Source organism: Nocardia otitidiscaviarum NBRC 14405 (genome assembly GCF_000308635.1).
GTDB lineage: Bacteria > Actinomycetota > Actinomycetes > Mycobacteriales > Mycobacteriaceae > Nocardia > Nocardia otitidiscaviarum.
Map to the genome: position 1 here is coordinate 1 of NZ_BAGD01000112.1, position 47,790 is coordinate 47,790.

General features: G+C 69.8%; 16 protein-coding genes. 6 read left to right on the forward strand and 10 right to left on the reverse strand.

Going from position 1 to position 47,790, the window contains the following annotated elements; all coding sequences use genetic code 11:
* From ON31_RS25615 to ON31_RS25625, 3 genes are all read right to left on the reverse strand, one after another.
* A partial coding sequence (locus ON31_RS25615) for a non-ribosomal peptide synthase/polyketide synthase (RefSeq protein ID WP_039817331.1) occupies positions 1-35,814 on the reverse strand: 35,814 nt, incomplete at its 3' end.
* Positions 35,815-36,106: 292 nt separating this feature from the next.
* On the reverse strand, positions 36,107-36,871 hold the full coding sequence (gene cobM / locus ON31_RS25620) for a precorrin-4 C(11)-methyltransferase (protein ID WP_039817321.1): 765 nt from the start codon (positions 36,869-36,871) through the stop codon (positions 36,107-36,109).
* A 79-nt stretch (positions 36,872-36,950) separates the two neighbouring features.
* Positions 36,951-37,376 carry a PPOX class F420-dependent oxidoreductase gene (locus tag ON31_RS25625; RefSeq protein WP_039817322.1) on the reverse strand — a complete coding sequence of 142 codons (426 nt, stop codon included), beginning with the start codon at positions 37,374-37,376 and terminating at the stop codon, positions 36,951-36,953.
* A gap of 100 nt (positions 37,377-37,476) precedes the next feature.
* Between ON31_RS25625 and ON31_RS25630 the strand changes: the two genes are divergently transcribed.
* Together ON31_RS25630 and ON31_RS25635 are read left to right on the forward strand one after the other, a co-directional pair.
* The gene (locus tag ON31_RS25630) at positions 37,477-38,130 is read left to right on the forward strand and encodes a helix-turn-helix transcriptional regulator (protein ID WP_039817323.1); all 654 of its coding nucleotides are present in this window, start codon (positions 37,477-37,479) and stop codon (positions 38,128-38,130) included.
* A 31-nt stretch (positions 38,131-38,161) separates the two neighbouring features.
* Entirely contained in the window at positions 38,162-38,626 is a 465-nt protein-coding gene (locus ON31_RS25635; protein ID WP_039817324.1) for a DUF3291 domain-containing protein, read from the forward strand.
* Between the two features lie 4 nt (positions 38,627-38,630).
* Here ON31_RS25635 and ON31_RS25640 read toward each other — a convergent pair whose 3' ends face one another.
* Both ON31_RS25640 and ON31_RS25645 read right to left on the reverse strand, forming a co-directional pair.
* A complete protein-coding gene (locus ON31_RS25640; protein ID WP_051037747.1) occupies positions 38,631-39,029 on the reverse strand; it encodes a hypothetical protein in 399 nt (132 codons plus the stop codon).
* A 77-nt stretch (positions 39,030-39,106) separates the two neighbouring features.
* Positions 39,107-39,826 (reverse strand): SDR family NAD(P)-dependent oxidoreductase, encoded by a 720-nt coding sequence (locus tag ON31_RS25645; protein ID WP_039817325.1) that lies wholly within the window; start codon positions 39,824-39,826, stop codon positions 39,107-39,109.
* Between the two features lie 102 nt (positions 39,827-39,928).
* On the opposite strand from ON31_RS25645, the gene ON31_RS25650 reads away from it, so the two are divergent.
* A complete protein-coding gene (locus tag ON31_RS25650; protein ID WP_039817333.1) occupies positions 39,929-40,774 on the forward strand; it encodes a helix-turn-helix transcriptional regulator in 846 nt (281 codons plus the stop codon).
* On the opposite strand, the gene ON31_RS25655 is transcribed toward ON31_RS25650, so the two are convergent.
* The gene (locus ON31_RS25655; protein WP_039817326.1) at positions 40,775-41,407 is read right to left on the reverse strand and encodes a LuxR C-terminal-related transcriptional regulator; all 633 of its coding nucleotides are present in this window, start codon (positions 41,405-41,407) and stop codon (positions 40,775-40,777) included.
* The gene (locus ON31_RS25660; RefSeq protein WP_039817327.1) at positions 41,404-42,561 is read right to left on the reverse strand and encodes a sensor histidine kinase; all 1,158 of its coding nucleotides are present in this window, start codon (positions 42,559-42,561) and stop codon (positions 41,404-41,406) included. Before ON31_RS25660 ends, ON31_RS25655 begins: the two co-directional genes overlap by 4 nt.
* A gap of 131 nt (positions 42,562-42,692) precedes the next feature.
* Between ON31_RS25660 and ON31_RS25665 the strand changes: the two genes are divergently transcribed.
* Together ON31_RS25665 and ON31_RS25670 are read left to right on the forward strand one after the other, a co-directional pair.
* Positions 42,693-43,742 (forward strand): ABC transporter permease, encoded by a 1,050-nt coding sequence (locus ON31_RS25665; protein WP_039817328.1) that lies wholly within the window; start codon positions 42,693-42,695, stop codon positions 43,740-43,742.
* Between the two features lie 26 nt (positions 43,743-43,768).
* Positions 43,769-44,497, forward strand: a complete 729-nt coding sequence (locus tag ON31_RS25670; RefSeq protein WP_039817334.1) for an ABC transporter ATP-binding protein — start codon at positions 43,769-43,771, stop codon at positions 44,495-44,497.
* A gap of 72 nt (positions 44,498-44,569) precedes the next feature.
* On the opposite strand, the gene ON31_RS25675 is transcribed toward ON31_RS25670, so the two are convergent.
* Both ON31_RS25675 and ON31_RS25680 read right to left on the reverse strand, forming a co-directional pair.
* Positions 44,570-45,175, reverse strand: coding sequence for a peptidylprolyl isomerase (locus ON31_RS25675; RefSeq protein WP_081592734.1), 606 nt, complete (start codon positions 45,173-45,175; stop codon positions 44,570-44,572).
* 81 nt (positions 45,176-45,256) lie between these two features.
* On the reverse strand, positions 45,257-46,219 hold the full coding sequence (locus ON31_RS25680) for a helix-turn-helix transcriptional regulator (RefSeq protein WP_029932529.1): 963 nt from the start codon (positions 46,217-46,219) through the stop codon (positions 45,257-45,259).
* 92 nt (positions 46,220-46,311) lie between these two features.
* On the opposite strand from ON31_RS25680, the gene ON31_RS25685 reads away from it, so the two are divergent.
* Positions 46,312-47,448, forward strand: a complete 1,137-nt coding sequence (locus tag ON31_RS25685; protein WP_039817329.1) for an epoxide hydrolase family protein — start codon at positions 46,312-46,314, stop codon at positions 47,446-47,448.
* 10 nt (positions 47,449-47,458) lie between these two features.
* Here the strand turns inward: ON31_RS25685 and ON31_RS25690 are convergent.
* Positions 47,459-47,790: AMP-binding enzyme (locus ON31_RS25690; protein ID WP_039817330.1), on the reverse strand; the 332-nt coding region annotated here is incomplete at its 5' end.

The window sequence follows — 47,790 nt, forward strand, 5'->3', positions numbered from 1 at the left end:
CGAACCCGAAGTGAAGATGACATACGCCGTGTGGTGCGGGCGCAGCGGGGTGACCCGCTCGGCGGCGGTGACGGCCGCGCCGTCCAACGTCGACAGGTCCAGCTCGTCCAGCGAGATGAGCGGCGCGACCTCGGTCGTGAATCCCGCTGCCACGTCGGTGATCACGCACACCGGCGCGGCGGTCTCCAGGATGTAGCCGGTGCGCTCGGCGGGCTGATCCGGATCGACCGGCACGTACGCGCCACCGGCGACCGAGACCGCGTACATCGCCACCACCAGGTCCACCGAGCGCCGCAGCGCCAGCGCCACCCGCGCCTCCGGACCGACACCCTGCGAGATCAGGTGCCGGGCCAGGCGATTCACCCGGCGGCCGAGTTCGGCGTAGGTCAATGCCTCGCCGTCGGGGCCGATGAGTGCCACCGCGGTGGGCTTGGCCGCCACCGTCGCCTCCAGCATGGAGGCCAGCGTCGCCGCCGTATCGGTGTCGTGCGCGGTGGCATTGCGCACAGTCAGCGACTCGGCGCGCTCGGCCGGGGCCAGCAGTTCCAGATCGCCGACGGGGGTGCGCGGCGCGGCGATGATCTCGCCGAGCAGCCGGGTGAAGCGGTCGACGAAGCCCTGCACCGTGTCGCGCTCGAACATGTCGGTCGCGTAGGTGAAGAAGCCGGTAATGCCCTCGGGCGCACCGGTTTCGTCGTAGCGGTCGGTGGCGATGAGGTGCAGGTCGAACTGGGACAGCTCGGTGTCGATATCCAGTCCGGACACGGTCAGGCCGGGCAGTTCCAGGCTGGACTGGGCCAGGTTCTGGAAGGACAGGCCGACCTGGAACAACGGATGCCGGGCGGTGGAGCGCACCGGGTTGAGCACCTCGACCAGACGCTCGAACGGCACGTCGGCGTGTGCGAAGGCCTGGATATCGGTTTCGCGCTGGCGACGCAGCAGGTCCGTGAACGGCTCGTCGGCCGCCACCTGGGTGCGGAAGACGAGGGTGTTGACGAACATGCCGATCAGGTCGTCCAGGACGGCCTCGCCGCGACCCGCCATCGGGGTGCCGATGGCGATGTCGTCGGTGCCGGACAGTCGGGCCAGCAGCACCGCGAGCGCGGTGTGCACGACCATGAACAGGGTCGCGCCCTCGGTGCGCGCCAATTCGACCAGCGCGCGGTGGGTGTCGGCGTCGACGTGGATCTCGACCCGGCCGCCCTGGAAGGACTGCACGGCGGGACGCGGCCGGTCCGAGGGCAGGTCGAGCTGGTCCGGCAGCCCGGCGAGGGCCTGCTTCCAGTACGCGACCTGCTTGGTGGCCAGCGAGTTCGGATCGTCCTCGCTGCCGAGCAGTTCGCGCTGCCAGATGGAGTAGTCGGCGTACTGCACCGCCAGCGGAGCCCACGCGGGCTCGGAGCCCATGGCACGGGAGGCGTACGCCGTCATGAGGTCCCGGGTCAGCGGGCCGACCGAGGAGCCGTCACCGGAGATGTGGTGCACGACCATGGCGAGGACGTATTCACCATCCGCGATCTCGAACAGCGCTACCCGCAACGGCACCTGGGTGGTGACGTCGAAGATGGTGGAGGTCAGCTCCACCACGGCGGCGGCGACATCCTCGATATCGACGCTGCGCACCTCGAGCTGCGGCACCGCCTGGGCGGGCGGCAGGATGACCTGCACCGGCCCCTGCTCGGTCTGCGGGTAGACGGTGCGCAGGATCTCGTGGCGGGCAACGACATCCGCGACGGCGGTGCGCAGCGCATCCACATCGAGCGCGCCGGACAGCCGCACTGCCACGGGCACGTTATAGGCGGCCGACGAGGTGTCGAACCGGTTGAGGAACCACATGCGCTGCTGCGCCAGCGACAGCGGGATGTGCTCCGGGCGCGGCCCGGCGGTGAGCGCCTTGCGGCCACCGGCCCCGGCGTCGAGTTCCACCCGCGCCGCCAGCGCGGCCACGGTGGACGCCTCGAACAGCAGCCGCACCGGCACCCGCGTGTTGAGCGCCTCGCCGAGACGGGCAGCCACCTGGGTGGCGAGCAGGGAGTTTCCGCCCCAGGCGAAGAAGTCGTCGTCCAAGCCGATACGGGCGGTGCCCTCGACGCGCAGCACCTCCGTGAACACCGCGGCCACGATCTGCTCGATCGGAGTGACCGGGGCGCGGAAGACCGCCTTCTCGAAGGTGGGTTCCGGCAGCGCCTTGCGGTCGAGCTTGCCATTGGCGTTCAACGGCAGCACATCCAGCTGCATCAGCACCGACGGCACCATGTACGACGGCAGTTCGGCCGACAGCGCCGATTGCAGGGCGCGCTTGTCGATCTCGCCGTCGGTGCCCACCACATAGGCCACCAAGCGGTCGCCGACGCTCGGATCATGGTGCGCCACGACGGCGGCCGAGGCAATGTCGGGCTGGCGCAGCAGCGCGGCCTCGATATCGCCGAGTTCGATGCGGAAGCCGCGGATCTTCACCTGGAAGTCGGTGCGGCCCCGGTACTCCAGCTCGCCGTTGTCCGTCCAGGCGACCAGGTCGCCGGTGCGGTACATGCGGGAGCCGTTGTCCTCGAACGGATTCGCGACGAAGCGGTCGGCGGTGAGATCAGGTCGCGCGAAGTAGCCGCGCGCCAGCTGGTCACCGGCGAGGTACAGCTCACCGGATACGCCCACCGGCACCGGCCGCAGTCGCGCGTCCAGCACGTACACCCGGCTGTTCCATTCCGGCGCACCGATGGACACCGACACCTCGTCGGCGTCGCTGACCCGGTGGCTGGTGATGGACACCGCGGCCTCGGTGGGGCCGTACAGGTTGAACAGCTCGGTGCGCGGGCAGGTGCGGCGCATCCGCTGCGCGACCGAACCGGGCAGCGCCTCGCCGATGGCGAGCACCCGCCACAGCGAATCCGGCAGCCCGACTCGCTGCGCGTCGCCGCTCGCGGCCTCCGGATGCGGCGTACCGGAGCCCGCCGTGAGCAGGGCGTCGAGCATGGACGGCACCACATGCAGCGTGGTGACCCACTCCCGGGCCATGAGCTCGTTCAGGTACGCCGGATCCTTGTGCCCGTCGGGCAGTGCGATGACGAGTCGGCCACCGCAGGCCGCGGCGGACCAGAACTCCCACACCGACAGGTCGAAGGTGGCGGCGGTCTTGAGCAGCACCGCGTCGGCCGGGTCGAGCCCGAATTCGGTGTTTTTCCAGAGCAGCTGGTTGACCACCGCACCGTGCGGCACCGCGACGCCCTTGGGGCGGCCGGTCGAACCGGAGGTGAAGATGACGTAGGCGGTGTTGGCGGCGGTCAGCGCGCGCACCCGCTCGCCATCGGTGATCGGCGCGGTCGGGTAGGCGGACAGGTCGATCTCGTCGATGCGCACCACGTCGGTCACGTCGGTGGTGAAACCCTCACGGCCCGTGGTGAGTACGGCGGCGGGGGCGGCCGTCTCCAGGATGTAGCCGACGCGTTCGGCGGGCTGGTCCGGGTCGACCGGCACGTAGGCGGCACCGCTCTTGGCGACCGCGTACATGGCGACGACCAGGTCCACCGAGCGCCGAATGGCCAGGGCCACCCGATCTTCGGTGCCGATGCCGCGCTCGATGAGGTGGCGGGCCAGGGTGTTGACCCGCGCGTCGAGTTCGGCGTAGGTCAGCGTGACGGCGCCGTCGGCGGTGTCGGCCACGATGGCGTCCGACTTCGGATCGGCGGCCACGCTGGCATCGAGCAGCGATACCAGGGTGGCGTCGCGGTCCACCGGCTGCGCGGTGTCGTTCCACGCCCGCAGGATGCGCTCGCTCTCGGCCGCGTCCAGCAGGTCGATCTCTCCGACCGGTACCGCGGTGTCGGCGAGGACGGCATCGAGCACCCGCAGGAACCGGTCGGCGAAGCCGCGCACGGTGGATTCGTCGAACAGGTCGGTGGCGTAACCGAATTCGGTGAGGATCTCGGCCGGGGTGCCGTCCTCGGCGTACCGGTCGTAGAGCGTCACGTGCAGGTCGGTCTTGGCCAGCTGCGATTCGAACTGGACCGGGGCCACGTGCAGGCCGGGCAGCTGGAAGCTGGTCTCGGCCAGGTTCTGGAAGGACAGGCCAACCTGGAACAGGGGGTTGCGGGCGGTGGAGCGCACCGGGTTCAGCACCTCGACGAGCCGTTCGAACGGCACGTCGGCATTGGCGAAGGCTTCCAGGTCGCGTTCGCGCACCTCGGCCAGCAGCTCGGCGAAGGTCGCGCCGCCGTCCACCCTGGTGCGGAACACCAGGGTGTTGACGAACATGCCGATGAGATCGTCGAGTTCCCGCTCACCGCGGCCCGCGATCGGGGTGCCGACCGCGATGTCGTCGGTGCCGGACAGGCGCGACAGCAGCACCGCCAGCGCGGCGTGCACGACCATGAACAGCGACGCGTTGTTGGCGCGGGCCAGTTCGTGCAGGCGGGCGTGCCGCTCCGGGTCGATATCGAAGCGCAGCGCCTTGCCGTGGAAGGACTGGGCGGGCGGGCGCGGGCGGTCGGTGGGCAGCTCCAGCTGGTCGGGCAGCTCGGCCAGGGCCTGCTTCCAGTAGGCGACCTGCTGTGCGGCAAGCGATTCGGCGTCGTCCTCGGAGCCGAGCACCTCGCGCTGCCACAGCGCGTAGTCGGCGTACTGCACCGGCAGCGGAGCCCAGTTCGGGGCGTCGCCCTCCACGCGCGCCATATAGGCGGCCATGACATCGCGTGCCAGCGGGCCCATGGAGGAGCCGTCGGCGGAGACGTGATGGACGGTGAAGGCCAGCACGTGTTCTTCGGCCGGGGCATCGGTGATGCGGAACAGCCGCACCGCGATGGGCACCTCGATGGTGACATCGAAGGTGGTCATGGCGAATTCGACGATCTTGCCTAGTAGGCCCTCCTCACGCACGCCCTCGGGGACGAGCATGAGATCGGTCTGCGAGGCGGGCAGGATCTCCTGGCGCGGTCCGGCCGCACCGCCCGGGTAGATGGTGCGCAGCACCTCGTGGCGGGCGATGACATCCCCGATGGCCTCCTCCAGCGCGGTGAGGTCCAGGGTGCCGGTGAGTCGCACCGCCAGCGGGATGTTGTCCACCGCCGAGGTGCTGGTGTCGAACTGGTTGAGGAACCAGTAGCGCTGCTGTGCTGGGGACAGCGGAATCGACTGCGGCCGTTCCCCCGCCACCAGGCGCGGCCGGGCACGTCCGGATCCGGCATTGCGTTCCACGCGAGCGGCCAGCGCCGCCACGGTGGACGCCTCGAACAGGTCGCGCACCGCGAGCCGGGTGTCCAGGGCCGCACCGATGCGGGCGGTGACCTGGGTGGCGATCAGCGAATTTCCGCCGAGTTCGAAGAAGTCGTCGTCCACGCCGACCCGGCCGAGGCCGAGCACGTCGGAGAAGGTGTTGGCGACGATCTCCTCGATCGGGGTGGACGGGGCCCGGAACACCTTGGCCTCGAACACCGGCGCGGGCAGCGCCTTGCGGTCCAGCTTGCCGGAGGCATTGAGCGGGAAGGCGTCCAGCACAACGTAGGCCGACGGCACCATGTAGCCGGGCAGCTCGTCGCCCAGGGCCGCGCGCACCGATTCACTGTCGACGACCTGGCCCGCGGCCGGGATGACATAGCCGACCAGCTGATCGCCGAGGCGGTCGTCGTGGCGCACCACGACCACCGCCTGCGCGATGGCGTCCAGCGCGGTGAGCGCGGATTCGATCTCGCCCAGTTCGATGCGCAGACCGCGCAGCTTCACCTGGAAGTCGGTGCGGCCCAGGTACTCCAACTCACCGGCACCGGTCCACTTCACCAGGTCGCCGGTGCGGTACATGCGCTCACCGGTTCCGAACGGATCGGCCACGAAGCGGTCGGCGGTCAGATCCGGGCGGCCGACGTAGCCGCGCGCCAACTGCACGCCCGCGAGGTAGAGCTCACCCGCGACCCCCGGGGCGACCGGGTGCAGCCGCGAATCCAGCACGTACACCCGGGTGTTGAAGACCGGCGCACCGATCGGCACGGAGGCGATGTCGGCGTCGGTCACCTCGTGGAAGGTGACGTCGACCGCGGCCTCGGTGGGGCCGTACAGGTTGTGCAGCGTCGCGCCGGTCAGCTCGCGCAGCTTCTGCGCGGTCGGCGCGGGCAGCGCCTCACCGGAGGCGAAAACGTTGCGCAGGCTGGTGCATTCGGCGGCACGATCCTCGGCCACGAAGACCGACAGCATGGACGGCACGAAGTGCGCCGTGGTAACGCCGTGCGCGGTGACGAGTTCGGCCAGGTACGCGGGGTCGCGGTGGCCGTCCGGCTTGGCGACGACCAGGGTCGCGCCGATCTGCAAGGGCCAGAAGAATTCCCACACCGACACGTCGAAGGTGGCCGGGGTCTTCTGGAGCACCACGTCGTCCGGGGTGAGGCCGTAGGCGGCCTGCATCCAGACGAGGCGGTTGACGATGGCCTCGTGGCTCACCGCGACGCCCTTGGGGCGGCCGGTGGAACCGGAGGTGAAGATCACGTACGCGGTATTCGACGGGGCCAGCGGCGCACGGCGTTCCGCGTCGGTCAGCGGGGCGTCGCTGTAGGCCGACAGATCCAGGCGGTCGATCGCGAGCGCCTCGTAGGCACCGGCGTCGAAGCCGTCGCGCGAGGTGGTCAGCACCGTCACCGGTCGCGCGGTGTCGAGCACGTAGTGGGTGCGCTCGGCCGGGTGATCCGGATCCAGCGGCACGTACGCGCCACCGGCCACGGTCACGGCGTACATGCCGACGACCAGCTCCGCCGAACGCCGCATGCCCAGGGCCACCAGGGAATCCGGGCCCACGCCCTGGGCGATGAGGTGGCGGGCCAGGCGGTTCACCCGGGCGGTGAACTCGCCATAGGAAACACTTGTCCCCTCGAATACCAGGGCGGTGGCATCGGGGCTGGTCAGGGCCTGCGCCTCGAACATCGACACCAGGGTCGCGGTGCGGTCGACCGCTGCGCCGGTGGCGTTCCAGTCGTGCAGCACCAGGGCGCGTTCGGACTCGTCGAGCAGGTCGATATCGCCGACGAAGGAGGTCGGCTCGGCCACCACCGCGCTCAGCATCCGCACCAGCCGCTCGGCGAAGCCCGCGACCGTGTCGGCCTCGAACATATCGGTGGCGTAGGCGAATTCGGCGTACATGCCCTCGACCGCACCATCGTCGCCGAGGCGTTCGGTGAGGTTGAGGTGCAGGTCGAACTTGGAGGTGACCACGTCCAGCGGAACGCCCGCGACCTCCAGGCCCGGCAGGGTGAAGCTGGCCTCGCCGGTGTTCTGGAACGACAGCATGACCTGGAACAGCGGGTGGCGGGCCTGCGAGCGCGGCGGATTCAGGATTTCCACCAGCCGCTCGAACGGCAGGTCCGCATGGCCGAAGGCGGCCAGGTCGGCGTCCTTGGTACGGGCGAGCAACTCGGTGAACTTCTCACCGGTGTCCACGCCGGTGCGCAGCACCAGGGTGTTGACGAACATGCCGATGGCGTCGTCCAGCACCGCTTCGCCACGGCCCGCGACGGCGGTGCCGATGGCCACGTCGTCGGAGCCGGACAGGCGCGACAGCAGGGCCGCGAAGGCCGCGTGCACGACCATGAAGAGGCTGGCACCGTGTTCGCGGGCCAGGCGGTTCAGGCCGTCGAGCAGGGCGGTGTCGATGGTGAACTCGTGCACGCCACCCTGATTGGAGGCCACGGCGGGGCGCGGGCGGTCCGACGGCAGGTCCAGCTGGTCCGGCAGCCCGGCCAGCGCATCGGACCAGTACGACACCTGCTGCGAGATCAGCGAGTCCGCGTCGTCCTCGGAACCGAGCACATCGCGCTGCCACAGCGCGAAATCGGCGTACTGCACCGGCAGCGGAGCCCAGCCGGGGGCGTCGCCGTTGGCGCGCGCCGCGTAGGCGACCATGACATCGCGTGCCAGCGGGCGCACCGACCAGCCGTCACCGGAGATGTGGTGCACCACGAAAACCAGTACATGCGTGGGCTGTTCGGCGTCGCTGACGCGGAACAGCTTGGCGCGCACCGGGACTTCGGCGGTGACATCGAACCCGGTGAGCACCAGTTCGCTGATCGCGGCGGTGATGTCGGCTTCACCCACCGCGACCGGCCCCAGGTCCGGAATGCGGTAGCCGGCGGGCAGGACGACCTGTACGCCGCGACCGCGATCATCGGTCGGGTAGTAGGTGCGCAGCACCTCGTGCCGGTCCACCACATCCCCGACGGCGTGCAGCAGCGCGTCCACATCGAGATCGCCGGACAGCCGCACGGCCATCGGAATGTTGTTGACCGCCGACTGGGCGTCGAAGCGGTTGAGGAACCACATGCGCTGCTGCGCCAGCGACAGCGGAATCTCCTCGGGCCGCTCCCCCGCCACCAGGGCGCGGCGTCCGCCGCTGCCGGTCTCGGTCTCCAGGCGCACCGCCAGGGCCGCCACGGTGGGGGCCTCGAACAGCAGGCGCACCGGCACCCGGGTGTCCAGGGCCGCGCCGAGACGGGCGACGACCTGGGTGGCGATGAGCGAGTTGCCGCCGAGCTCGAAGAAGTCGTCGTCGATACCGATGGCCTGATCGGTGCCCAGTACCTCGGCGAAGACGCCGGCGACGGTCTCCTCGATCGGAGTGGCGGGGGCGCGGAACTCGCGCGCCTCGAACTCCGGCTCGGGCAGGGCCTTGCGGTCGAGTTTGCCGTTGGCATTGAGCGGCATGGCGTCGAGCGCCACCAGGGCGGCCGGAACCATGTAGGACGGCAGGTGCGCCGACAGGCGCGCGCGCAGGGCGTCGGCGTCGATCGCACCGGCGCTCGGCACCACGTAGCCCACGAGGCGGTCGCCGGTGCGGGCGTCGGAGCGCATGACGACCACGGCCTGCGCCACCGACTCGTGCGCGGTGAGCGCGGATTCGATCTCACCGAGCTCGATGCGCAGACCGCGCAGCTTCACCTGGAAGTCGGTGCGGCCCAGGTAGACCAGCTGACCGGCGCTGTCCGACGCACCACTCGCGGCCGTCCACTTCACCAGGTCGCCGGTGCGGTACATCCGCTCGCCGGGGTGGAAGGGGTCGGCCACGAAGCGATCCGCGGTCAGGTCGGCCCGGCCGACATAGCCGCGCGCCACCTGCGCGCCCGCCAGGTACAGCTCACCGGCGACACCCGGGGCGACCGGGTGCAGCCGCGAATCCAGCACGTAGGCACGGGCATTCCACACCGGTGCGCCGATCGGCACCGCAGCCTGCACGTCGTCGTCGGCCGCCGCGTAGGTGGCGTGGACGGTGAACTCGGTGGGGCCGTACAGGTTGTGCAGATCGGCGGCATTGATCCGGCGGTACGCCTGCACCGCATCGGCGGTGAACGCCTCACCGGCCACCAGCAGGGTGCGCAGTGAGGTGAGCGCCGCCGGGTCCGCGCTGCCCGCGAAGACGGTCAGCATGGACGGCACGAACGAGGTCATGGTGACCCGCTCGGCCGCGATGATGTCGGCGAGGTACTGCGGATCGCGGTGCCCGTCGGGTGCGGCGACCACCATGCGGCCGCCGGTGGCCAAGGGGCCGAACAACTCCCACACCGACACGTCGAAGGTGGCGGGGGTCTTGAACAGCACCACGTCGTCGGCGTCGAGCCCGTATTCGGTGGTGATCCAGCGGATCTGGTTCACCACCGCCGCATGCGGCACCGCGACGCCCTTGGGGCGGCCGGTGGAACCGGAGGTGAAGATCACGTACGCGGTATTGGCGGGCCGCAGCGGCCGTGCCCGTTCGGCGTCCGTCACCGGAGTGGCGGCGTGGCCGGTGAGGTCGAGGGTGTCGATCTCCACCACGTCGTGGGCGGTCCGGTAGGCGTCCCGGGCGGTGGTCAGCACCAGGGCGGGGCGCGCCACCTCGAGCACGTAGTCCAGGCGCTCGGCGGGCTGGTCGAGATCCAGCGGCACGTACGCGCCACCGGCCTCCAGTACGGCGTACATGGCGACCACGAGGTCGGCGGAGCGGCGAATGGCCAGGGCCACCAGCGATTCCGGACCGACACCCTGGGCGATCAGATGCCGGGCGAGGCGGTGGACCCGTTCGCCGAACGCACCGTAGGTGAGGGTGCTTCGGTTCGCGGACGGTCCCGCTCCGACTGCGGACAGACCTGTCCCCTCGAAGGTGAGCGCGGGCGCGTTCGCGCTGGTCGCGGCCTGTGCCTGGAACAGCGACACCAGTGTCTCGGCGGCCCCGTCCGGCACCCCGTCGACGATGTCCACGGCGGTGTCGTTCCAGGTGTCGAGCACCAGCCGCCGCTCGTCGTCGGCGAGCAGGTCGATATCGCCGATCGGCCGCTTCGGTTCGGCGGCAACGGCTTTCAGCAGCGCCTCGAACCGCTGGCCGAATTCGACCATGGTGTCGGCGTCGAACAGATCGGTGGCGTAGATGAGTTCGGCGGCGATGCCCGACGGCCCGGCGGCGGCACCGGACGGCGCGGCGCCGTTGCCCGACACCTGTGCGGCCGCGTTCATCTCCTCCAGCACCAGTTGGAGGTCGAACTTGGCGGTGTCGATGGGCATGTCGACGCCGCTGGCGGTCAGGCCGGGCAGCTCCAGTTCAGCCGGTCCGGTGTTCTGGAACGACAGCATGACCTGGAACAGCGGGTGCCGGGCCTGCGAGCGCGCCGGGTTGAGGATCTCCACCAGGCGCTCGAACGGCAGGTCGGCGTGTCCGAAGGCCGCGATATCGGTCGTACGCACCGACGCCAGCAGGTCGGTGAAGGAGCTGCCGCCGTCGATCGGGGTCCGCAGCACCAGGGTGTTGACGAACATGCCGATCAGATCGTCCAGGGCGCGTTCGCCACGGCCCGCCACCGGCGTGCCGATGGCGATATCCGCCTCGCCGGACAGTCGCGACAGCAGCGCCGCCAGCGCCGCGTGCGCGACCATGAACAACGTCGCACCGTTGGCGCGGGCCAGCTCCACCAGACCGGCATGGGTGTCGGCGTCGATCCGGAAGGTGTGCGTCGCGCCGCGCCCGCTGGCCACGGCGGGGCGCGGCCGGTCGGCGGGCAGGTCCAGCTGTTCGGGCAGACCGCGCAGGGTGTCGCCCCAGTACGAGATCTGCTGGGAGATGACCGATTCGGGATCGTCCTCGCGGCCGAGCACCTCGCGCTGCCACAGCGCGAAGTCGGCGTACTGGACCTCGAGCGGCTGCCAGGCCGGTTCGCCGCCCTCGACGCGCGCGCTGTAGGCGGTCATGACATCCCGGGTGAGCGGCAGCATGGACGCGCCGTCTCCGGAGATGTGGTGCACCACCAGAGCGAGCACGTGTTCGGTCGGGGTGATCTCGAACAGGCGAGCCCGGAACGGCACCTCGGCGGTGACGTCGAAGCCGCGCAGCACCAGATCCGAGAGCGCCTGCGGCAGTTCGGCTTCGGTGACGTCCACCGGTGTCAGGTCGGGGATGACCTGGGCGGTGGGCACGATCTCCTGATGCGCGGTGCCGTCGATCTCGGGGTAGCGGGTGCGCAGGGATTCGTGGCGCGCCAGCACGTCCGCGACCGCGATCTGCAGGGCCTGCCGGTCCAGCAGACCCGACAGCCGCACGGCGGCCGGAATATTGTCCACGGCCGATTCGGGATCGAACCGGTTGAGGAACCACATGCGCTGCTGGGCCAGCGACAGCGGCACCAGTTCGGGCCGCGGTTGCGGGGTCAGCGCCTGGCGCGCGCCGGTGCCGGTCCGGCTCTCGGCGCGATCGGCCAGGGTGTGCACGACCGATGCCTCGAAGATCTCGCGCACGCCGATCTGGGTGTCCAGGGCGGCGGACAGCCGGGCCGCCACCTGGGTGGCGGACAGCGAGTTGCCGCCCAGGGCGAAGAAGTCGTCGTCCAGGCCGACCCGCTCCAGGCCGAGCACCTCGGCGAAGACACCGGCGACGATCTGCTCCACCGGGGTGGTCGGGGCGCGGAAGACCGCGGCCTCGAACACCGGCGCGGGCAGCGCCTTGCGGTCCAGCTTGCCGGAGGCGTTGAGCGGGAACTCGTCGAGCACCATGAGCACCGACGGCACCATGTAGGACGGCAGCTGATCGCCCAGTTCGGCACGCACCGCGTCGGCGTCCACGGTCCGGCCCGGGGCGGCGATGACATAGCCGACCAGCTGATCGCCGGTGTGCTGGTCGTGGCGCACCACGACCACCGACTGCGCCACCGAATCCTGTGCGGTGAGCGCGGTTTCGATCTCGCCCAGTTCGATGCGCAGACCGCGCAACTTCACCTGGAAGTCGGTGCGGCCGATGTACTCCAGCTCGCCGTCGGCGGTCCACACCACGAGGTCGCCGGTGCGGTACATGCGCTGCCCGTCGCCGAACGGGTTGGCCACGAAGCGATCCGAGGTCAGATCCGGCCGCGCCACATACGCGGTGGCCAGCTGATCGCCCGCCAGGTACAGCTCACCCGCGACACCCACCGGAACCGGCCGCAACCGCGAATCCAGCACGTACACCTGCGTGTTGAACACCGGGCGGCCGATGGCCACGGTCTCGGTGTCGGCGGCGGTGACCTGGTGGTAGGTGACGTCGACCGCGGCCTCGGTGGGGCCGTACAGGTTGTGCAGCTCCGCGCCGGTCAGCTCGCGCAGGCGGTGCGCGGGCTTGGGCGAGAGCGCCTCACCGGAGGCGAACACCATCCGCAGGCTGGTGGCCTGCGCGGCCGCCGCCTCGGCGACGAACACCGCGAGCATGGACGGCACGAAGTGGATGACCGTGACGCCTGCGCGGGCGATGAGCTCGGCGAGGTAGGCGGGATCGCGGTGGCCGTCGGGCTTGGCGACCACCAGGTGCGCGCCGACCTGGAGCGGCCAGAAGAACTCCCACACCGACACGTCGAAGGTGGCCGGAGTCTTCTGCAGCACAACGTCTTTGCCGGTGAGGTTGTACGCGTCCTGCATCCACACCAGGCGGTTGACGATCGCGCCGTGCGAGACGGCGACACCCTTGGGGCGGCCGGTGGAACCGGAGGTGAAGATCACGTACGCGGTGTCGGTCGGACGCAGCGGCACCAGCCGGTCGGCGTCGCGCAGCGGCGCGGCCGAGTAGCTGCTCAGGTCGAGCAGATCGATCCGCACCTGCGCGGTGTCGATATCGAGATCCGCGCCGGAGGTCAGCACGGTGACCGGGTCGGCGGTGTCGAGAATGTACTCGATGCGCTCGGCCGGGTGATCGGGGTCCAGCGGCACGTACGCGCCACCGGCGGCGACCACGGCGTACATGCCGACCACCAGGTCGATGGAGCGGCGCATACCCAGGGCCACACAGGTTTCCGCGCCGACGCCGCGCTCGACGAGCCAGCGGGCCAGACGGTGCACGCGCTCAGCGAACTCGGCGTAGGTCAGCGGTTCGGTGCCCTCGAAGGACACGGCGACGGCGTCCGGGGTGCGGGCGGCCTGCGCCTCGAAGAGCGCGATCAGGGTCGCGGCGGCATCACCGTCGGCGGTGCGCACGATATCGCCGTTGATGGCGGCCACATCGGCCCCACCCGGATTCGACACCAGGATGGACAGGTCGAAGTCCAGGTCGACGGTGGTGTCGTTCCACTGCTCCACCACCAGCGAGCGTTCGGCGGCGTCGAGCAGTTCGATATCGCCCACGGCCGCACCGGGTTCGGCGGTGATGGCGTGCAGCACCCGCACCAGGCGGTCGGCGATGCGGCGAACGGTGTTCTCGTCGAACAGATCCCGCAGATAGCCCGCGCGAATCCGCAGGCGGCTGTCGAGCTGCGCGATGAGCGTCAGCGGGTAGTGGGTGGCGTCGGCGGCGTCCAGGCCGGTGACGGCCATACCGTCGATATCGGCGGCCTGCGCCCGCAGTCCGTCGGCGTCGACCGGGTAGGACTCGAACACCACGAGGGTGTCGAACAGTCCGCCGACCCCCGCCGCCGACTGGATGTCGGCCAGGCCGATGTAGTGGTGATCCAGCAGATCCGCCTGCTCACCCTGAGTGCGGGTGAGCAGCGCGCGCACCGTCTCGGCCGGATCGAAGGCGATGCGCACCGGAACGGTGTTGATGAACAGGCCGACCATGGATTCCACCCCGGCCAGCTGCGCCGGGCGGCCCGACACCGTGGTACCGAACAGCACGTCGTCGCGGCCGGTGAGACGGCCGAGCAGCATGCCCCACGCGGTCTGCAGCACGGTGTTCGGCGTGACGCCGAGCTGTGCGGCCAGGTTGGTCAGCCGTGCGGTGGCGGCCTCGTCCAGGTCGAAGAAGTACTCGCCGGACAGGGCCGTGATCTCGCGGCCGGCGTCGGGCCGGGTGAGCAGGGTGGGCTCGGAGACGCCGCGCAGCGCCCGCTGCCAGGCCGCGAGCGAGGCGGAGCGGTCCTGCCGCGCAACCCATTCCAGGAAGTTGCGGTAGGAGCGGACCGGCGGCAGCGCACTGCTGTCGGCGCGGGTCGCGTACAGCACCAGCAGGTCCTGCATGAGCAGCGGCATGGACCAGCCGTCGAGCAGAATGTGGTGGTTCGCCACGGCCAGCTGCCAGCTGTCGGCCCCGGTGCGCACCAGCGTGAAGCGAATCAGCGGCGGCTGCGTCAGGTCGAAGCGCCGCAACCGATCGGCGGCGATGATCTCACCGGCCGCGGCCGACCGCGCATCGGCGTCGGCATGGGTCGCGCTGAGGTCGTGGTCGGTCCACGCCACCCGCACGCTGTCGAGCACCAGCTGCACCGGGTTGCCCGCCGCGTCGTTCAGGTAGGCGGTGCGCAGGATCTCGTGCCGGTCGATCAGCGCCTGGGCGGCGGCGCGCAGGCGGTCGGCGTCCACGCGGCCGGTGAGGGTCAGCACCGCCTGCGCGGTGTAGACGTCCACCGACGTGGCGGCCAGCTGCGCGTGGAAGAGCAGACCGGCCTGCAGGGCCGACAGCGGCCACACCTGATCGAGGCCGGGGAAGCGGCGCTCCCAGCCGTCGATATCGCGCTGGGTGACCCGCACCAGACCGAAGTCGGACGGCGTGTGCCCGCCCGCGTCGGCCGAATCGGCATGCCGGGCAACGGCTTCCAGTGCGGAGGTCCACAGCTGACCGAAAGCGGCGACCTCGTCGGCGTCGAGCAGGGTGCTCGGGTAGCCGATATTGGCGGTGAGCTTGTCGCCCACCACGATGGCGTTGATGTCGATCGGCGCCATGGCGGGCATGTCGGCGTCGTACGCGCCACCGAGATCGCCCAGTTCCGGGGCCGGAATCCAGCCGAAGCCGCGCAGCGCCTCGGGCACATCGCCCTCGTTGACCCGGCCCAGGTAGTTGAAGCTGACCTGGCCCGGCAGTTCGGCGGGCAGCTGTCCGGCCGTGGCCGGGTTCAGATAGCGCAGCAGGCCGTAGCCGAGGCCCTTGTCGGGCACCGCGAGCAGCTGCTCCTTGACGGCCTTGATGGCGCGGCCCATGGCCGGGCCACCGGCGAGGGCGGCATCGACATCGATCTCGGACAGGTCGAACCGCACCGGGAAGATGGCGGTGAACCAGCCCGCGGTGCGGGACAGGTCGGCACCCGGCACGACCTCTTCCTCACGGCCGTGGCCTTCCAGGCGAATTAGGGCAGACTTCTCCCCCGCACTCTCCCCCGCGGTACCGGCGGGCGTGATGCCCCGGTCCGCACGCCACTTGGCAACGGCCAGCGCCAGCGCGGTCAGCAGACCGTCGTTGACACCGCCGTGGAACAGCGCGGGCACCGTGGTGAGCAGCGACCGGGTGACCTCTCCGGACACCTCGACGTGGTGCTTGCGCACGACCTCGGTGACGTCCACGGCCGGATCCATGGGTCGCGCGGTGAGCAGCGGATCGGGGCCGTCGACCACGCCGCGCCAGTACTCCAGCTCGGCGATCCGCTCCTCGCTGCGGGCCTCCCGCTCCAGCGCGTGCGCCCAGGTGCGCATGCTGGTAGCGGGTGCGGCGAGTTCCGGCGTCTGGCCGGAGGACAGCTGTCCCCAGGCGGTGACGAAGTCGGGCACCAGGATGCGCCAGGTGACGCCGTCGACCACCAGGTGGTGGGCGGCGACGATCAGGCGACCGGCACGGGTCGGCTCACCCTCGGACACCGGGGACGGTTCCAGCCATACGAACCGGATCACCACGCCCGCGGCCGGATCGAGCCGGTCCAGGGCGGCGTCCAGGGCGGCCGACGCGGTGTCGAACAGGGCGGCGTCATCGAGCGCGGCGTCGAACACGGTGTGGTCGATGAGCGCGTCCACATCCGCGGTGCCCGGCGCGGCGGTCAGCACCGTCCATTCACCGGACTCGTTGCGGTACAGGCGCGCCCGCAACATGTCGTGGCGGTCGATGACGGCCGCGACGGTGGCCGCGATACCGGCGCGGTCGATGCCGACCGGCAGTTCCAGGGCCATGGTCTGGTTGAAGCGGCCGAACGAACCGCGCCGCTCCGCCATGAACCGCACGACCGGGGTGAGCGGCAGCTCGCCCACTCCGCCGCCGGGCAGCTCCTCCAGCTTCGGCGCGATATCACCCAGCGCCGCGGCGGTTTCGGCCACCGCGGCCAGTCCGGCCACGGTGCGCTGTTCGAACACGTCGCGCGGACTGAACACCACACCGCGCGCCTTGGCCCGCGACACCAGCTGAATGGAGACGATGGAGTCACCGCCCAGGGCGAAGAACGAGTCGTCGATACCGACCCGATCCAGACCCAGCACCTCGGCGAAGACCTCGGCGATGGTGTGCTCCACCGGATTACGCGGCGCACGGAAGGCGGCCTCGGTGGTGAACACCGGCTCCGGCAGCGCCTTGCGGTCCAGCTTGCCGACCGGGGTCAGCGGCACCCGGTCGATGGTCATGATCGACGACGGCACCATGTAGGCGGGCAGGCGCTGTTCCACATGCGCGGTGAGGGTCGGCACGTCGATGACATGCCCCTGCGCCGCGACCACGTACGACACCAGCGACACCGCACCGGCGGCATTGCGGTGGCCGATGGTGACGGCGAAGTCCACGGTGTCGTGCGAGGCCAGCGCGGCGTCGATCTCACCGAGCTCGATGCGGAAACCGCGCACCTTCACCTGGAAGTCGGAGCGGCCCACATACTCGACCTCACCGCGGTGCCAGCGCACCACGTCACCGGTGCGGTACATCCGCGCCCCCGGCACATACGGATTCGCGACGAAGCGATCCGCGGTCAGGCCCGGCCGCGCGTGGTAGCCGCGCGCCAGCTGGATGCCCGACAGGTACAGCTCACCCGCGACCCCCTCGGGCACCGGCCGCAACAGGTCGTCGAGGATCAGCGACTGCATACCCCGGATGGGGCCGCCGATGGTGACGGTCTCCCCCGGCGTCATGGGGCCGCTGATATTGGTCATGATGGTGGTCTCGGTGGGACCGTAACCATTGTGGAAGGCACGAATACTGCCGTCCGCCAACGGAATCGCCCACTTGGCCACCAGTTCCGGCGGTACCGCCTCACCACCGGCGCACAGCATGCGCAGGCTGTCGAGCCCGGTGGGATCGAAGGTGGCGATGGCCGCCGGGGTGATGAAGGCGTGCGTCGCACCCTCGGCGCGGATCAGCTCGGAGAGCTCCTCACCGCCGTAGACACCCGGCGGCACCACCACGAGGGTGCCCGCCGGGCCGACCGCGAGCAGGAACTCCAGCATGGACGCGTCGAAGGACGGCGACGCGAAATGCAGTGCCCGCGAATCGGTGTCGAGGTGGTAGCGCTCGATCTGCTCGGCACTGAAGTTGGCCATACCGGCGTGGGTGACCACGACGCCCTTGGGCAGACCGGTGGAGCCGGAGGTGTAGATGACATACGCCGGATGCTCCGGACGCAGCGGGCGCACCCGCTCGGCCGCGGTGACCGGCGCGCTGTCGTAGCCGTCCAGCTCGAGTTCGTCGAGCACCAGCCACTGCGCCGATTCCGGCAGTCCGTCGCGCACCGAAGCCACGGTCAGACCGACCGGGGAACCCGAGTCGGTGACCATGTGGGCGATGCGGTCGGCCGGGTAGGTCGGGTCCACCGGCACGAAGGCGGCACCGGTCTTGGACACCGCCCATTCGGCCAGGTAGGAGTCGGCCGAACGCGGCACGGCCACGGCGACCAGATCCTCGGAGCCGATGCCGCGCTCGATGAGCAGGCGCGCCAGGCGGTTCGACCGCGCGTCGAGTTCGGCGTAGGTGAGCTCGACGCGGTCCTCACCGGCGCGGCCGGGGTAGACGACCGCGATGCCCTGCGGGTTGCGCGCGACGGCGTCGGACATGAGCTCCGGCAGGGTGCGCGCGGGTTCGGCGGGCGCACCGGTGCGGGCGATCAGGTCGGCGCGTTCGGTGGCGTCGAGGATGTCGATGCCGCCCACGGTGATCTCGGGATCACCGGCGATGGCGGTCAGCACCCGCTCCCAGCGCTGCGCGAAGGCGGCGGCGGTGTCGGCGTCGAACAGGTCGGTGGCGTAGGTCAGGGCCAGCGCCATGCCGTCGGTTCCGTGCTCGGACAGGGTGAACTGGAGATCGAAGCGGGCGACGTTCTCCTCGAGATCCAGCGCGGAGACGGTCAGGCCGGGCAGCTCCAGGCTGGTGCGGTCCAGGTTCTGGAAGGCCAGCACCACCTGGAACAGCGGGTTGCGCGCCTGCGACCGCTCGGGCGCGAGCAGTTCCACCAGCCGCTCGAACGGCACGTCGGCATTGCCGAAGGCGTCCAGGTCGGTGCGGCGCACCCGCTCCAGCAGATCGGTGAAGTGCTCGGCCGGATCGATGGCGGTACGCAGCACCAGGGTGTTGACGAACATGCCGACCAGGTCGTCGAGCGCCTGCTCACCACGACCCGCGACCGGGGTGCCGATGGCGATGTCGTCGGTACCGGACAGGCGCGACAGCAGCACGCTCAAGGCGCTGTGCATCACCATGAACAGCGACGAACCCCGCTGGCGGGCAACGTCTTCCAGCGCCGCGACGAGTTCCGGCGACAGCGTCCGGTGCAGCGTCGCGCCGCGATGGGAGGCCACGGCCGGGCGCGGGCGATCCGCGGGCAGGGTCAGCTCGTCCGGAATGCCGTCCAGGGTGCGCTGCCAGTAGCCGACCTGGCGGGCGAGCAGCGATCCGGCGTCCTCCTCGGAGCCGAGCACCTCGCGCTGCCAGATGGCGAAGTCCGCGTACTGCACCGGCAGCGGGGACCAGCCGGGAACCGCGCCCTGGGTGCGCGCGGTGTAGGCGGTCATCACGTCGCGGGTCAGCGGCCCCATGGAGAAGCCGTCACCGGCGATATGGTGCACCACCACCACGAGCACGTGCTCGTCGGCGCCCTCGACCCGGTACAGCCGGGCACGCAGCGGAACCTGTTCGGCCACATTGAATCCGGCGGTGGCGAACTCGGTGACGCGGGTGGTCAGCTCGTCGGCGGCGACCTCGACCGGATTCAGGTCCAGACGGACCTCGTCGGCGGGGACCACCACCTGCATGGGGGTGCCGCCGTGCTCGGGGTAGCGGGTGCGCAGCGACTCGTGGCGGCGCACCACATCCGCGACGGCGAGTTCCAGTGCGGCGGTGTCGAGTTCACCCGTCAGGCGGATGGCCAGCGGCAGGTTGTAGGCCGCCGAACCGGTGTCGTACTGGTTGAGGAACCACATGCGCTGCTGCGCGAACGACAGCGGCACCAGTTCGGTCGCACCGCGCTGGCGGGCGACCAGCTTGGCGCGCGAGACGCCATCGGCATGCGATTCGATGCGGGCCGCCATGGCCTCCACGGTGGACGCCTCGAACAGGGTGCGGACCGCGACGGAGGTGTCGAGAGCGGACCCGATGCGCGAGACCACGCGGGTGGCGATGAGCGAGTTGCCGCCCAGATCGAAGAAGTCGTCGTCCAGACCGACGCGCGGCAGATCGAGGACATCGGCGAAGACGGCGGCGACGGTCTCCTGCACCGGGGTCTCCGGCGCGCGGAAGGCCCGGGCCTGCACCGCCGGGGCGGGCAGTGCGCGGCGATCCAGTTTGCCGTTGACGGTCAACGGAATGCGATCGAGCACCACCAGCGCCGACGGCACCATGTAGGACGGCAGCCGCTCGCCCGCACCCGCACGCACGGTGTCGAGGTCGGGCGCGGCGCCCTCCTCGCCCACCACGTAGGCGACGATGCGCTGATCGCCGGGCTGATCCTCGCGGACGATGACCGCGGCCTGCGCGATACCGGGCTGCGCGAGTACAGCGGCCTCGATCTCACCGAGTTCGATGCGGAAGCCGCGCACCTTGACCTGATCGTCGGCGCGCCCGAGGTATTCGAGTTCGCCGAAGCGGTTCCAACGGGCGACGTCACCGGAGCGGTACAGCCGCTCACCGGGCACACCGAACGGGCTGGCCACGAACCGGGAAGCGGACAGGTCCGGGCGGCCCAGATAGCCGCGCGCCAATTGCGGCCCGGCCACGTACATTTCGCCCGCGACACCGACCGGAACCGGATGCAGGCGGTCGTCGAGCACGTACACCCGCAGGCCCGCGATGGCGCGACCCACGATGCTGCCGGTGGCGGCCGCGATGGTGGCGGCGTCGAGCGCGCGGTGCGAGACGTGCACCGTGGTCTCGGTGATGCCGTACATGTTCACCAGCACCGGCGCGCTGTCACCGTGGCGGGCGATCCAGTCACCGAGGCGGCGCAGCTCGAGGGCCTCACCGCCGAACACCACATACCGCAGCGCCAGCGGCGCGACGGCGGTACCGGATTCCCGGCTGGCCACCGACGCGATGCGATCGGCCTCGGCCAGCTGGTAGAAGGCCGACGGCGTCTGGTTGAGCACCGTGACCCGTTCGCGGCGCAGCATTTCCAGGAACTGCTCGGGCGAGCGCGAAGTGTAGTAGTCGACCACGACCAGTTTGCCGCCGTAGAGCAGCGGCCCCCACAGCTCCCACACCGAGAAGTCGAAGGCGTAGGAGTGGAACAGCGTCCACACATCCGCTGCGCCGAAACCGAATTCGCGATCGGTGTTGGCGAACAACCGCACCACGTTGGCGTGCGACACGGCCACGCCCTTGGGGCGGCCGGTGGAGCCGGAGGTGTAGATGACGTACGCGACGTGCTCGGGCCGCAGCGGGCTGAGCCGTTCGGCGTCGGTCACCGGCGCGTCGTCGGCATCCTCGATATCGCCCGCCTCGACGGTGTACCCGTCGAGCACCACGGTCGGCAGCGTGGCGGGCAGTTCCACCTGCACGGTGGAATCGACCACGACGCTGGTCGGAGCCGAATCCTGGAGCAGGAACGCGATGCGATCGGCCGGTGCGGTCGGGTCGACCGGCACGTAGCCCGCACCGGTCTTGATCACCGCGAGCAGCGCGACCACCAGGTCCAGCGAGCGCGGCAGGATCACCGCGACCAGGGATTCCGGTCCGGCCCCCTCCGCGATGAGGCGGCGGGCCAGCACATTGGCGCGCCGGTCCAGTTCCGAGTAGGTCAGCTCGTCGTCGCCGAAGCGCACCGCCACCCGCGTGGGATGGGCGGCCACCGCGGCGTCGAACAGACCCGACAGCGTGACGGTCGGATCGGCGAACAGTCCACTGCCACCGTCGGTTCCCGCGGAGACCCAGTGCTCGGCCACATCGTGGCGTTCGGTCTCGCCGAGCAGGTCGATATCGCCGATGACGGCGGCCGGGTCCTCGGCCACCGCGCGCAGGATGCGCACCAGCCGGTCGGCGAAGGCGGCCACGGTTTCGGGGTCGAACAGTTCGGTGGCGTAGTTCCAGGACAGGCCGAGCGAACCGTCGGCGCGCTCGCCCACGGTCAGCTGCACATCGAATTTCGCCGTGCCCGGGTCGAATTCGACGACATCGACGTCCAGACCCGGCAGCGAGACCGAACCCGCGTCCTTGGCGGAGGCGGCCTCGAAGGTCAGCGCCACCTGGAAGAGCGGGTGGTGCGCCTGCGAACGCTGCGGGCTGAGCACATCGACGAGACGTTCGAACGGCACGTCGGCGTGCGCGAAGGCGGCCAGGTCGGTGCGGCGCACCTCGGCGAGCAGATCGGCGAAGGCCGCGTCGGAGCGCACCGGGGTGCGCAGCACCAGGGTGTTGACGAACATGCCGACCAGATCGTCCAGGGCGCGGTCACCGCGTCCGGCGATCGGCGTGCCGATGGCGATATCGGTGGCGCGCGACAGGCGCGACGCCCACGCGGCCAAGGCGGCGTGCACGACCATGAACAGGGTCACGTCATGGTCGCGGGCCACGGCCGCCAGCGCCCGGTGCACCTCGGCGTCGATCGAGAAGTCGTGCGTCCCACCGGCATTGCCGGCCACCTCGGGGCGCGGCCGGTCGGTGGGCAGTTCGATCTGGTCCGGCAGGTCGCGTAGCTGTTCGGTCCAGTAGGCGAGCTGTCGCGCCGCGGCCGAATCCGGGTCCTCCTCGGATCCGAGCACGGTGCGCTGCCACAGCGCGTAGTCGGCGTACTGCACCGGCAGCGGAGCCCAGTTCGGGGCCTCGCCGCGGCTGCGGTCCAGGTAGGCGGCGACCACGTCGCGCAGCAGCGGGCGCAGCGAGAAGCCGTCACCGCTGATGTGGTGCAGCACCAGCACGAGCACGTGTTCGCGCGGGCCGAGGGTGAGCAGGGTCGCCCGGAACGGCAGTTCGCGCGTGACATCGAAGTGCACACCGGACGCCGCGGTGACGCGGGCGATCAGATCGTCCGCCTCGATCTCCTCGGCGTCGAGATCGAAGGAGACCTCTCCCGGGGAGAGGACGCGCTGGTAGCCGTTGCCCTCCACCTCGGGGTAGACGGTGCGCAGCGCCTCGTGGCGGACCAGCACGTCGCCGATGGCGGCGGCCAGGGCGGTGGCGTCGACCTCACCGGTGAGTCGCAGCGCCACCGGGATGTTGTTGACGGCGGTGCGGTTGTCGAAGCGGTTGAGGAACCACATGCGCTGCTGCGCGGGCGACAGCGGCACCAGCCGCGCCGACTCACCGGTGTCCAGGGTCACCGGGGCGGGCCGCTCCTGCGGTGTCAGCGGCAGTCGCGCGCCGGTGCCGACGCGCGATTCCAGGTGCGCGGCCAGCGCCGCCACGGTGGACGCCTCGAACAGGGTCCGCACCGGGATGTCGGCGTCCAGAGCGGCCGACAGGCGGGCCGCCACCTGGGTGGCGATGAGCGAGTTGCCGCCCAGTTCGAAGAAGTCGTCGTCCAGGCCGACGCGTTCCACGCCGAGCACCTCGGCGATGGTGCCCGCCACGGTCTGCTGCACCGGGGTGGCCGGGGCACGGTAGACCTTGGCGACGAAGGTGGGGGCGGGCAGCGCCCTGCGGTCCAGCTTGCCGGAGGCATTGAGCGGGAAGGCGTCCAGCACCATGAAGGCGGCGGGCACCATGTAGGCCGGAAGCTGTTGGGACAGCTCGGCTTTCACGGTCTCCAGTTCGATGTCACCGTTCGCGACCAGGTAGGCCACCAGCTGGTCGCCGGTGCGCTCGTCGTGGCGCACCACGACCACCGCCTGCGCGATGGCGTCCAGCGCGGTGAGCGCGGATTCGATCTCGCCCAGTTCGATGCGCAGACCGCGCAGCTTCACCTGGAAGTCGGTACGACCCAGGTACTCCAGCTCACCGTCGGCGGTCCAGGTGACCAGGTCACCGGTGCGGTACATACGAGCGCCGTCACCGAACGGATTGGCCACGAACCGATCCGAGGTCAAATCGGGCCGCGCCACATACGCGGTGGCCAGCTGATCACCCGCCAGATACAACTCACCCGCGACACCCACCGGAACCGGCCGCAACCGCGAATCCAGCACGAACACCTGGGTGTTGAACACCGGAGCGCCGATCGGCACGGTGTGCACGTCGGCATCGGTGACCTCGTGATAGGTCACGTCGACCGCGGCCTCGGTGGGGCCGTACAGATTGTGCAGGCGCGCACCGGTCAGGGCGCGCAACTGCTGCGCGGTCGGGCCGGGCAGCGCCTCACCGGAGGCGAACACCTGGCTCAGGCTGGTGGCGCGGGCCGCGGCGGGTTCCGCCACGAACACCGCGAGCATGGACGGCACGAAGTGGGTGACCGTAACGCCTTCGCGGGCAATGAGTTCCGCGAGATAGACCGGATCCCGGTGCCCGTCCGGCTTGGCGACCACGAGGCGCGCGCCGACCTGTAGCGGCCAGAAGAACTCCCACACCGACACGTCGAAGGTGGACGGGGTCTTCTGCAACACCACGTCGTACGCGGCCAACCCGTACTGGGCGTGCATCCACACCAGGCGGTTGACGATGGCGGCGTGCGAGACGGCGACGCCCTTGGGGCGGCCGGTCGAACCGGACGTGAAGATGACGTAGGCGGTATTGCCGGGCCGCAGCGGAGCGCGGCGATCGGCATCCGTCACCGGAGTGTCGGCGAAGTCGGAGAGATCCAGTCCGTCGATCCGGATCTGCCGCCCGCCGATGCCGTCCATGTCGCTGCCGGAGGTGAGCACGCACACCGGATCGGCGGTGTCGAGGATGTACTCGGTGCGCTCGGCCGGGTGGTCCGGGTCCAGCGGGACGTACGCGCCACCGGCCAGGGTGACGGCGTACATGCCGATCACCAGGTCCAGGGAGCGGCGCATGCCCAGGGCCACGTGGGATTGCGGGCCTACGCCCTCGGCGATGAGGAAGCGGGCGAGTTTGCGTGCCCGTGCGGCGAACTCGGCGTACGACAGGGTTGTCCCCTCGTACGAGACCGCGGGTGTGTCGGGGGTGCGCTCGACCTGGGCCTCGAACAGGGAGACCAGGGTGGCGGCGGCGCCTGCGGCGACCTCCGGCAGGGCGGCGGCCAGGTCGAAGCCGGTGGCATTCCAGGAGTCGAGCACCCGGGTGCGCTCGGCGGCGCTGAGCAGTTCCAGATCACCCACGCGCACGGTCGGATCGGCGGCCACGGCCGACAGCACCCGCACGAAACGCTCGGCGAAGGTGTCGGCGTACGCGCCGTCGAAAAGATCGGTGGCGTAGACGAGTTCGGCGTCCATGGCCGCCACGTCGGCATCGGCGGCGACCTCGCTCAGCGTGAGCTGGAGGTCGAACTTGGCGGTCTGCTGGTCGATATCCAGCTGTGCCACGGTGAGGCCCGGCAGTTCCAGGGCCGTGCGGCCGAGGTTCTGGAACGACAGCATGACCTGGAACAGCGGATGCCGCGCCTGCGAGCGGGCCGGGTTGAGCACCTCGACCAGGCGCTCGAACGGCACATCGGCGTGCGCGAAGGCTTGCAGGTCGCGCTCGCGGACCCGCGTCAGCAGCTCGGCGAAGCTCTCCCCGGTGTCGACCTGCGAGCGCAGCACCAGGGTGTTGACGAACATGCCGACCAGGTCGTCGAGGGCCTGTTCACCACGACCGGCCACCGGAATGCCGACGGCCACATCGTCACTGCCGCTCAGGCGCGACAGCAGGGCGGCGAAGGCGCTGTGCACCACCATGAACAGCGTGGTGCCGTGGGTCTGGGCGACCCGGTTGAGCGCGGTCACCAGCTCACCCGGGAGCTGGAAGCGGTACGTCCCGGCCCGATAGGAGGCGACGGCGGGCCGCGCCGCGGTGGACAGCCGCAGTTCGTCCGGCAGTCCGGCCAGGGTGTCGCGCCAGTAGTCGAGCTGCTCGGTGATGAGGGAGCGCGGGTCGTCCTCGGAGCCGAGGGTTTCGCGCTGCCACAGCGCGTAATCGGCGTACTGGACCGGCAGTTCGGCCCAGCCCGGGGCCTCGCCGTCACTGCGCGCGACGTACGCCGTGATGAGATCGCGCACCAGCGGATTCATCGAGAAGCCGTCGGCGGCGATGTGATGGGCGACGAGCACCAGCACGTGGTCATCGGCGGACAGGCGGTAGACGCGCAGTCGCAGCGGGGGTTCGGCGGTGACGTCGAAGCCCTGGGTCACGAATGCACCGATGGCGCCGAACAGTTCGGTCTCGGCGGCCTCCACCACGTCCACCACCGGGATGGCGCGGGCGGCGGGCAGCACCTGCTGGTAGGCGATGCCGTCGGCCGACGGGTACACCGTCCGCAGCGATTCGTGCCGCGCCACCACATCGGCGACCGCGCTGCGCAGCGCGTCCAGATCGACCGCGCCCGTCAGCCGGACGGCGGCCGGAATATTGTTGGCGGCCGACTCGGTGTCGAAGCGGTTGAGGAACCACATGCGCTGCTGTGCGAGCGACAGCGGCGGGTGTTCGGGGCGGGTGCGGGCCGTGAGGGCCTGGCGCACACCACTTCCGGCGTGCGACTCCACTCGCGCGGCCAGCGCCGCGACGGTCGGCGCCTCGAAGAGCGCGCGCACACCGATCTCCGTCTTCAAGGCCGAGCTCAGGCGGGCCGTCACCTGCGTGGCGACCAGCGAGTTGCCGCCCATCTCGAAGAAGTCGTCGTCCGCGCCCACCCGTGGGATGCCGAGCAGATCGGCGAAGATCTGGGCGATGATCTCCTCGATGGGCGTCGAAGGCGCACGGAAACGCCTGGCCTCGAAGACGGGTGCGGGCAACGCCTTGCGGTCCAGCTTGCCGGAGGCGTTGATCGGGAACTCGTCCAGCACCACCAGCGCGGCGGGCACCATATAGACCGGAAGTGACTGCGCCAGTGCGGACTTGATCACATCAGCATCGACGGCGGCCTCGGATTCGCGCACCACGTAACCGACCAGCTGACTACCGGCATGGGGATCCGAGCGGACAACCACCACGGACTGCGCCACACCCGGCTGTTCCATCAGCGCCGCCTCGATCTCACCGAGCTCGATGCGCTGGCCACGCAACTTCACCTGGAAGTCGGTGCGGCCCAGATACTCCACCTCGCCTGTCGCCGTCCACCTCACCAGGTCGCCGGAGCGGTACATACGGCTGCCCGGTGCGCCGAAGGGGTCGGCCACGAAACGGTCGGCGGACAGGTCGGGGCGGCCGAGATAGCCGCGCGCCAGCTGATCCCCCGCCAGATAGAGCTCACCCGCGACACCGGGCGCGACCGGGTGCAGACGTGCGTCGAGCACATAGAGCCGGCTGTTCCAGACCGGGCGGCCGATGGGCAGCGACACGGCGTCGGAGTCGACGACCTCGTGATAGGTCACCTCGACCGTGGTTTCGGTCGGACCGTACAGGTTGTGCATGCGCGCACCGGTGAGTTCACGCAGCTTCTGCGCGGTCACGGCGGGCAGCGCCTCGCCGGAGGCGAACACCTGCCGAAGTCCGATTACCCTCCGCTGTGCTCCGGGCGGATTCGCTGCACCGGACCTCTCGGCGGCATCGGATGCCGGTGCCGATTCGACAGCGGCCGATTCGAGCGCGGTCAGGAAGATCGACAGCATGGAGGGCACGAAATGCACCGAGGTGATGCCCTCATCGGCGATGATCTGCGCGAGATACATCGGATCGCGGTGGCCGTCGGGCTTGGCGAGGACCATACGCGCGCCGGTTTGCAAGGGCCAGAAGAACTCCGGGACCGACACATCGAAAGTGACCGGAGTCTTCTGCAACAGCGAGTCACCCGGACCGATCGGGTACAGGTGCTGCCCCCACAGCAGGCGATTCACGATCGCACCGTGCTCGACCGCTACGCCCTTGGGACGACCGGTCGAACCGGAGGTGAAGATCACGTAGGCAGTGTGTAGGGGCGAAATCGCATGCCCGCGATCGCTATCGGTGACCGGGTCAGCGGAATACGACTCCAGGTCGAGCGTATCGATCTCCAGTACCGGCACATTGCGGCCGGTCACGAAGTCGTCGCGGCTGGTGGTCAGCAGTGCCGCCGGGCGGGCGATATCGAGCACGTAGTCGACCCGCTCAGCGGGCTGGTCCGGGTCCAGCGGCACGTACGCGCCACCAGCCTCCAGCACCGCGTAGATGGCGACGACAAGGTCGGTCGATCGGCGAATGGCCAGCGCGACCAAGGATTCGGCGCCAACGCCGAGAGCGATCAGCTTCCGAGCCAGCTTGTGCACCGCGCCGGCGAGCTCGGAGTAGGACAGAGTGGTCCCCTCGAACGTGACCGCGGGCGCGTCCGGGCTGGTCAGGGCCTGCGCCTCGAACAGCGAAACAAGGCTGGGCGCCGCGCCTTCCGGCAGCGCGGGCAGAACCTCGGTGAGGTCGAAACCGGTGTCGTTCCACTCGACCAGCGAGCGCCGCTTCTCCTCGTCGTCGAGCAGGTCGATGTCGCCGACCGGCAGATTCGGATCGGCCGCGACCGCGTCCAGGACGGTGTGCAGCCACCGCGCGAAGGACGCGACCGTGGGCTCGTCGAAAAGATCTACGGCATAGGAGAATTCGGCCGAAAGACCGATGTTCTCGCCGTGCTCGTCCTGTGCTTCCTGGAGGGTCAGCTGTAGGTCGAATTTGGCCAGACCGGGATCGTAGTCGATGCCGTTGACCCGCAAGCCGGGCAGTTCCAGGCTGGTCTGCCGGGTGTTCTGGAAGGTCAGCATGACCTGGAACAGCGGGTGCCGCGCCTGCGAGCGGGCCGGGTTGAGTACCTCGACCAGACGCTCGAACGGCACATCGGCGTGCGCGAAGGCGTGCAGGTCGGTATCCCGGGCAGCCGCGAGCAGGTCGACGAAGCTCGCCTCGCCATTCACCTCGGTCCGCAGCACGAGGGTGTTGACGAACATGCCGATCAGGTCGTCGAGTGCGGCCTCACCACGCCCGGCAACCGGGGTGCCGATAGCGATATCGGTGGTGCCGGACAAGCGCGCGAGCAGCACCGCCAGGGCACTGTGCATGACCATGAACAGCGAGGCATTATGCCTGCGGCCCAGATCCACCAGCCGCTGCTGGGTTTCGGCCGAGATGACGAACGGATAGGTGCCGCCGCGGTAGCTGGCCACGGCGGGCCGCTGCCGATCGGCGGGCAGCACCAGTTCGTCCGGCAGATCGGCGAGCGCCCGGGTCCAGTACTGAATCTGCTTGGAGATCAGCGATTCCGGATCGTCCTCGGAACCCAGCACCTCGCGCTGCCACAGCGCGTAGTCGGCGTACTGCACCGGCAGTTCCGCCCAGGCCGGTGCCTCCCACGAGGTGCGGGCCGCGTAGGCGACCATGACATCGCGGGCCAGCGGTCCCATGGACCAGCCGTCGGCGGAGATGTGGTGTACCACCATGCCGAGCACGTACTCGGATTCGCTGATCTCGAAAAGCCGGGCGTGCAGCGGCACTTCGCTGGTGACGTCGAAGGCCATGGACGCCAGCTCGATGAGGTGCTCGACCAGATTGCCCTCGGTGACCGGCACCGGGGTCAGGTCGGGCACGATCTGCGCCGCGTCCAGCACCCGCTGCACCGGACCGTTGCCGGTCTCCGGGAAGACCGTGCGCAGCGATTCGTGCCGGTCGATGACGTCGATGACGGCGACCTGCAGGGCGGCCACGTCGAGTTCGCCGGAGAGCCGGATGGCGACCGGGATGTTGTTGACCGCCGACGCGGTGTCGAAGCGGTTGAGGAACCACATGCGCTGCTGCGCCAACGACAGCGGGATGTCGGCGGGCCGCTCCCGCGCCACCAGGGCCTTGCGCGCACCGTCACCGGCGTGCGATTCCACCCGCGCCGCGAGGGCGGCGACGGTGCTGGCCTCGAACAGCATGCGCACCGGCACCCGAGTGTCGAGCGCGATGCCCAGGCGCGAGGCGACCTGGGTGGCGATGAGCGAGTTGCCGCCGAGTTCGAAGAAGTCGTCGTCCACGCCGACGCGGGCGATGCCGAGGACCTCGCCGAAGATCTGCGCGACGATCTCCTCGATCGGCGTTGTCGGGGCGCGGAATTCGCGCACCTCGAACACCGGGGCGGGCAGCGCCCGGCGGTCCAGCTTGCCGGAGGCGTTGAGCGGGAAGGCATCCAGCACCACGAACGCACCCGGCACCATGTACGCGGGCAGGGTGCGGTGCAGCGCCGCCTTCACGCCGTCGAGGTCGATCGGTCCCCCGGCCACCACGTAGGCGACCAGCTGATCACCGGCGACGGTGTCGATGACCAGCACCACGGCCTGGTTGACCGACGGGTGGTCGAGCAGCGCGGTCTCGATCTCGCCGAGTTCGATGCGTTGGCCGCGGAACTTCACCTGGAAGTCGGTGCGGCCGATGTAGTCGATGACGCCCGGCTCGTTCTGGTTCCAGCGCACCAGGTCACCGGTGCGGTACAGGCGCGAACCCGGCTCCCCGAAGGGGTTGGCCACGAAGCGTTCCGCGCTCAGCTCGGGGCGGCCGAAGTAGCCGCGCGCCACCTGCGCGCCGCCGAGGTACAGCTCACCCGGCACCCCGACCGGCACCGGACGCAGCCCCTCGTCGAGCACGTACGCCTGGGCGTTCCACACCGGACGGCCGATCGGCACCGAGGTCGGGGTCGGCGCGGTGATGGGCGCGTAGGTGGCGTGGACGGTGAACTCGGTGGGGCCGTACAGGTTGTGCACGGCCGCGGTGGAGAAGCGCCGGAAGGCGGTGACGGTGGCGGGCGGCAGCGCCTCACCGGCGACGAGAACCGCACGCAGCGACAGGCATTCGGCCGCCGAGGCACTGCCCGCGAACACGCTCAGCATGGACGGCACGAACGAGGTCATGGTGACCCGGTGGCGGCCGATGACCTCGGACAGGTACATGGGGTCGCGGTGCCCGTCGGGCGCGGCGATGACCAGTTGCGCGCCGACGGCCATGGAGCCGAACAGCTCCCATACCGACACGTCGAAGGTGACCGGCGTCTTCTGCAGGATCACATCGGTGTCGTCGATACCGTACTCGGCGGTGATCCAGGCGATCTGGTTCAGTACCGAGGCGTGCGAGACGGCCACGCCCTTGGGACGGCCGGTCGAACCCGAGGTGTAGAGCACGTACGCGGTATTCGAACCGCGCAGCGGCGCATGCCGTTCCGCGTCGGTGATCGGAGCGTCGTCGAACTCGCCGAGGTCGAGGGCGTCCAGGTGCAGCACCTGGCAGTCCCGGCCGTCCACGTCGTCGTCGGAGGTGGTCAGCAGCACCACCGGCCGCGAGCTGGCCAGTACGTACTCGGTGCGCTCGGCCGGGTGGTCCGGATCGATCGGCACATAGCCGCCGCCCGCCGCGTGCGTGGCGTAGATGGCGACCAGCATGTCGACCGAGCGGCGAATCCCCACCGCCACCAGCGATTCCGGACCGACGCCGACGGCGATGAGCTTGCGTGCCAGGCGGTTCACCCGGGCGGAGAACTCCGCGTAGCTCAACTCGGCGGCGGGACCGAACAGGCCGCCGCTGCGCTCACCCGGATCGAAGATGAGCGCGGTGGCGTGCGGCCGCTGCCGCACCTGACGCTCGAACAGATCCACCACGGTGACCGCGTCCGGCACCGCGTGCGCGGTGTCGTTCCAGGCGCGCAACACGGTGGCTCGCTCGTCGGCCTCCAGCACGTCGATATCGCGCACCACGATGTCCGGTGCGGCGACGGCGGTTTCGAGCACGCGCAGGTACCGGCGGCCGAAGGCGGCCACGGTCGCGGCGTCGAACAGATCGGTGGCGTAGGAGAGCACCACCGACAGGCCGGCGGGCTCACCGCGCAGTCCGCGCTGCTCGGTCATGGTCCACTGCAGGTCGAACTTGGCGATATCGACCTCGAGCTCGTCCGCGGAGACGGTCAGGCTCGGCAGCTCCATGGTGCCGTGCGACATCTCCTGGAACGACAGCATGACCTGGAACAGCGGATGCCGCGCCTGCGAACGGGTCGGGTTGAGAACCTCCACCAGGCGCTCGAACGGCACATCGGTATTGGCGAAGGCCGCGAGATCGGTTTCCCGGGTGCGGGACAGGAAGTCGGTGAAGCTCTGCGCGCCGTCGACCTCCGAACGCAACACCAGGGTGTTGACGAACATGCCGATGAGGTCGTCGAGCGCCTGCTCACCACGACCGGCCACCGGGGTGCCGATGGCGATATCGGTGGTGCCCGACAGCCGCGCGAGCAGCACCGCGAGCGCGGAGTGCATCACCATGAACAGCGAGACACCCTGGGTGCGAGCCAGATTCGTCAGCGCGGCGTGCAGTTCGGGATCGATGTCGAAGGTGACCCGGCTGCCCCGGAAGGACTGCACCACCGGGCGGGGCCGATCGGCGGGCAGATCCAGCTGATCGGGCAGGCCCGCCAGGGCGTCACGCCAGTAGGCGATCTGCTTGGCGGCCATGGACTCCGGATCTGATTCCGAACCCAGCAGCTCGCGCTGCCAGATGCTGAAGTCCTGATACTGCACCGGAAGCGGCGTCCACGCGGGCTGTTCCCCGGCCGTGCGGGCCAGGTAGGCGGCGGTCATATCGCGCGAGAGCGGCCCGAAGGAGAAACCGTCCGCGGCGATGTGGTGCACCACGAAGGCGACGGCCAGATCGGTGCCCTCGGCGGTGGAGGCGACGCGGAACACCCGCACCCGAATGGGCAGCTCGCGTGAAACGTCGAAGCCGACGGAGGCGAAATCCGCCAGCGCCCTGGGCAGTTCGGCCTCGTCGATATCGTGGACCTCGATGCCGAGATCCACCTCCGACATGGGCAGCACCAGCTGGTAGCCGCCGTCCCCGGATTCGGGGAACAGGGTGCGCAGCGACTCCTGCCGCGCCACCACGTCGGTCAGCGCCAACTGGAGCGCGTCGATGTCGACCTCACCCTGCAACCGCACCACGAACGGCAGGTTGTAGGTGGGCACGGTGGGATCGAACTGGTTGAGGAACCACATGCGCTGCTGGGCCAGCGACAGCGGCACCCGCTCCGGGCGCGGCTGGGCGACCAGCGGCGGCCGCGAAACCTCGTCCGGCGCGGTGGTTTCCACCCGCGCGGCGATTCCGGCGACGGTGGGGGTCTCGAACAGCGCGCGCACGCCCAGGCGTGCCCCGAAGGCGGCCGAGATGCGCGACACCACCTGCGTGGCGACGAGCGAGTTGCCGCCCAGATCGAAGAAGTTGTCGTCCACGCCGACACGGCCGTGGCCGAGCACATCGGCGAAGATGCCCGCCACGATCTCCTCGGCCGCGGTGCGCGGCGCTCGGAATCCGGCGGCGTCGGCGCTGAACACCGGTTCCGGCAGCGCCTTGCGGTCCAGCTTGCCGGAGGTGTTGAGCGGGAAGGCGTCCAGCACCATGATCGACGCTGGAACCATGTAGCTGGGCAGCTTCTCGGCCACGAAACGGGTCAGCTCCGCCGGTTCCACGGACCGACCCGGCCCCGGCACCACGTAGGCGACCAGCTGCTGACCGGTGGCGGTGTCCATGACCAGCACCACGGCCTGCGAGACCGACGGGTGGGCGAGCAGATCGGTCTCGATCTCGCCGAGCTCGATGCGCTGACCGCGGAACTTCACCTGGAAGTCGGTGCGGCCGATGTACTCCAGCACACCGACAGCATCCGATTCGCCGCTCGCGGCGGTGTTCCAGCGCACCAGGTCACCGGTGCGGTACATCCGCTCGCCGGCACTCGAGAACGGATTGGCCACGAACCGGTCCGAGGTCAGATCCGGACGGCCCTTGTAGCCGCGCGCCAGCTGGCGGCCCGCGAGATACAGCTCACCCGCGGCACCGATGGCGGCCGGTCGCAGCCGCGAATCCAGCACGTAGACTTCGACATTCCACTCGGGCACACCGATCGGCACCGTGACGGTGTCGGCGGCGGTGTTCTCCCAGTAGGTGACCGAGACGGCGGCCTCGGTGGGGCCGTACAGGTTGTGCAGGCCCGCGTTCGTGATCCGCCGGAAGCTCGCGCCGGTCTCCGGCGGCAGCGCCTCACCGATGACGAAGACGTACTTCAACGAGGCGCACTGCGCCGCGGAGGCGTGCGCCACGAACACCGTCAGCATGGACGGCACGAAGTCGGTGACGGTGACCCGGTGCCGCTCGATCATCTCCGCCACGTACAGCGGGTCCCGGTGCCCGTCCGGCGTCGCGACCACGAGTTTCGCGCCGACCAGCAGGGGCATGAAGTAGCCCCACAGCGACACGTCGAAGGTGGTGGCCGTCTTCTGCAGGTACACATCGTCGGCCGTCATCGGATACTCGTGCAGCATCCACAGCTCTTGGTTGACGATGGCGTGATGGGTGACCGCCACACCCTTCGGGCGGCCGGTGGAGCCCGAGGTGTAGATGACGTAGGCGGTATTCGAGCTGCGCAGCGGCGCACGACGATCCGCGTCGGTGACCGGCTCGGCGGAGTACTCCGAGGTGTCGAGGGTGTCGAGTTCGACCCGGCGGACCGCCGCCGGGAGATCGAGATCATCACGGGCGGTGGTCAATACGCAGACCGGTGCCGCGGACTCCAGGATGTAGGCGGTGCGATCGGCCGGATGATCCGGGTCGATCGGCACATACGCACCACCGGCCCGCAGCACGGCATGCATGCCGATGACCAGCTCCAGCGAACGCCGCATCCCCAGGGCCACCAGCGATTCCGGACCCACGCCGTCGGCGATGAGGAAGCGCGCGAGACGGTTGACCCGCGCGCCGAATTCGGCGTAGGTCAGGGTCGCACCCTCGAAATCCAGGGCGATATTGTCCGGTGTCAGCGGGATCTGCGCGTCCAGCAGCGCGGGCAGCGTGGTGTCGGGGACCTCGTGGCCCGCCTCGTTCCACTCCACCAGCGTCTTGGTGCGTTCGACGGCGGTGGTGATCGGCAGGCTCCACACGGCCTGCTCGGTATCGGCCGCCAGGAAGCGGTCGAAGAACTCCAGGAAGCGCGAATGATGGCCGCGTGCTTCGTCTTCGGTGTAGAGGTTCGGGTTGGTCTCGAAGTCGATGTGGTTCCGGGTGCCCTTGACCGACTGGTAGAAGTTGACGCCCAGATCCTCGATGGAACCGGTGGACAGCACGCTGTACTCGCCCACCACGTCGCCGAGCACGACCTCGTTGTGGAACAGCATGATATTGACCCACGGGCCGAAGAACTCGCGGGTCACCACACCGTCGCCCGCCGCGTCGCGGCGAATGTCCTCGTGGCGGTAGCGCTGGTGGCGCAGTGCGCCCGCGACCGCCACGGTCACCTGGCCGAGCAGGTCACTGACGGTGGTGTCGTGGCCGACGTGCAGGCGCAGCGGCACGATATTGGAGGTCGCGCCGCCGGAGCGGCGCATGGCCGCGGTGGTGCGCGCGGTCACCGGCAGACTGAGGATGACGTCCTCGGTGCCGGTCCACTGCGCGAGGTAGGTGGCGAATCCGGCGATGAGCAGGCCCGCGGGCGTGGTGTCGTAGCGGGCCGCGGCGGCGTCGAGCAGGCTGCTCTGGTCATCGGACAGGGCGGCGCTGGCCACCCCGTTGAGCGGGGCGGGCGGCGCGGAGCGACCGACGAGGCTGGAGCCCTCCTCCAGACCGGCCACCCGCTCGGCCCAGTACTCCTTGTCGCTGGTGAAGCGCTTGGAGTCGCGGTAGGCGAATTCCTGCTCGACCAGGGTGCGCAGATCGGTGGCCTTGGACGGCGTCGGCTGTTCGCCGCGCACGTAGGCGGTGTAGATCTCGGCGACCCGTGTCATATAGGTCACGGCGCCGAGGCCGTCGAGCGCGATGTGATGGATGCGGGCGTACCAGAAGTAATGATCGTCACCCAGCCGCAGCATGGCCGTGCGGATGAGACGGTCCTCGACGATGTTCAGCGGGTGGCTGTAGTCGGCGCGCATCCACGCCTGGGCGGCGGCCTCCGGGTCGGCCTCGTCGCGCAGGTCGATCTGGTAGATGGTGCGGTCCAGCGTCGGGTCGACCATCTGCATGGGCTCGCCGTCGCGCTCGACGATGCGCAGGAAGCCCGAGCCGACCTCCAGCGATCCGTCCACCATGGCCTGCTCGAGCAGCGGAATATCCAGTTCACCGCGCAGCTCGACGTACTGGGCGATGTTGATCGGCACCTGGGGGTCCAGGTGCTGGGCGTACCAGATACCGAGCTGCGCCGGAGACAGCGGAAAAAGCTCCCCCGAACCGGGCGTCACTTCCCCGCTAGCTTCGCCGTTGCCGCCGAAATCCAGCCGGTCCAACCCAAACCTCGCTTCCGGAACACCACAGCAGCGCTCCCCGCCGACACCCGCGCAGGACGCACGGCTGTGCCAGCGGCGTCCTGTTCGGGGTTCATTTCGATATCAATCAGACAAAAATGTTCACAAGGGCTATCCATCCCGCCGTGCGATCTCGTTACATGGGCACGACCACACTCGCGGGCCGGAAAACGGCCGTTTTCAGAACCTTGCTGCTGACCACCGAACCAATCTACCGTCCGGAGTGGCCATAGGACCAAGAAGGGTCATAGCCCTTAGCTATCAGCGCATTTCATCATTCATGGGATGAAATATGGCTCCGGTCCCGACCCGGATCATAGAGGTGCGACTGGGCACAGGAGACCGATTCGGCCAGCGCCCGCCCCACCAGGATCACCGCCGCCTGCCGCAGTCCGGCCCCCTCCACCCGGTCCGCGATATCGGCGAGCGTCCCCCGCAGGATCACCTGCTCCGGCTGAGTGGCCCGGTAGACCACCGCCACCGGGCAGTCCTCCCCGTACTCGGGTGCGAGTTCCCGCGCCAGCGACCGGATCCGCGTGATCGCCAGATGCAGCACCAGGGTGGCCCGGGTCCGTGCGAAATTCTCCAGCGCCTCCGTCTCCGGCATGACCGTCGACCGCGCCCGCGTCCGGGTCAACACCACCGACTGCGCCAACTCGGGCACCGTGAGCTCCGTCCCCAGCAGCGCCGCCGCCGCCGCGTACGCGGGCACCCCCGGCGTCACATCCCAGGGGATCCCCAGCGCGTCGAGCCGCCGCGTCTGCTCGGCCAGCGCCGAATACAACGACGGATCCCCCGAACACAACCGAGCCACATCCTTCCCCTCCCCGGTGGCCCGTGCGCAGTGCGCCACGATCTGATCCAGATCCAGCCCCTGCGTATCCACCAGCTCGGCCCCCGGCGCACAGTGCCCCAGCACCTCGGGATCCAGATAGGTCCCCGCGTACAGCACCACCGGCGCCGCCGCCAGCACCCGCACGGCCCGAACCGTCAGCAAATCCGCCGCCCCCGGCCCCGCCCCAATAAAGTGCACCGTCACCCCGCGAGTGTATGGAGTCGCGAGGGGGAACCGGTGGCGGCATCGGGCGAGAGCGGTCCGCCACCAGTTCCCCCTCGGATCAGTCCGACACGTCGAAGGCGGCGATGACCTTGGTAGGGCGGAGGCGGACGACCAGTTCGCCGGGGACGCCGTTGCGTTTGCCGAATTCCTCGGCGCGGTCGGGACCCATGTAGCGGCCGCCGATGGCGGTGGCGGTGCGGACGAGTTCGGCGAGATCCTCGGAGATGGTGGCCTCGCCTTGGACCTGCACGAATCCATAGGGCGGTGCCTCCAGGTCCACGCAGAGCGCGAGGCGGTTGTCGCGGGTGAGGGCCTTGCCCTTGGCGGAGGTCTTGCCGGTGTTGAAGACCAGTTCGTCGCCCTCGACGATGAACCAGATCGGCGTCACCACGGGACGTCCGTCGGCGGCGGTGAAGGCCAGTTTGCCGGTGCGGGTACCCGCCGAGAGGAACTCGCGTACTTCGGGATCGGAGAGGGAAGCCATGGGCCCACGGTACGGAGGGCGTCGGACGATCCCCGCCAACCGGACACGGGACACGCCTCCGCGCTCTATAGCAGATTCCGATTGTTCTTAGAATGGCCCGGTGGAGGATATCGGCGCCATCGGCGTACTACAGGATCCCGTGCGGCGGCGGCTCTACGAGTACGTGGCCGGTCGCGGTGAACCGGTGAGTCGCAATGAGGCCGCGGCAGCGGTCGGGATCCAGCGCCCCCTGGCCGCGCACCATCTCGACAAGATGGTGGCGGCCGGGCTGCTGGAGACCGAGAGTCGGCGACTGTCCGGGCGGTCCGGGCCGGGCGCGGGGCGACCGGCGAAGCTCTATCGGCGGGCGGCGGCGGAACGTCAGATCTCCCTGCCGCCGCGCGACTACCGCACGGCCGCGGACCTGTTGGCGCAGGTGGCCGAGGAGGCGCGGCTCGATGCCGCATTGGCGGCGGCCGCGCGTAGACGGGGCGGGGTGCTGCGCGGGGATCGCGAGCCGGTGTGCGATCTCGGCGACGCGGCCGAGCTCCTGGCCGCTCGGGGGTACGAACCGTTCGACGAGAACGGCGTCCTGCGCATGCGCAACTGCCCCTTCCACGCCCTGGCGGAGGCATATCCGCCCCTGGTCTGCGGCATGAATCTCGCCCTGCTCGAGGGTCTGCTGGGCGATTCGAACCGGGTCCGGGCGCGCATCGACCCACGCCCCGGCCTGTGCTGCGTGGCCGTCGAGCCTTCTAAAACAAATGAGAATTGACATAGAATGTGCGCCGTGGTGAGGTGAGCCCATGACCGGCCATCACCTCGCCCAGCTCAATCTGGCCATCCTCAAACACCCCCTCGACGACCCGCGTATGGTGGACTTCACCTCGAATCTCGAACCCATCAACGCCCTGGCCGAGAGTTCACCCGGCTTCGTCTGGCGGCTGGTGGACGATTCCGGCAAGGACGCCACCACCATGCGGCCGGTCGGCGACGACGTGATCATCAACCTGTCCGTCTGGGAGAGCCGAGAGGCGTTGTGGGACTACGTCTATCGCAGCGGCCACCTGGAATTCCTGCGCAGGCGCGGCGACTGGTTCGAGCGCCCGCGCCAGGACATGATCGTGCTGTGGTGGATTCCGGCCGGGCACATCCCGACCCTCGACGAAGCCATCGAACGCCTGACCATGCTGCGCGCCAGCGGCCCGTCGCCCCATGCCTTCTCACTGCGGGAGAACTACTCCGCCGCGGACGCGCAGGCGCTGGCGTAAGCCCTCACGGCACCCAGCGCCGCAGAGCGTCGATGGTGGTCTCCGGAGAAGTGTTGAAACAGAAGCGGATTCCCGGCGCGACCGCGGTGGTCACATTCACCAGTCGTTCGAACAGCAGAGTGTGCTCCGCAGCCATGCGCACGCCCGCGCCGATCATCACCACCCGGAACGGCCCGTCGCCGGCGCAGCGCCGCACCGCGGCCTCGGCCTCGTCCGGATCGGCGGACACCTGACACGACACGATGTCGAAACCGGCATCTCGCAGCGCCGCCTCACCCGCCGCGATGCGCGCGGTCAACTCCGCCTCGGTGATCTGCGGATAGCGGCTGTAGTCCACCGCGCTCGGATGCAGTCCGATGGACAGCACCCGATCCGTCACCGGTACGTTCTGCTCTCCTGCCATATCGTTCTCCCTTGTCAGCCAGATCACTACGAGCGACAGCGCCACCACGACACCCGCGATTCCCGCGACCCGCCGCCTCACCACGGCGCCGCGCCCTGGCGGTCGAAGAATCCGCCGGTCGGGCCGTCCGGTCCGATCCGGGCGAGCCGCACGATCGCATCGGTCCCCTCGGTGACGGTCTGCGTCCCGGAGTGCCCGTTGAGGTCGGTGGCGGTGTAACCGGGATCGACGGCATTGACCCGGATGCCGTCCAGCCCGCGGGCGTATTGGACCGTCAGCATGTTCAGCGCCGATTTGGTGGCCGGATAGCCGAGAGCCGGTGGCAGCACGCCATCCCACCGCGGGTCGGTGAGCACGGCGACCGAGCCCATACCGCTCGACACCATGACGATGCGTGGATTCTCGGCCAGGCGCAGCAGCGGCAGGAAGGCGCGGGTCACGCGGACGGGGCCGAAGACATTGGTCTCGAACACCTCTCGCAGCGATTCGGCGGAGGTCTCGGCGGGGTGGGCGCGGGGCCCGCCGATCGCGGCATTGTTGACCAGCACATCGAGTCGGCCCACTCGCTCGCGCACCACATCGACCGCCGCGACCACGGACGCGTCGGAGGTGACATCGAGCGCAACGAAGTCCACCTCCAGCCCCGCCGCCGCCAGCTCTCGGGCGGCGGCGGTGCCGCGCCCGACGTCCCGGGCAGCGAGGAACACCCGCCACCCCATGGTCGCGAAGCGGCGCACCGCCTCCCGGCCCAATCCCTTGTTCGCCCCGGTCACCAGGACGGTTGTCGCAGTGGTCATGGTCCCAGCCTGGGTGCGCCGCCCCGGCCGCACCAGGACCGCTGCGCCCTGGGACCGGCGGTACCACCCCCGGCTCGCGGAGATGCGGTCACCATGGAACGCATGGACAGAGCGGAATTGGCGACGGTGTTGCGTGGTGCGCGCGCCCGCATCCGTCCCGCCGACGTCGGACTGCCCGCGGGGCCGCGGCGTCAGGTGCCGGGACTGCGCCGCGAGGAGGTGGCGCAGCTGGCCGGGCTCAGTGTGGACTACGTGGTGCGGCTGGAACAGGGGCGCGGTCCGAAACCGTCAACGCAGGTGCTCGGCGCGCTGGCGCGGGCGCTGCGGCTCGGGGACGACGATCGCGATCTGCTGTTCCGACTGGCTGGTGCCGCACCGCCGCAGGCCGGACAGGTTCCCATGTTGGTCAAGCCCAGCGTCCTGCGACTGTTGGATCGGCTCGGCGATCTGCCCGTCCTGGTGCTGTCGGCCAAATCCGATGTGCTGGCCTGGAATTCGATGGCGGCCGCGCTGCTCGGCGACTTCTCGACCTGGTCCGGGCCACAGCGGAATATCATCTGGCAGCGCTTTCTCGGCGCGGACACCGGGAGGGTACGAGTGGTACCGGAGAGTGCGGCGGCGGCCTCGGCGGCCCAGTGCGTCGGTTGTCTGCGCAGCGCGCAGGCCCGCTACCCCGACGACCCCGACCTCGCCCGCTTGATCACCGAGTTGCGCACCCGCAGCACACGTTTCGAGCAGCTGTGGCGGGAACCGCATTCGGGGCAGATCCGGGCGGCCACCAAGACCATCCAGCATCCCGAACTCGGCCAGCTGACCCTCGACTGCGACGCCCTCGAGGTACCGGATTGCGATCAGACCGTGGTCGTGTATTCGGCCGCGCCGGGCACGCCGGAGGCGGCGGCCCTGGAACTGCTGCGGGTCACCGGAACCGAGCAGTTCACCCGGTGATCAGATCGCGCCGTGCTCGCGCGCCCGCGCCACCGCCGAGGTGCGCGATTTCACCCCGAGCTTGGCGTAGATGTGCACCAGATGGGATTTGACGGTGGTCTCGCTGAGGAACAGCTGTCGCCCGATATCGCGGTTGGACAGCCCGTCGGCGACCAGCCGCAACACTTCGATTTCCCTGGGGCTCAACGTGGTATCGGGTTTGCGGACCCGGGTCATGAGCTTCGAGGCGACCGACGGCGAGAGCACACTCTCCCCCGCGGCCGCCGACTGCACGGCGGCCAGCAGTTCGGACGGCGGCGTGTCCTTCAGGATGTAGCCGACCGCCCCCGCCTCGATCGCGCCGAGAATATCGGCGTCGGTGTCGTAATTGGTCACCACCAGCACATTCGGCGGATTCGGTAGCGCGCGCACCGCTGCCGTGGCGTCGGCGCCCGACTTACCCGGGCCGAACCGCAGATCCATCAGCACCAGATCCACCGGCGTGGTGGCGCAGAAGGCGACCGCCTCGTCCGCCGTCGCCACCTCGCCGACCACCTCGATGTCGTAATCGGCGCGCGCCGCACCGGAATCCAGCAGTGCGCGCAGACCCGCCCGCACGATGGCGTGGTCGTCGGCCAGCAGGATCCTGATCATTGCTGATCCTCCAGGGGGAAGGAGATGGTGACTGCGGTGTGTCCTGGTTCGGATTCCACGTCCATGGTGCCGCCCTGCTGCTCCACCCGGTTGCGCATGGCGGTGAGACCGAAGGTGCCCGACGGCGGGTGGGCCAGCACGCTCGCGGGTATCCCGACACCGTCGTCCACCACATCCAGGTGGACGGCGTCGTCGGCGTAGGTCAGGGTGATGCGCATGCGCTCGGCCTCGGCGTGCCGCACCACATTCGAGACCGCGCCCTGGGCGATGCGCACCAGGGCGGCCTCCATGGACATGGGCAGTCCGTGTGGAGTGCCCTCGACCAGCATCTCGGTCTCCAGACCCGGGGTGGCCGCGCGCTGGGCGATCCGGTCCAGCGCTTGGGTCAGCGACTGCCCCTCCAGCGCGGCGGGCGTGAGTTCGGCGATGAGCTGGCGGGTTTCGACGAGACTGTCGGCGGCGGTCTCGCGGGCCAGCCGAATCTGTTGCAGCGCCGGGTGATCGGGGGCGGCCCGTTCGGCGGCGTGCAACAGCAGTTGAATACTGCTGAGGCCCTGGGCAACCGTGTCGTGGATCTCCTGGGCCAGGCGCTCACGCTCGGCGAGCTTTCCGGCGGTGCGTTCGCGCTCGGCGAGAGTCTCACGGGTGGTGAGCAATTCGTCGATGAGGCGTTGGCGTTCGGCGGCCTCGCGATACAGCGCGGAGTAACCGAGTCCGATGGCGACCGCCACCACCGCGCCCAGAATCGGCCCGACCACCGCACCCACCGACCAGCCCCGGTGCATGGCGAAACCGAACACCGACAGCGCCGTGGCCGCCACCACCGCCGACAGGCCCCAGTAGCGCGGCAGCAGGTGCAGGTAGAGGAAGAACAGGCCGAAGACCAGGTACACCGCGTCCGGTGCGAGCATGACCAGGCCGAGCCAGAGCGCCGTGAGCACCAGCAGCCAGACCCGCGCCGCCGTCGGTCGGCTCTTGAACAGCGCCCCCGCGAAATAGACGCCGAGGAACGCGCCCGCGATCACCACCACGGCGACGGGGTGGGAGTTCGACACCAGATTGCGTGCCGCCACGAAGACCGTCAGCGTCACCACCAGGGCGTGCAGGCCGAGCTGCAGGGCGGCGAAGACGGGAGTCAGGGGCGAACGGTGCACGTCAGACAGCTTATGCCCGGCTACTCTGGCGGCATCCTTCGAAAGTTGGAAACGCCGCCCCACCGTTCGCTGGTCGGCGTTTCGTTCCGCGGGGCGATGGCCCGGGCCCGGATCGGCGACAGAGTGGAGGCATGTTCGTCGCGCTCCGAGATCTGCGCGCCGCTCGCGGCCGCTTCCTGCTCATCACCCTGGTGGTCACCATGGTGGCGCTGCTCGTGAGTTTTCTCAGCGGCCTCACCTCCGGTCTGGCGCACCAGAACATCTCCGCCGTGCAGTCGCTGCGGACCGATACCGTGGTGTTCGCCGATACCGGCGGCGCGGCGTCGTTCGACACCTCGACGCTGACCGCCGAGCAGGTGGATGCGTGGCAGCGTACCGGCGGCACGGTGGACCCGATCGGCATCAGCCGCACGCGCGCCACCGCCGCGGATGGCCCGCCGACCCAGGTGGCGTTGTTCGGGGTCGGCGGCACCCCGTTCGGCAATCGAGTGGCAACCACCTCGGGTGAGGTGGTGCTCAGCAGTTCGGCGGCCAAGGAGCTGCGCGCGCACGCCGGGGACACGGTCGAACTGGGTTCGGATGCGTTCACCGTTCGTGGAGTGACCGGTGACGACTGGTACGCGCACACGCCGGTGGTGTGGATGACGCTGTCGGACTGGCAGGCGCTGAGTCCCGGATCCGGTGCGGCCACCATTCTCGCGGTGTCGGGGGTCTCCGACCTCGCGGCCGCCAACGCCGCCGCGCACACCATCACCACCTCCACCGCGGATTCGCTGTCGGCGATGAGTTCGTACGAGGCCGAGAACGGTTCGCTCACCCTCATGACGGTCATGCTCTTCGCCATCTCCGCGCTGGTGATCGGCGCGTTCTTCACGGTGTGGACGATTCAGCGCACCGCCGATATCGCGACGCTGAAAGCCCTGGGCGCGACCACCGGCTCGCTGGTGCGCGACGCGCTGGGGCAGGCGCTGGTGGTGTTGCTCATCGGCGTGGGGCTCGGGGTCGGCGGCACCGCGCTGGCGAGCCTGTTCCTCGGCGACGCACTGCCTTTCGTGCTCAGCGCGTCCACGACGCTGTTCCCCGCGGCGGCCCTGATCGTCCTCGGCCTGCTCGGCGCGGCCTTCGCCCTGCGCTTCCTCGTCACCACCGATCCGCTCACCGCACTCAACCAAGCCCGCTGACAATGGCTGCCGCACAGGAGTTCTCGATGACCACCGCACTCACCGTCACCGATCTGACCCTCACCTACCCCGACGGGTCCGACCGCGTCACCGCCCTGGACCGGGTCGCGCTGTCCGTGCGCGGCGGCGAGATCGCGGCCATCACCGGCCCGTCCGGCTCCGGCAAGTCCAGCCTGTTGGCCGTGGTGTCGACGCTCATCCGTCCGGACTCCGGTCGCGTCGTACTCGACACCGGATCCGGCGCGATCGACCTCGCCCGGCTGAACCGCCGCGCGGCGGCCGCCCTGCGACGCGAACAGATCGGCATCGTCTTCCAGCAGCCCAACCTCATTCCCGCGCTCACCGCGCTGGAACAGCTGGAGGCCATGACCCATCTGGGCCAGCGTCTGCTGGTCTCGCCCGCTCGCCGCCGCGCCACCCGCGCCCGCGCCCGCGACCTCCTCGCCGCCGTCGGCCTCGCCGACCACGCCCACAAGCGCCCCGCCCAACTCTCCGGCGGTCAGCGCCAGCGCGTGAACATCGCCCGCGCCCTCATGAACGACCCGGCGCTGCTGGTCATCGACGAACCCACCAGCGCCCTGGACCAGGAACGCGGCGCGGCCATCATCGATCTCATCGTCGAGGTGGCCCACACCCACCACCCCGCCACCCTGCTCGTCACCCACGACCCCACCCACCTGCACCACATGACCACCGTGCACACCATGCTCGACGGCCACCTCACCCCGGCCCGCCCCGCTCACCTGGCAGCCTGACGCCGAGGGGGAACCGGTGGCGGGCTCCGCTCGGCCGATGCCGCCACCCGTTCCCTCTCGCGGGTTGATCGGTCAGAGTTGGCCGCAGTCGGCGATGCGGATGGGGGCGGTGGTGGCGCCGGAGTCGGTGCCGGCGCGGGCTATCGCGTCGAGGAGGGGGAGGCCCTCGGTGACCTGGCCGAAGACTACGTGGCGGCCGTCGAGCCAGGGGGTTTCGGCGAAGGTGATGAAGAACTGGGAGCCGTTGGTGCCGGGGCCGGAGTTGGCCATGGAGAGGACGCCGGGGCCGGTGTGGGTCCGGGTGAAGTTCTCGTCGGCGAACTTGCCGCCGTAGATGCTCTCGCCGCCGGTGCCGTCTCCGGCGGTGAAATCGCCGCCCTGCGCCATGAATCCGGGAATCACCCGATGGAACGCGCTGCCCTTGTAATGCAGCACCGCCCCGCTCGAACTGGTCCCCTTCTCCCCCGTGCACAGTGCCCGGAAATTCTCGGCGGTCCGCGGCACCGCATCCGCGAACAATTCCATGACCAGCCGCCCCACCGGCTGCTCACCAATGGTGATGTCGAAGAAGACGTACGGATTGTGGCCGTGGGCGGCGGCGGTTCGAGTGCCGAACGCCACGGCTCCCACAGCGACGGCGGCGGATACGAGAGCGGACCTACGTGACAGCGGAGTCATCGACCTTCTTCCTGTTCGGATCGGACGGCAGCATGCCATATGCCGCGCAGCACCGGGTGCGAACCACGAAGGCGATCCGATTCAGGAGCGCAGTGCCCGGTCGATGCGGGAGCGCAGGGTGCGGAGTTCCGTGGCGAGTTCGGGGGTTTCGTGAAGATCGAAGTCGACGCCCAGGTCGAGGAGGCGGTGGGCGAGCCATTCCGGGGAGTCGTCGCGGTGGGCGTCGAGACGGCAGGTGTGGTCGTCGAGGGGGAGGATGTCGCCGGGGAGGTCGCCGAGGCGGCCGGTGACGCGGTGGGCGGGGGCGTGGATGGTGGCGCGGACGTGGAATGTCGGTGTGCCCCAGTCGGTTCGCTCACCCGCCACGTAGGCGGCGGGGTTGTCCGCAGGTAGCGGTCGGGGTGTGAAGCGGGCGGCGGTGGGGTGCGGACGGGTGATGCGGTCGACGCGGAAGGAGCGCCAGGCGTCGCGGTCGAGGTCGAAGCAGACCAGGTACCAGCGGTGGCGGGTGGAGACGAGGCCGACGGGTTCGGTGTGACGACGGGATTCGGCCCCGGCGGCCGAGTGGTAGGTGAAGCGGACGCGTTCCCGGTTGGTGATGGCGGCGGCCAGGGTGGTGAGGATGTCCGGGTCCACCGGCGTGCGAGCGGACACCGGTGTCGCGGTGGCGGTGGCCAGGACGCGGACGCGGCGGCGCAGTGCGGCCGGGAGCACCTGTTCGAGTTTGGTCAGGGCGCGGACGGACGCCTCCTCGATACCCGCGACCGCCACACCCGCGGCAGCGCGCAGACCGACCGCGATGGCGACGGCTTCCTCGTCGTCCAGCAGCAGCGGCGGCAGGGCAGCGCCCGCGACCAGGCGGTATCCCCCGGCCGCGCCCAGGGTGGCCTCGACCGGATAGCCGAGTTCGCGCAGGCGCTCGATATCGCGGCGCACCGTGCGATCGGTGACGCCCAGCCGTTCGGCCAGTTCGCTCCCCGGCCAGTCACGCGGGGTCTGTAGCAGCGAGAGCAACCGCAGCAGTCGCGCCGGTGTGTCCGTCATGTCTGCCATTGTGCCGTTCATCTAGGAACGAAACAGTCCTAGATGGCGCGTAGCGTGTCGCTCAGATCGCACGAACGACACAGGAGCCGGTAATGACCAACGAGATCCGCCCCTTCCGCATCGCCGTCCCGCAGGCCGATATCGACGACCTGAACGACCGCCTCGCCCGCACCCGCTGGTCGCCGTCGCTGCCGGGACAGGACTGGGACAAGGGCGTACCGGTCTCCTATCTGAAGGAGCTGGCCGAGTACTGGCGCACGGAATTCGACTGGCGCGCACAGGAAGCCGCACTCAACGAGTTTCCGCAATTCATCACCGAGATCGACGGCCTGGACGTGCATTTCCTGCACGTGCGCTCGCCCGAACCGGACGCGCTGCCGCTCATCCTGACCCACGGCTGGCCGAACAGCTTCGTGGAGTTCACCAAATCCATTGGCATGCTGACCGATCCGCAGCGGAACGGTGGCGATCCGGCGCACGCGTTCCATGTGGTGATCCCGTCGGTCCCCGGCTTCACCTTCTCCGAGGCTCCCCGGGAACTCGGTATGTCACCCCGCAAGGTGGCGGAGATGTGGGTGGAGCTCATGGACCGGCTCGGCTACGACCGCTACGGCGTCCAGGGCGGCGACCTGGGCGTGTATGTGGTGCAGGAGATGGCCATCGCCGCACCGGACCGCGTGGTCGGCGTGCACATCGACGGCGGAGTCGGCATGCCCACAGCGGCGGATGTGCCGACCATGAATGCCGAGGAGCGCGCGGAGTGGGACATGATGCAGAAATGGATGACGGGTGTGGACCACCACGTCCTGCTGCACGACGCCCCGGAGACCTTCGCCGCCGCGTGGACGGATTCCCCGGTCGGCCTGCTGGCGTGGCTGGTGCACAAGTTCACCGAATTCGCCCCACTGGCCGACCAGCTCGAGGACGCCGTCGAACGCGACCACCTGCTCACCAATATCAGCCTGTACTGGTTCACCAATACCGCCGCCACCTCCAGCTGGCCCATGTACAACGGCCTCGGTGACGACGGTTTCGCCTGGCCGAAGGGCCAGCGGCTGGTGCCCATGGGCGTCTACGGCGGCGGCTCGGCCCTGATGCGCCGACTCGCCGAACGGGACAACCTCATCACCCACTGGCCCGAGGGCAATACCGGCAACCACTTCGTCGCCATGGAACTGCCCGAGATGCACACCGCGGACATCCGTACCTTCTTCGCGAAGATGCGCTGAACCGGGCGGATCAGGGCTGGGCGGGCCGCTGCGCGGCGTACCAGTCCAGCAGTTCCGGGGCGTCGATGGCGTTGGGCGAGACCACGCGCGACACATCGGCTCCCTGGAGCAGTTTCTTCAGCGGTACCTCGAGTTTCTTGCCGGTGCGGGTGTGCGGGATGGCGGGGGCGACGATGATCTCGTCGGGGATGTGCCGGGGCGACACTTGTTCGCGGACAGCGGTATTGATGCGGCGCTTGAGGTCGTCGTCGAGGTGGGTGTCGTCGGTGAGGACGACGAACAGGGGCATCCAGTAGCCGCCGTCGGGTTGTTCGATGCCCAGGACGAGGGATTCGGTGATCT

Excerpts from the sequence above, each read along its gene's own strand:
- ON31_RS25625 (WP_039817322.1), bottom strand. The coding sequence starts at position 37,376 with ATGGCTTCCCTCTCCGATCCCGAAGTACGCGAGTTCCTCTCGGCGGGT.
- ON31_RS25635 (WP_039817324.1), top strand. The coding sequence starts at position 38,162 with ATGACCGGCCATCACCTCGCCCAGCTCAATCTGGCCATCCTCAAACAC.
- ON31_RS25640 (WP_051037747.1), bottom strand. The coding sequence starts at position 39,029 with ATGGCAGGAGAGCAGAACGTACCGGTGACGGATCGGGTGCTGTCCATC.
- ON31_RS25645 (WP_039817325.1), bottom strand. The coding sequence starts at position 39,826 with ATGACCACTGCGACAACCGTCCTGGTGACCGGGGCGAACAAGGGATTG.
- ON31_RS25650 (WP_039817333.1), top strand. The coding sequence starts at position 39,929 with ATGGACAGAGCGGAATTGGCGACGGTGTTGCGTGGTGCGCGCGCCCGC.
- ON31_RS25655 (WP_039817326.1), bottom strand. The coding sequence starts at position 41,407 with ATGATCAGGATCCTGCTGGCCGACGACCACGCCATCGTGCGGGCGGGT.
- ON31_RS25665 (WP_039817328.1), top strand. The coding sequence starts at position 42,693 with ATGTTCGTCGCGCTCCGAGATCTGCGCGCCGCTCGCGGCCGCTTCCTG.
- ON31_RS25670 (WP_039817334.1), top strand. The coding sequence starts at position 43,769 with ATGACCACCGCACTCACCGTCACCGATCTGACCCTCACCTACCCCGAC.
- ON31_RS25675 (WP_081592734.1), bottom strand. The coding sequence starts at position 45,175 with ATGACTCCGCTGTCACGTAGGTCCGCTCTCGTATCCGCCGCCGTCGCT.
- ON31_RS25680 (WP_029932529.1), bottom strand. The coding sequence starts at position 46,219 with ATGACGGACACACCGGCGCGACTGCTGCGGTTGCTCTCGCTGCTACAG.
- ON31_RS25685 (WP_039817329.1), top strand. The coding sequence starts at position 46,312 with ATGACCAACGAGATCCGCCCCTTCCGCATCGCCGTCCCGCAGGCCGAT.